Origin of the sequence: Vibrio superstes, assembly GCF_003569005.1 — a bacterium.
In the GTDB taxonomy this organism is placed as follows: domain Bacteria; phylum Pseudomonadota; class Gammaproteobacteria; order Enterobacterales; family Vibrionaceae; genus Vibrio; species Vibrio superstes.
Genome location: NZ_BCUR01000004.1, coordinates 609096 through 666766 on the forward strand (window position 1 = coordinate 609096; position 57671 = coordinate 666766).

48 protein-coding genes (2 of these 48 cut by a window edge) are annotated in these 57671 nt (G+C 43.3%); 36 read left to right on the plus strand and 12 right to left on the minus strand.

Translation table 11 applies throughout. The features are described from left to right. From hcp to D5I41_RS10820, 4 genes are all read left to right on the plus strand, one after another. Positions 1-1246, plus strand: the 3' portion of a protein-coding gene (gene hcp / locus D5I41_RS10805) for a hydroxylamine reductase (protein ID WP_119009795.1). The gene continues 416 nt to the left of window position 1, outside the view; 1246 of the gene's 1662 nt are visible here — the last part of the coding sequence; the start codon falls outside the window, past its left edge; it ends in the stop codon at positions 1244-1246. Between the two features lie 66 nt (positions 1247-1312). Further along, positions 1313-2296 (plus strand): flavin reductase family protein, encoded by a 984-nt coding sequence (locus D5I41_RS10810; protein ID WP_119009796.1) that lies wholly within the window; start codon positions 1313-1315, stop codon positions 2294-2296. Between the two features lie 394 nt (positions 2297-2690). Further along, positions 2691-4280, plus strand: coding sequence for a peptide chain release factor 3 (prfC, locus tag D5I41_RS10815; RefSeq protein WP_119009797.1), 1590 nt, complete (start codon positions 2691-2693; stop codon positions 4278-4280). 67 nt (positions 4281-4347) lie between these two features. Continuing rightward, positions 4348-5181 carry a LysR family transcriptional regulator gene (locus tag D5I41_RS10820; protein ID WP_119009798.1) on the plus strand — a complete coding sequence of 278 codons (834 nt, stop codon included), beginning with the start codon at positions 4348-4350 and terminating at the stop codon, positions 5179-5181. Here the strand turns inward: D5I41_RS10820 and D5I41_RS10825 are convergent. Beyond that, the gene (locus D5I41_RS10825) at positions 5178-5858 is read right to left on the minus strand and encodes a hypothetical protein (RefSeq protein ID WP_119009799.1); all 681 of its coding nucleotides are present in this window, start codon (positions 5856-5858) and stop codon (positions 5178-5180) included. The two genes, D5I41_RS10820 and D5I41_RS10825, sit on opposite strands and share 4 nt — an antisense overlap. A gap of 83 nt (positions 5859-5941) precedes the next feature. Then, complete coding sequence (locus tag D5I41_RS10830) at positions 5942-7879, minus strand: hypothetical protein (protein ID WP_119009800.1); 1938 nt, start codon at positions 7877-7879, stop codon at positions 5942-5944. 322 nt (positions 7880-8201) lie between these two features. On the opposite strand from D5I41_RS10830, the gene D5I41_RS10835 reads away from it, so the two are divergent. From D5I41_RS10835 to deoD, 7 genes are all read left to right on the plus strand, one after another. After that, complete coding sequence (locus tag D5I41_RS10835; RefSeq protein ID WP_119009801.1) at positions 8202-8978, plus strand: TatD family hydrolase; 777 nt, start codon at positions 8202-8204, stop codon at positions 8976-8978. 202 nt (positions 8979-9180) lie between these two features. Then, a complete protein-coding gene (locus tag D5I41_RS10840; protein WP_119009802.1) occupies positions 9181-10425 on the plus strand; it encodes a NupC/NupG family nucleoside CNT transporter in 1245 nt (414 codons plus the stop codon). A gap of 186 nt (positions 10426-10611) precedes the next feature. Further along, positions 10612-10782 (plus strand): XapX domain-containing protein, encoded by a 171-nt coding sequence (locus D5I41_RS10845; RefSeq protein WP_017028884.1) that lies wholly within the window; start codon positions 10612-10614, stop codon positions 10780-10782. Positions 10783-10990: 208 nt separating this feature from the next. Then, a complete protein-coding gene (deoC, locus tag D5I41_RS10850) occupies positions 10991-11767 on the plus strand; it encodes a deoxyribose-phosphate aldolase (protein WP_119009803.1) in 777 nt (258 codons plus the stop codon). 76 nt (positions 11768-11843) lie between these two features. Further along, complete coding sequence (gene deoA, locus D5I41_RS10855; RefSeq protein WP_119009804.1) at positions 11844-13178, plus strand: thymidine phosphorylase; 1335 nt, start codon at positions 11844-11846, stop codon at positions 13176-13178. 15 nt (positions 13179-13193) lie between these two features. Further along, a complete protein-coding gene (deoB, locus tag D5I41_RS10860) occupies positions 13194-14414 on the plus strand; it encodes a phosphopentomutase (protein WP_119009805.1) in 1221 nt (406 codons plus the stop codon). A 74-nt stretch (positions 14415-14488) separates the two neighbouring features. Further along, positions 14489-15208, plus strand: a complete 720-nt coding sequence (deoD, locus tag D5I41_RS10865; protein WP_017031223.1) for a purine-nucleoside phosphorylase — start codon at positions 14489-14491, stop codon at positions 15206-15208. Positions 15209-15286: 78 nt separating this feature from the next. Here the strand turns inward: deoD and D5I41_RS10870 are convergent, their stop codons facing one another. Beyond that, positions 15287-15850: a YtjB family periplasmic protein gene (locus D5I41_RS10870; RefSeq protein ID WP_119009806.1), complete on the minus strand. Its 564-nt coding sequence runs from the start codon at positions 15848-15850 to the stop codon at positions 15287-15289. Between the two features lie 108 nt (positions 15851-15958). Here D5I41_RS10870 and serB point away from each other — a divergent pair, with 108 nt between their 5' ends. The 3 genes from serB to fusA all read left to right on the plus strand — a co-directional run bounded on the left by serB (position 15959) and on the right by fusA (position 20530). Beyond that, entirely contained in the window at positions 15959-16876 is a 918-nt protein-coding gene (gene serB / locus D5I41_RS10875) for a phosphoserine phosphatase SerB (protein WP_119009807.1), read from the plus strand. Further along, on the plus strand, positions 16876-18255 hold the full coding sequence (gene radA / locus D5I41_RS10880; RefSeq protein ID WP_017028877.1) for a DNA repair protein RadA: 1380 nt from the start codon (positions 16876-16878) through the stop codon (positions 18253-18255). The genes serB and radA overlap by 1 nt, the downstream gene beginning before the upstream one ends. A gap of 190 nt (positions 18256-18445) precedes the next feature. Next, complete coding sequence (gene fusA / locus D5I41_RS10885) at positions 18446-20530, plus strand: elongation factor G (protein ID WP_119009808.1); 2085 nt, start codon at positions 18446-18448, stop codon at positions 20528-20530. A 214-nt stretch (positions 20531-20744) separates the two neighbouring features. Here fusA and D5I41_RS10890 read toward each other — a convergent pair whose 3' ends face one another. Next, entirely contained in the window at positions 20745-22451 is a 1707-nt protein-coding gene (locus tag D5I41_RS10890) for an AMP-binding protein (RefSeq protein WP_119009809.1), read from the minus strand. A 187-nt stretch (positions 22452-22638) separates the two neighbouring features. Beyond that, positions 22639-23334, minus strand: a complete 696-nt coding sequence (locus D5I41_RS10895) for a helix-turn-helix domain-containing protein (RefSeq protein ID WP_119009810.1) — start codon at positions 23332-23334, stop codon at positions 22639-22641. A 146-nt stretch (positions 23335-23480) separates the two neighbouring features. Between D5I41_RS10895 and D5I41_RS10900 the strand changes: the two genes are divergently transcribed. The 12 genes from D5I41_RS10900 (at position 23481) to D5I41_RS10955 (ending at position 34327) form a co-directional block, all read left to right on the plus strand. After that, on the plus strand, positions 23481-23654 hold the full coding sequence (locus tag D5I41_RS10900; RefSeq protein ID WP_119009811.1) for a Flp family type IVb pilin: 174 nt from the start codon (positions 23481-23483) through the stop codon (positions 23652-23654). 146 nt (positions 23655-23800) lie between these two features. Continuing rightward, positions 23801-23974, plus strand: coding sequence for a Flp family type IVb pilin (locus tag D5I41_RS10905; RefSeq protein ID WP_119009812.1), 174 nt, complete (start codon positions 23801-23803; stop codon positions 23972-23974). A 79-nt stretch (positions 23975-24053) separates the two neighbouring features. Continuing rightward, complete coding sequence (locus D5I41_RS10910; RefSeq protein WP_119009813.1) at positions 24054-24563, plus strand: prepilin peptidase; 510 nt, start codon at positions 24054-24056, stop codon at positions 24561-24563. Positions 24564-24574: 11 nt separating this feature from the next. Further along, positions 24575-25924, plus strand: a complete 1350-nt coding sequence (locus D5I41_RS10915) for a DUF8689 domain-containing protein (protein WP_162892823.1) — start codon at positions 24575-24577, stop codon at positions 25922-25924. Continuing rightward, positions 25921-26652: a Flp pilus assembly protein CpaB gene (gene cpaB / locus D5I41_RS10920; RefSeq protein ID WP_119009814.1), complete on the plus strand. Its 732-nt coding sequence runs from the start codon at positions 25921-25923 to the stop codon at positions 26650-26652. Before D5I41_RS10915 ends, cpaB begins: the two co-directional genes overlap by 4 nt. Before the next feature lie 8 nt (positions 26653-26660). Then, positions 26661-28127 (plus strand): type II and III secretion system protein family protein, encoded by a 1467-nt coding sequence (locus D5I41_RS10925; RefSeq protein ID WP_119009815.1) that lies wholly within the window; start codon positions 26661-26663, stop codon positions 28125-28127. A gap of 16 nt (positions 28128-28143) precedes the next feature. Continuing rightward, positions 28144-28386: a hypothetical protein gene (locus D5I41_RS10930; protein ID WP_119009816.1), complete on the plus strand. Its 243-nt coding sequence runs from the start codon at positions 28144-28146 to the stop codon at positions 28384-28386. A 269-nt stretch (positions 28387-28655) separates the two neighbouring features. After that, positions 28656-29873 carry a CpaE/TadZ family protein gene (locus D5I41_RS10935; RefSeq protein ID WP_119009817.1) on the plus strand — a complete coding sequence of 406 codons (1218 nt, stop codon included), beginning with the start codon at positions 28656-28658 and terminating at the stop codon, positions 29871-29873. Positions 29874-29890: 17 nt separating this feature from the next. Further along, complete coding sequence (locus tag D5I41_RS10940) at positions 29891-31351, plus strand: TadA family conjugal transfer-associated ATPase (protein ID WP_119009818.1); 1461 nt, start codon at positions 29891-29893, stop codon at positions 31349-31351. Between the two features lie 11 nt (positions 31352-31362). Next, positions 31363-32328 carry a type II secretion system F family protein gene (locus D5I41_RS10945; protein ID WP_119009819.1) on the plus strand — a complete coding sequence of 322 codons (966 nt, stop codon included), beginning with the start codon at positions 31363-31365 and terminating at the stop codon, positions 32326-32328. A 4-nt stretch (positions 32329-32332) separates the two neighbouring features. Then, the gene (locus D5I41_RS10950) at positions 32333-33277 is read left to right on the plus strand and encodes a type II secretion system F family protein (RefSeq protein WP_119009820.1); all 945 of its coding nucleotides are present in this window, start codon (positions 32333-32335) and stop codon (positions 33275-33277) included. Positions 33278-33292: 15 nt separating this feature from the next. Continuing rightward, positions 33293-34327: a tetratricopeptide repeat protein gene (locus D5I41_RS10955; protein WP_119009821.1), complete on the plus strand. Its 1035-nt coding sequence runs from the start codon at positions 33293-33295 to the stop codon at positions 34325-34327. Between the two features lie 42 nt (positions 34328-34369). Here the strand turns inward: D5I41_RS10955 and D5I41_RS10960 are convergent, their stop codons facing one another. Further along, positions 34370-35773 (minus strand): O-antigen ligase family protein, encoded by a 1404-nt coding sequence (locus D5I41_RS10960; protein ID WP_119009822.1) that lies wholly within the window; start codon positions 35771-35773, stop codon positions 34370-34372. A 260-nt stretch (positions 35774-36033) separates the two neighbouring features. Between D5I41_RS10960 and lacZ the strand changes: the two genes are divergently transcribed. From lacZ to D5I41_RS10975, 3 genes are all read left to right on the plus strand, one after another. Next, complete coding sequence (lacZ, locus tag D5I41_RS10965) at positions 36034-39132, plus strand: beta-galactosidase, LacZ type (protein ID WP_119009823.1); 3099 nt, start codon at positions 36034-36036, stop codon at positions 39130-39132. Between the two features lie 90 nt (positions 39133-39222). Then, positions 39223-40308, plus strand: coding sequence for an ABC transporter ATP-binding protein (locus D5I41_RS10970; protein WP_119009824.1), 1086 nt, complete (start codon positions 39223-39225; stop codon positions 40306-40308). Between the two features lie 63 nt (positions 40309-40371). Then, positions 40372-42513, plus strand: coding sequence for an alpha-galactosidase (locus D5I41_RS10975; RefSeq protein ID WP_119009825.1), 2142 nt, complete (start codon positions 40372-40374; stop codon positions 42511-42513). A 48-nt stretch (positions 42514-42561) separates the two neighbouring features. On the opposite strand, the gene D5I41_RS10980 is transcribed toward D5I41_RS10975, so the two are convergent. Beyond that, complete coding sequence (locus tag D5I41_RS10980; protein WP_186811107.1) at positions 42562-43905, minus strand: MATE family efflux transporter; 1344 nt, start codon at positions 43903-43905, stop codon at positions 42562-42564. Positions 43906-44200: 295 nt separating this feature from the next. Here D5I41_RS10980 and galM point away from each other — a divergent pair, with 295 nt between their 5' ends. From galM to D5I41_RS11005, 4 genes are all read left to right on the plus strand, one after another. Next, a complete protein-coding gene (galM, locus tag D5I41_RS10990; protein ID WP_119009828.1) occupies positions 44201-45271 on the plus strand; it encodes a galactose-1-epimerase in 1071 nt (356 codons plus the stop codon). Between the two features lie 267 nt (positions 45272-45538). Beyond that, entirely contained in the window at positions 45539-46453 is a 915-nt protein-coding gene (locus D5I41_RS10995; protein WP_119009829.1) for a carbohydrate ABC transporter permease, read from the plus strand. Beyond that, complete coding sequence (locus D5I41_RS11000; RefSeq protein ID WP_017242546.1) at positions 46453-47301, plus strand: carbohydrate ABC transporter permease; 849 nt, start codon at positions 46453-46455, stop codon at positions 47299-47301. Before D5I41_RS10995 ends, D5I41_RS11000 begins: the two co-directional genes overlap by 1 nt. A 300-nt stretch (positions 47302-47601) precedes the next feature. Beyond that, positions 47602-48828 (plus strand): ABC transporter substrate-binding protein, encoded by a 1227-nt coding sequence (locus D5I41_RS11005; protein WP_119009830.1) that lies wholly within the window; start codon positions 47602-47604, stop codon positions 48826-48828. A gap of 49 nt (positions 48829-48877) precedes the next feature. Here the strand turns inward: D5I41_RS11005 and D5I41_RS11010 are convergent, their stop codons facing one another. Beyond that, positions 48878-49879 carry a substrate-binding domain-containing protein gene (locus D5I41_RS11010; protein ID WP_119009831.1) on the minus strand — a complete coding sequence of 334 codons (1002 nt, stop codon included), beginning with the start codon at positions 49877-49879 and terminating at the stop codon, positions 48878-48880. Positions 49880-50314: 435 nt separating this feature from the next. Between D5I41_RS11010 and D5I41_RS11015 the strand changes: the two genes are divergently transcribed. Both D5I41_RS11015 and D5I41_RS11020 read left to right on the plus strand, forming a co-directional pair. Further along, entirely contained in the window at positions 50315-51619 is a 1305-nt protein-coding gene (locus tag D5I41_RS11015) for a dicarboxylate/amino acid:cation symporter (RefSeq protein ID WP_119009832.1), read from the plus strand. Positions 51620-51885: 266 nt separating this feature from the next. Beyond that, on the plus strand, positions 51886-54036 hold the full coding sequence (locus D5I41_RS11020; RefSeq protein ID WP_208639143.1) for a heavy metal translocating P-type ATPase: 2151 nt from the start codon (positions 51886-51888) through the stop codon (positions 54034-54036). A gap of 53 nt (positions 54037-54089) precedes the next feature. On the opposite strand, the gene dapD is transcribed toward D5I41_RS11020, so the two are convergent. The 4 genes from dapD to D5I41_RS11040 all read right to left on the minus strand — a co-directional run bounded on the left by dapD (position 54090) and on the right by D5I41_RS11040 (position 57281). Next, on the minus strand, positions 54090-55121 hold the full coding sequence (gene dapD / locus D5I41_RS11025) for a 2,3,4,5-tetrahydropyridine-2,6-dicarboxylate N-succinyltransferase (RefSeq protein WP_119009833.1): 1032 nt from the start codon (positions 55119-55121) through the stop codon (positions 54090-54092). A gap of 165 nt (positions 55122-55286) precedes the next feature. After that, the gene (locus tag D5I41_RS11030; RefSeq protein WP_119009834.1) at positions 55287-55928 is read right to left on the minus strand and encodes a MarC family protein; all 642 of its coding nucleotides are present in this window, start codon (positions 55926-55928) and stop codon (positions 55287-55289) included. 72 nt (positions 55929-56000) lie between these two features. Then, positions 56001-56294, minus strand: a complete 294-nt coding sequence (locus tag D5I41_RS11035; RefSeq protein ID WP_017029109.1) for a YebG family protein — start codon at positions 56292-56294, stop codon at positions 56001-56003. A gap of 54 nt (positions 56295-56348) precedes the next feature. Beyond that, positions 56349-57281: a LysR substrate-binding domain-containing protein gene (locus D5I41_RS11040; protein WP_119009835.1), complete on the minus strand. Its 933-nt coding sequence runs from the start codon at positions 57279-57281 to the stop codon at positions 56349-56351. A gap of 104 nt (positions 57282-57385) precedes the next feature. On the opposite strand from D5I41_RS11040, the gene D5I41_RS11045 reads away from it, so the two are divergent. After that, positions 57386-57671: the 5' end (the start) of a TDT family transporter gene (locus tag D5I41_RS11045; RefSeq protein WP_119009836.1), read on the plus strand. It continues 680 nt past the right edge of the window; only the first 286 of its 966 coding nucleotides appear in the window; its start codon is at positions 57386-57388; its stop codon lies beyond the right edge, outside the window.

Below are 57671 nucleotides of genomic sequence, written 5' to 3' on the forward strand. Positions count from 1 at the left end.
GCTGAACCACGATGTGAGTGAAGTGGGTGAAGATATCTTAGGTCTGCGTCTACTTGCTTTATATGGCCTAAAAGGTGTTGCAGCCTATATGGAACACGCTCGTATCCTTGGTCAGCAAAATGATCAAGTGTACGCTGAGTTCCACCGCATTATGGCTCGCCTTGGTGAGAACCCAAGTGAAATGAATGAGCTACTGGATCTTGCTATGGCATGTGGTCATTTGAACTACAGCGTTATGCAAATGCTAGATACCGGTGAAACTGAGGCCTTTGGTCATCCTGTTCCTACTAAAGTGAACATGAAGCCCATCGCAGGAAAAGCGATCTTAGTATCAGGTCACGACCTTATTGACCTGAAATACATCCTTGAGCAAACCAAAGACAAGGGCATCAACGTGTATACGCACGGTGAGATGCTGCCTGCGCACGCATACCCGGAACTGGGTGGTAAACACCCACATCTAGTCGGCAACTACGGCAGTGCTTGGCAAAATCAGCAAAAAGAATTTGCTAACTTCCCTGGCGCAATTGTGATGACGTCTAACTGTCTGATTAACCCAGAAACTAATGGTTATGCGGATCGTATGTTCACTCGTAATATCGTAGGCTGGCCTGGTGTTGAGCATCACACTGGCCATGATTTCTCTGCAGTGATTGAGAAAGCGTTGGAGTGTGAAGGCTTCAAGTTTGACGAGATCCCACTATATACAACGACGGGTTTTGCTCATAACGCATTAATGGAAGCAGCACCTGCAGTCATCGAACAGGTGAAAGCAGGCAATATCCGTCACTTCTTCCTAGTAGGCGGGTGTGATGGTGATAAAAAAGAGCGTAACTACTTTACAGAGTTCACCAAAGCAGCGCCTCAAGACACGCTGATTCTGACTCTAGCATGCGGTAAATTTAAGTTTAACGACCTTGAATTTGGCGATATCAATGGCATTCCTCGTTTCCTAGATGTTGGTCAATGTAACGATGCCTATTCAGCCATTCAGCTTGCATTAGCACTGGCAGAGACATTTGAGTGCGGCGTTAATGAGTTGCCACTGTCCCTGATTCTGTCTTGGTTTGAGCAGAAAGCGATCGCAATATTGCTGACTTTACTGGCTTTGGGTATCAAGGATATTCGCGTGGGTCCAACAGCTCCAGCATTCTTAACCGATAACCTATTAAGTCACCTTAATGAACAAACGGGTCTTCGATTGATCACCACGGTAGAGCAGGACTTAGCTGATATCTTGGGTTAATCCAAGCTAGATTCACAAAGAGGAGCCTAGCTCCTCTTATTTGACCGCGATTTAAGAGTTTTCACGATGCAATTAACCTGTACTGATATTCGCCAAGACACTATTGATGTAACTACTTACTGGTTTGAAAGTAATGAAGAACTAGACTTCATTCCTGGTCAGTTTCTTCCTTTGGAGGTTGAGATAGATGGACAACAGCATCAGCGTTGTTATTCGCTTGCCTCTCTTCCTGGAGATACTCATTGTAGTTTGACCATAAAGCGGGTTGATGGAGGGGTGGTTTCTAACTATTTGGCGGATAATTTTGTAATAGGCCAGAGTTTGACTTGTGGTGATGCCATGGGGGATTTCAATATCCAACTTATGGAGGAGCAGCCTGTGCTGATGTTAAGTGCAGGATGTGGAATTACCCCAGTTTATTCGATGCTACAGGCTCGTTTACGAGCTAATCCAGATGCCGATATTGTCTTTATTCATAGCGCAAGCACACCTAGTGATCGTATTTATGTGCAGGAATTGGAAGCGCTTGCCAAGCAACACGACAACCTGAAGCTTATCTGGGCCGTGAGCCGAGGTGATGAGTTAGGTCTTTATCAAGAGCGACTGAATCAAGACACTTTACAAAGCAATGTGCAGAACTTGTCTTCACGCGCTATTTTTATGTGTGGCCCTGAAGCGTACATGGAATCTGCCAAGGTATGGTTTGAATCACTGGGCATAGACCCTACGCAAATCCATCATGAACAATTTCATGCTGCCATCGAAAATGTAGTCAGTAATTCGAATGAGCAATCTTATACATTGAGTGTCAATCAATCCCAAGTGACCATCTCCCAAGGAGAAACGGTATTGGAGGCACTTGAGAAAGAAGGATTACCAATTTTTGCTGCCTGTAGAGCTGGTGTGTGTGGCAGTTGTCGCTGTAAGGGTGATAAAGATAAAGTCACGAGTTCTACGACCGGCCCGCTTAGCCAACATGATGTTGAGCAAGGGTATTTTCTTGCCTGCACCAGTCAGGTTAATGACGATATGTATGTTGAAATTGGCTGATTACTGGTCTTTTATTACTAGGGTCTGATGACCTTTTGAGGTTATTTTTGTAGCGATTTGTTGGGTATTAATACAAGGCAGTCGCTTTTAGGTGTGGTGGTTCCACATGAAAAGTGACTAACGCGGTAGAAATGCCCAACAAAGCGCTACCCGAAGGGCTCGTCCAGAAGCCATTTACTCTTCGTTGAGCGACTCTTGCTTAGATGACTAGGCGGCAAGTCCCTCGCCTTGATTAAATGGCTTCTGGTCGAGCAAAATTTAATCGCAAAAGGTCAACAGACCCTAAGGCTCAGCCTAAGGTTGGGCCTTTATTGTATAGATAGATTGTGAAATGGCGCAGAATCAGCGAAAATAGCGCCAATTTTCGCCAGTGTACCAACTAAAGAATTCGAACATGACAAATAGTCCATTTCAGCAAGAAGTGAGCAAGCGCCGTACGTTTGCGATTATCTCTCACCCGGATGCGGGTAAGACAACCATTACCGAAAAAGTTCTATTATTCGGAAACGCGATCCAAAAAGCAGGTACGGTAAAAGGTCGTGGCTCGAACCAACACGCAAAATCTGACTGGATGGAGATGGAGAAGGAGCGTGGTATCTCGGTAACCACCTCTGTAATGCAGTTCCCATACAACGACTGTTTAGTGAACCTTCTCGATACCCCAGGACACGAAGACTTCTCGGAAGATACTTACCGTACTCTAACCGCGGTAGATTCTTGCTTGATGGTTATAGATGCTGCGAAAGGTGTCGAGGATCGTACTCGTAAACTAATGGAAGTGACGCGCCTGCGTGACACGCCAATTGTGACCTTCATGAACAAATTGGACCGCGATGTTCGTGACCCAATGGAAGTTTTGGATGAAGTCGAAAGCGAACTGAAAATGGCATGTGCACCGATTACTTGGCCTATCGGTTGTGGTAAAGAGTTTAAGGGTGTTTACCATATTCACCGTGATGAAACCATCTTGTATGAATCTGGCCACGGTCATGAAATCCAAGAAGTTCGTATCATTAAAGGGCTTGATAACCCTGAGCTAGATGTAGCGGTAGGTGAAGACTTAGCGGAAAGCGTGCGTGAAGAACTAGAGCTTGTGATTGGCGCATGCCCTGAGTTTGATCTTGAGCTGTTCCTTGCGGGCGAACTGACACCCGTTTACTTCGGTACTGCATTGGGTAACTTCGGTGTTGACCACATGCTTGACGGCCTAACAAAGTGGGCTCCAGGCCCGCAAGCTCGTGAAGCAAACGAACGTAAAGTGGTTGCAGATGAAGAGAAATTCTCAGGTTTCGTATTTAAGATTCAGGCAAATATGGATCCTAAACACCGTGACCGCATCGCATTCATGCGCATTGTATCGGGCACTTACTCACAAGGCATGAAGATGAACCACGTGCGTACAGGTAAACAAGTCAGTATTTCTGATGCAGTAACCTTTATGGCGGGTGATCGTGCGCGTGCCGAAAAAGCCTATGCGGGTGATATCATCGGCTTGCACAACCACGGTACGATTCAAATCGGTGATACCTTCACACAAGGTGAAGCGTTGAAATTTGCGGGTATTCCTAACTTTGCCCCAGAGCTATTCCGCCGTATTCGATTGAAAGATCCATTGAAGCAAAAGCAGCTTCTAAAAGGTCTGGTCCAGCTTTCTGAAGAGGGCGCAGTACAGGTATTCCGTCCGCTACAAAACAACGACCTTATTGTTGGCGCGGTGGGTGTGCTTCAGTTTGATGTGGTTGTGGCTCGCTTAAAAGCAGAATACAACGTAGAAGCTATCTACGAAGGCGTAAACGTTGCCACAGCTCGCTGGGTAGAGTGTGACGATGCCAAAAAGCTTGAAGAGTTTAAACGTAAGAACCAAACCAACCTAGCATTGGATGGCGGCGACAACCTTTCTTATGTTGCCCCAACTATGGTTAACTTAAACCTAGCCAAAGAACGCTTTCCAGAGGTTGAGTTCCGCGCAACACGCGAACACTAATAGTGACAGAGCCAGTTGCATGCAACTGGCTTTTTTTTGCCTATAACATCAAGACAAGGAGTTGCTGATGTTTGATCTTAATCTTGTTCGTCCATTCTTAGCGGTATATAACCTAGGGACAATCACCAAGGCCGCAGATGCTCTATCCCTAACGCAACCAGCGGTGAGTTCTGCAATTAAGCGGTTTGAAACTGCGTTGGGTTATCCATTGTTTGTTCGAATGGGACGTAAGATTGAGCCAACCTCAAGGGCTCATCAGCTAGCGACTCAACTTGGAGTGGCTCTTGAACTGATGGATGGTGCGGTCGCGATTGAGAGTAAAATGATTGTTTATGCTAGCTTTAATGCGATCAGTTTGCTTCCTGAGATGCCAAACGTTCAGTTAATTGAATCCCCAAGAGGTGAGGAGGATATTTTGCAAGATATTCGGTTGAACAAGGCTGACTTAGTTATCGACTACAATTTGCCTCGTGATTCGGGCTTAAACTTTGAGCCCGCTTTTAGCGATGAATTAATGTTGATGTGCGATAAAGAGCATCCAGCAGTAGGGGATACTATCTCCATAGAACAATATTTAGACTCTGAACATGTCACTCTGAAGCTTGTCAGAAAAAATGCTCAAATTGTTGATGTTCTAGCAGGTAAGAGCTTTTCTAGAAAAGTGGCTATAGAGGTAAGCAACATTACAAACCTTATCATCGCAACTAAAGGGACTCGTTATATTTCTGCAATTCCAAAGAGTATGGTGAATGTTGCCGAAAAATTTGGAATGAAAATATTACAACCTCCCTTTCATATGCGTAAAGTTGAATTTGAATTTACGTATCATAAGAAATATCAAAATAACGCAGCACACAAAGCATTACGTGACCAGTTCAGGGATCTCCTTAAGCAAGATTAGAAATCAAAGGTGAGACCAAACTCAATAGTATCTTCTCTCTCTTCAAAGTATGTGTACGTCACTGATGGCCTTAGCTGTTTGATGTTCAAAAATAAGATCATTTCGTGATAGTTTAGGTCTGTTTTTCCTGTACTAATATTGATGCCATTCTGTGTACCATTCCATGTATTATTGCTAAAGCCTATTTCATGGTTGAACTTATACAGGAGATCAAAGTATTGAATTGGACTCCAGATAACCCCAGCTGAGTAGTCTATTGAATTTGATGGGATGTAAGTAAGGCATGTGCTACTGAGGCAGTAGTCACTTTCAAACTTGTAGTTGTAATTTATATCACCAATGGCAGTCCAGTTCTGGCTCAGAACCTTAGCTGTAAAAATACCGGTAGAGATTTTATATTCACTGACCTTAAAACTATTCTCGGTATAGTAAGTATCTCCTTTCCAGACAGAGTAACCAGCGCCAACCTCCCAGTTAATATCTGTATCGATATCACCAAATACACGCAAGTCTTCAGTGATGTAATAATTGGCATCAAGAGTTGTAACAGTATTGCCATTTTGCTGAGAAAAACTGATCCCAAAGATATCAGTAAATTTTGCTATGGTATCTACCAAAGTAGACTCAGCAAGAGCATTGGCAGAGAAGAAAAGAGAAAGAATGGCTAGGCGACGCATAAGCCCTCCAAAATCGGTTTACTCAAGAAAGTAATCCCCTCTGTTGAGGGGATTAATAGGCTTAATTCAGAAGTCGTTGGGAGTTACTTTTTAAGAGCCGATAGGCGATTTTGTACCTTAGCTTTTACTTGGTTAAGTTTGTTTTGGTCGATGTTTTGCATCTTAGAGCGGTCAATATTTTGAATCGCATTTTGAGCTGATTTCTTATCAACAGGAGTTACTACACCGTTGTCGTTGATGCGGAAGAAACTGTAGCCACTATCGTCATTGTGTCTTACTGCTACTACTGCACCATTTGGTGTTTCTTGTACTTTTGCAGAGTACTTATGACCTTGAGTGCTATCGTATTTATTGATGATTAGTGTGCCGTCTTTGTATTCGATATCAGCAACTTCTTCACCGTTTACAACTAGAATTGCTTCTCCGTTGCCACGATAATCTGCAATTTGGATATGAGTGTTGTCGTAGTCGTTGTCACCATCGAATTCAGGTAGGTGGTCGATAGGTGGAGTCATTTCGAAGTCACCGTCGATAAAGTCAGGGTTCATAGGTTGCCCCTCTGGACCTTGGCCGATATCACCGCCTTTAATAAAACCATATTCAGGTGACCACTTGCCTACAACCTCACCGTTAATGCGAACATTTTTAGTGTTAGGGTTGTATTGAAGAGTATTGTCATTGGTACCGGTTAGAACGAGCTTTTTCCCATTCTTCTCGAAAGTGGCAATAACTTCATTGTCATTGTTGCGGATGTCACCACGCTCTAGGCTGACGTAAGCGATTTGCTCACCGTCTACAAAAATGGTTTTGTCGCCATTTGGCGATTCGGTAATTCCAACGCGAGCATTAGGGCTAGAAGGAGATACTTCAATAGGGTTAATAGGTTGACCTTCAGGACCTTGACCAATATCACCGCCTTTAACAAAGCCATATTCAGGTGACCACTTACCTACAACCTCACCGTTAATGCGAACATTTTTAGTGTTAGGGTTGTACTGAAGAGTATTGTCATTGGCACCAGTTAGAACGAGTTTGTTCCCTTTCTTATCGAAAGTAGCAATAACTTCATTGTCATTGTTGCGGATGTCACCGCGCTCTAGGCTGATGTAAGCGATTTGCTCACCGTCTACAAAAATGGTTTTGTCGCCATTTGGAGATTCGGTAATTCCAACGCGAGCATTAGGGCTAGAAGGAGAGACTTCGATAGGGTTAACTGGGCTATCGAACACAGGAAGGTGAGCGATAGGTGGAGTCATTTCGAAGTCACCGTCGATAAAGTCAGGGTGCATAGGTTGACCTTCAGGACCTTGACCAATATCACCGCCTTTAACAAAGCCATATTCAGGTGACCACTTACCTACAACCTCACCGTTAATGCGAACATTTTTAGTGTTAGGGTTGTACTGAAGAGTATTGTCGTTGGCACCAGTTAGAACGAGTTTGTTCCCTTTCTTATCGAAAGTAGCAATAACTTCATTGTCGTTGTTGCGGATGTCACCGCGCTCTAGGCTTACGTACGCAATTTGCTCACCATCTACAAAAATGGTTTTGTCACCATTTGGAGATTCAGTAATCCCAACACGAGAGTTAGGGTTAGAAGGAGAGACTTCGATAGGTCTTACTGGCGAATCAAGTTGAGGTAAATCATTGTCTGGCTGTGCTTCAATTGGATTTGAGTTCACTGGTATATCTGGAAGATCTTCCGTGCTATTGCCACCAGAAGAACTAGAGCTTAGAAGTCCTGCAACTAGCACCGCAGATGCCGTACCAACAGCAGCCCATGTTCCATTCGATTGTTGTTCATAAACAACGTCATCGATCACAGCAATATCACCTGGTTGGGCATCAGCGTATTTTGTGACTAGTTGAGCTTGAACAGATGCGTCAATGTCACGCATCTGCTGATCAATGAGTTCGTGCGTAGCAGCGTTTGCTGCCTGGATATCAACTTTGGTTGATGAAGCGAATGCGTGAGTAGAAAGTGCTGTTGAAATGGTAAGAGCTAAAATGCTTGCTTTCATGTTTGTATCTCATACTGTTGATAATGTAGCGCCCTGCTTTGAATGCCTCCTGGCTATGGGATGAATTATGTACAGTAGAGTTGGAGGCAACAATAATGTGCACTAAAGCTCCCTTATTAATGATATTTATAATGAACGGCGGTTCATGGATTTATCTTGAGAGTGCGGTTTGATTTAGCCTATGTTCATAAAGGCTTTCTTTGTATTTCCAGCTTTTGAAATACTGCCTGTAACTAAATGTGTATTTCTTCGGTTTAATATAGAGTTATGAGTAACTATTCTTTTTAAACTAGGTAACACCAAGTATGTAGAGGCTATATAAATGTGGTTTGACACTCATTGCCATCTGGATTTTTCAGAATTTTCAACCAATGCAGAGAAGTATTTAGCGTTATTCGAACAGCATAAAGTTGCACGGTTTTTTGTTCCTAGTATCGGCCCTGAAAACTGGCAACAAGTACTGCAGATGGCAGGTAATGATGCTTATTCCGTCGGGTTAGGCATTCACCCTTGCTTTCTTGATGAGTACGTTCGAAGTAACACGCTACAAGTACAGCTAGATCGTTTATTCGAGTTAGCGCATAGCAATCAAGATGTTATCTCCGCTATTGGGGAGTGTGGCCTTGATAAGCGCATTGATACTTCTATTGACGTGCAGCTGTCCACCTTCACTGCGCAAATCGACCTCGCAGAACAATTACGCCTCCCGTTAGTGATTCATTCTGTTCAACAACATCACCTTATCCATCAATGCTTGAGGAATAAGGTCAGAGATAATCTTGGTGTTGTTCATGGGTTTAGCGGTAACTATCAACAAGCAAAGATGTTGGTGGATCTCGGCTTAAAAATCGGGGTTGGGGGTGTGATTACTTGGCCAACTGCACAAAAAACACGCGAAGCAATAGCAAAGCTACCTCTAGATAGTATTGTATTAGAGACGGACGCACCTGATATGAGGATTTCGGGACAGCAGCATTATCCTAACTCGCCTCATTTTATTCCCTTAATATTTAATCGCTTAGTTGAAATTAGGTCAGAAACCTCACCTATAATTGCTGAGGAAATATGGAAAAATAGCATTTATCTTTTTTCACGTTAGTTTCATTCAGATACAACAAATGTCATTATTGATTTTCGTTTTGTGATCGTGATCAATATTAAGGTAAACGTTTGCGTATAGAATCTCGCGCAAATGTGACCGGTGACCAGTTTTACTGTTTTTTGAACTGTATAATCGCCGACGTTTTAGACACTTTTTACACTCTTTTTTTGAACATTTTAGAATAAGGAAGCCATAAACTATGAGCCTGTTTATGAGCATAGTAGGTATGCTGGTACTGATTTTAATCGCAGTACTACTATCAGATAACCGTAAAGCAATTAACGTTCGTACCGTAGCTGGTGCATTTGCAATCCAATTCGCATTGGGTGCATTCGTACTTTACGTACCTTGGGGTAAAGACCTTCTGAAAAGCGTTTCAGATGGTGTTTCAAGTGTAATTAACTATGGTGCTGACGGTACTGGTTTCCTTTTCGGAAACTTAGTTAACTTCTCAGTAGACGGCATTGGCTTCATCTTTGCTTTCCAAGTTCTACCAACACTAATCTTCTTCTCTGCACTAATCTCAGTACTTTACTACTTGGGTGTTATGCAGTGGGTTATCCGCATTCTTGGTGGTGGCCTTCAGAAAGCTCTTGGTACTTCTCGCGCGGAATCAATGTCTGCAGCGGCTAACATCTTTGTTGGCCAAACAGAAGCACCTCTAGTAGTACGTCCATTCGTTCCTCGTATGACTCAGTCTGAGCTATTCGCTGTAATGTGTGGTGGTCTAGCTTCTATCGCTGGTGGTGTACTAGCGGGTTACGCTTCAATGGGCGTGCCAATTGAATACCTAGTAGCTGCATCATTTATGGCTGCACCGGGTGGTCTACTATTCGCTAAAATCATCAAGCCAGAAACTGACGAGCCTATCGATCAACTTTCTGACATGAATGCAGAAGGCGAAGATAAGCCTGCAAACGTTATCGATGCGGCAGCTGGCGGTGCATCTGCTGGTCTAAGCCTTGCGCTTAACGTTGGTGCAATGCTAATCGCATTCATCGGTCTTATCGCGCTAATCAACGGCCTACTAGGCGGCGTTGGCGGCTGGTTTGGCTTCGAAGGTCTAACTCTAGAAATGCTTCTAGGTTGGTTGTTCGCTCCTCTTGCATTCCTAATCGGTGTTCCTTGGAACGAAGCGGTTGTTGCAGGTGAGTTCATCGGTCTTAAGACTGTAGCTAACGAATTCGTAGCATACGCTAACTTTGCACCTTACCTAGGTGAAGCGGCTCCAGTGGTACTGAGCGAGAAGACTAAAGCAATCATCTCATTTGCATTGTGTGGTTTTGCTAACCTTTCTTCTATCGCTATCCTATTGGGTGGCCTAGGTAGTATTGCTCCTAAGCGTCGTGGTGATATCGCGCGCATGGGTATCAAAGCTGTTGTAGCGGGTACTCTATCGAACCTAATGGCAGCAACTATCGCTGGTTTCTTCTTGTCTTTCTAAGACTCTAGAAACAAACCTTTTAAAACGCCCTAGTGAGTTTCACTAGGGCGTTTTTGTTTTTACACAATAGGCTAGAACTTCATCACTTTTTTTTGAGATGCAAACCGTTTGCTTTCATCACAAATGCAACATTGATCATACTTCGCACTATACTAAGCATCGAAGTTAACAAGATGGATGAAGATCATGAATGAAGTTTTGCTAGCCGTATTTGCAGGCTTTGCAGTAGGGATATTGTTCTCTGCTTTGAAGCTGCCCATCCCAGCACCACCAGTATTGTCTGGTGTTATGGGAATCGTAGGTGTATACCTTGGTGGACACTTCTATCAATGGTTGATAGAAAGGTTTTTTCAATAAATACCTACATCCGTTGTAAAATGCAACGGTCAGCGGTTTAGGATTAAAAACCGTGCGGTGACAAGGAAAGCAATTGGCATAAAGGCCAAGTCTTCAAGGAACCAAGTCCGTTCATTAAGTCTGGACGCGCATTTAATCGAGCTCTATCTATACTGATAACGAATTCGAGAATTGCCGCCAAAACTATTTAAACTTTTCGGAGAAAAAAATGAGCGAATTGAAAACTGCAGCATTACGTGCACTAAAATTAATGGATCTAACCACTCTTAACGATGACGATACTGACCAGAAGGTTATCGATCTTTGTCATGCTGCAAAATCTGCTGTTGGAAACACAGCGGCAGTTTGTATTTACCCTCGCTTCGTCCCTATTGCGAAGAAGACATTGCGTGAGCAAGGTACACCTGATGTGAAGATCGCTACGGTGACTAACTTCCCACACGGTAACGATGATATTGATATTGCGGTAGCAGAAACTAAAGCTGCTGTTGCTTATGGTGCGGATGAAGTGGATGTCGTATTCCCTTACCGTGCTTTAATGGCGGGCAATGCCGATGTAGGTTTTGAGCTAGTTAAACAATGTAAAGCAGCGTGTGGCGATATCTTGCTGAAAGTGATCATCGAAACTGGTGAGCTTAAAGAAGAAGCTCTAATCAAGCAGGCTTCTGAGATTTGTATCAAAGCAGGTGCTGATTTCATCAAAACCTCTACAGGTAAAGTGCCAGTAAATGCTACACCAGAATATGCACGCATGATGCTAGAAGTCATCCGCGATATGGGTGTAGCTCAGAGCGTTGGTTTCAAACCAGCGGGTGGCGTGCGCACTGCAGACGATGCAGCTGCATACCTAGCAATGGCCGATGAGATCCTTGGTGACTCATGGGTAGATAGCCGTCACTATCGTTTTGGTGCATCTAGTCTTCTAACTAATCTACTGAATACTTTGGAAGTAACTGACGAAAAAGCTGATCCAGCGGCTTATTAATCGTTATGGAAGGCTTGCGATACAGTAAGCCTTCTTCTTTCTCGAATCTAAACATTCAAAGTAAAGGTAGGGCTATATGTATTTACCTCAAGAAATCATTCGTAAAAAGCGTGACGGCGAAATCCTTACAGCGGATGAAATCAACTTCTTTATTCAAGGTGTCGCTAAAAACACTGTCTCTGAAGGACAAATAGCGGCATTTGCAATGACCATTTTTTTCAACGAAATGACGATGCCTGAGCGAATTGCACTAACGTGTGCGATGCGTGATTCTGGCATGGTGATTGATTGGAGCCACATGAACTTTGATGGCCCTATCGTTGATAAGCACTCTACCGGTGGTGTGGGTGATGTAACCTCTTTAATGCTCGGCCCTATGGTTGCGGCGTGTGGTGGTTATGTCCCAATGATTTCAGGCCGTGGCTTAGGCCATACTGGCGGCACGCTGGATAAGCTTGAGTCTATCCCTGGTTACAACATTACTCCAAACAACGATGTCTTTGGTAAGGTAACCAAAGAAGCGGGCGTCGCCATTATTGGACAGACCGGTGACTTAGCTCCTGCCGATAAGCGAGTTTATGCAACTCGCGATATCACGGCAACCGTAGATAACATCTCACTGATCACTGCCTCTATTTTGTCTAAGAAATTGGCCGCAGGGCTTGATTCATTAGTGATGGATGTAAAAGTAGGCTCAGGCGCTTTCATGCCAACCTATGAAGCCTCTGAAGAACTCGCACGTTCTATTGTGGCTGTTGCTAACGGCGCAGGCACAAAGACCACCGCTATTCTTACCGATATGAACCAGGTGTTGGCATCTTCTGCAGGTAACGCAGTAGAAGTGCGAGAAGCTGTTCGCTTCTTGACGGGGGAGTATCGTAATCCACGTCTTCTTGAAGTCACCATGGCGTCATGCTGCGAAATGCTGGTCCTTGGCAAGCTAGCTGAGTCCACAGAGCAAGCACAAGAGATGCTAATGACGGTGTTGGATAATGGCAAAGCGGCAGAGTGTTTTAACAAGATGGTTGGTGGCCTTGGTGGCCCGTCTGATTTTGTGAGCAACTATAATAAGTACTTACCCGTAGCTGAGATTATTAAGCCAGTATTTGCGGATACTAGCGGCGTTATTACCAGCATGGACACTCGCGCCATCGGTATGGCAGTGGTTGGTATGGGCGGTGGTCGCCGAGTGGCAACAGACAGCATTGATTACGCTGTGGGCTTTGATCAGTTTGCACGCTTAGGTGATGCAGTTGATGCGAGTCAGCCTCTAGCGGTCATTCATGCACGTAACGAACAGCAATGGCAAGAAGCGGCTAATTCACTCAAAGCTGCGATTCAAGTTGGTGACAAATCTCAGTATCAAGCGACACCAAACGTGTACGCGAAGATACGAGCTGAAGACCTATAGGCCGAGGATACAGTAATGAAACGAGCCATAATTTTAGTATTAGATTCATTTGGTATTGGCGCTACAGAAGATGCCGATAAATTCGGCGATGTAGGGTCTGATACCTTGGGGCATATTGCTGAGCAATGTGCAAAAGGCCTGGCTGATAATGATAGTCGTAGCGGTCCATTGACTCTGCCAAACCTATCGCGTCTAGGCTTGGGTTTAGCGGCTAAAGAGTCTACCGGAAGCTTCCCTATCGGTTTAGATGCCAATGCCGACATCATCGGCGCCTACGGCCATGCGGCAGAGCTTTCGTCTGGTAAAGATACTCCGTCGGGTCACTGGGAAATGGCTGGCGTACCTGTGTTGTTTGATTGGGGTTACTTTACTGATAAACAAAACAGCTTCCCTCAAGAGTTGCTCGACAGAATCGTTGAGCGTGCAGGCATTAAAGGTTACTTAGGCAACTGTCACGCTTCAGGTACTCAAGTACTGGACGACCTTGGCGAAGAACATATGCAAACCGGTAAGCCAATCTTCTATACCTCCGCAGACTCTGTATTTCAGATTGCGTGTCATGAAGAAACTTACGGCTTAGACAATCTACTTGAGCTTTGTCATATCGTTCGTGAAGAACTCGAAGACTACAACATTGGTCGTGTTATAGCGCGTCCATTTGTTGGCGATAAAGCGGGAGAGTTTAAGCGTACTGGTAACCGTCGCGATCTTTCAGTTGAACCACCTGCAGCAACCGTGTTGCAAAAACTGGTTGATGAGAAGCAAGGTGAGGTGATCTCCATAGGTAAAATTGCCGATATCTACGCGAACTGCGGCATTACCAAGAAAGAAAAAGCGACGGGTCTAGAAGACTTATTTGATCTGACCCTTGAGCAGGTGAAAAAAGCCGAAGACAACAGCATCGTCTTTACCAACTTTGTCGATTTTGACTCGGCTTATGGTCACCGCCGTGACGTACCTGGGTACGCAGCTGCTCTTGAGTATTTTGACAAGCGTTTGCCTGAAATCCTTGAGATTTTAGAGCCTAACGATGTGCTTATTCTTACTGCCGATCATGGCTGTGACCCAACATGGGAAGGTACCGATCATACTCGTGAGCATATTCCAGTACTGGTTTACGGACACAAGATTGAGGCTGGTTCATTAGGTCGCCGCTCTACTTTTGCTGATATCGGTCAGAGTTTGGCTCACTACTTCCAGACTTCGAAAATGGATTACGGAACTAACTTCCTTTAATCAAGGAAGTCAAAAATTGCGCTAATAGGGCCTGTTGACCCTAACTAAAAACAAATTAGAAAAGGAAAGATAAAATGGCTACTCCTCATATTAATGCAGAAATGGGTGATTTCTCTGACGTAGTATTGATGCCGGGTGATCCACTACGCGCTAAATACATTGCAGAGACCTTCCTAGAAGATGTGGTTCAGGTGTGTGATGTACGTAACATGTACGGCTTCACTGGTACGTACAAAGGTCGTAAGATTTCTGTAATGGGACACGGTATGGGTATCCCATCATGTTCTATCTATGCTACTGAGCTAATCAAAGACTACGGCGTTAAAAAGATCATCCGCGTTGGTAGCTGCGGCGCAGTGCGTGATGATGTGAATCTACGTGATGTTGTGATTGGTATTGGTGCATGTACTGACTCAAAAGTGAACCGCATCCGTTTTAAAGATCACGACTTTGCAGCGATTGCTGACTACGGTATGGCGAGAAACGCAGAGCTTGCAGCGCAGAAGCTGGGTATCAACGTAAAAGTGGGTAACCTATTCTCCGCTGAACTGTTCTACACGCCAGATCCTGAAATGTTCGATGTTATGGACAAGTACGGCATTCTAGGTGTAGAAATGGAAGCGGCCGGCATGTACGGTCTTGCGGCTGAGTATGGCGCTAAGTGCCTGGCTATTTGTACTGTTTCTGACCACATCAAACGTGGTGAAGTGACAACCTCAGATGAGCGTGCAACCACGTTTAATGAAATGATGGTTGTGGCTCTAGAGTCTGTTCTACTAGGCGACGCTGAATAATTTTCTCAGTTTAGAAAAGACAAAAGCTTGGTTCCTGAAAAGGAGCCAAGCTTTTTTTATGTGGTTTTCTGAGTAGAGCTATTTTCTTCTTAGGACAAGCGTTAGCAGAACCCCTGACAAGAAGCTCATCATGATCATCAGGAACATCGCTCTATCACTGTTGCGATAGTGGTGATCGGAAAAGGCCGTAACGCGCCCTTTTTCAAAGGTAATACGTACATAGCCGATAATGGCATCTTGAGAAAAGATAGGCTCAACCAATTGCTGTTTGCCTATCCCTTCTGAACCTAAAGGTGTATCCATACCTAATGATTCACGCACAGTCTTCGCATTGGTACTAGAGGCGATTTTCACACCACTATTGTCGTACACCGTCGCATCCGACACTAAAGTATCGCGCGCTAACTGATTCGCTAGATAGCGAAGCTTTTCTTGATCTTCGGTCACTAAAAAGTCACTAGCACTCAGTGCCGCCTGAGAAATCAATAGCTTGGTCAGCGTTTGTAACTGCTTGGTTTGAATTTGCTGATTACCTTGGCTGATATAAACGCTATTACGCACAATCGCGACTAGCATCAAAAGCAGCAAGCCAATAAATATCAGTTTTATAAATCGACGCAGTGAAAATAGAGATTCTTTCATTTTGCTAAACGTAATTAATGTATGCCATTGCATAGTGAGACTTGCGCAAACAAATTGCAATAGGGTAAGTTGAGGGTAATGTTATCCCCAAAACGGATTTGAATATTCATGGAAGTCAAAGAATTACAAACCCTCACCCCGTTGACAGATTTTAGCCTCGGCGAACTGGCTGTTGTCTTTGCTGATGGTAGCAATGAGGTGCTAAGCCAGTTATTTGCGATTGATGAGCAATTTGCGACTTGGAACGTCGGTCGCTATCAGGTGCTTTTAACTAAAAGTGCGTTGGTAAAGAAAATGGCAGCCTTATTGGCCGCCAATAAGGCCGACTTTGCACATCTTACAGACCTGCCCGATATGAGCGAGCCGGGTCTGGCTCTGTTTGATATGGATTCTACTTTAATTGAGATAGAGTGCATTGATGAAATAGCCAAGCTTGCGGGTGTTGGAGAGGAGGTCTCTGAGGTGACTGAACGCGCAATGCAAGGTGAGTTAGATTTTGAGCAGAGTTTGAGACAGCGCGTTGCCAAGCTTGCCGATGCCGATGAATCCATCCTTAAACAAGTGCGCAGTGTTTTGCCGTTGATGGCCGAAGCTAAACCGCTTATCGACGGGCTTAAAGCGTGTGGCTGGAAGGTTGCTGTGGCATCTGGCGGTTTCACCTACTTCTCTAATCATCTTAAAGAGTTACTCGAATTGGATTTTGCTCAATCTAACCAGCTGGAAATCATCGACGGTAAACTCACAGGAAACGTTGTGGGCGATGTGGTATCGGCGCAAACTAAGGCTGATATCCTAGAGCAGCTAAGAGCTGACTATCAGTTCGAGAAAAGTAACTGCATTGCTGTGGGCGATGGCGCCAATGACTTAGTCATGATGGCGGCTGCGGGTTTAGGTATCGCTTATCATGCTAAGCCAAAGGTAGTCGAACAAGCTCAGACTGCGGTAAGCTATGCCGACCTTGGTGGTGTGTTGTGTATCTTGTCGGCAAGCCACGTTTTACAAACCCTACAAACAAAGAATCTTTAATGGCAAAAGTAAAAACGGCGTACGTCTGTAATGACTGTGGCGCAGACTTTCCGCGCTGGCAAGGCCAGTGCAGTGCATGTGGTGCTTGGAACACTGTCACAGAGGTGCGCTTAGCTGCATCTCCGCAAGTGGCACGCAACGAACGATTAAGCGGTTATGCGGGAAGTGCTGAGCAATCTAAGGTGCAAATGCTGGCCGATATTGACCTGCAAGATGTACCTAGGTTCACCAGTACCTTCAAAGAGTTCGACCGAGTTATGGGCGGTGGTATTGTACCCGGAGCCGCTATCTTGATTGGTGGTAGCCCAGGTGCAGGTAAATCGACCTTACTATTGCAAACCATGTGTCGCTTAGCCGCGGATATGCCCACCTTGTATGTTACAGGTGAGGAATCCTTGCAGCAGGTAGCCATGCGAGCCTCTCGCCTTGGTTTACCGAAAGACAATCTTAAGATGCTATCTGAAACCAACGTTGACAAGATTTGTCAGGTGGCAGAGAAAGAGCAACCTAAGATCATGGTTATTGACTCGATTCAGGTGATGCACGTTTCTGATGTTCAATCTTCACCGGGCACCGTGGCTCAAGTTCGTGAATCGGCAACGACGCTAACGCGATTTGCGAAACAAAATAATGTCGCGGTATTTTTGGTCGGTCACGTAACCAAAGATGGTTCTCTAGCGGGACCAAAAGTGCTTGAGCACATCATTGACTGTTCCGTATTGCTTGACGGCGGTGCTGACAGCCGCTTTAGAACCTTACGAAGTCATAAAAACCGTTTTGGCGCTGTCAATGAGTTGGGTGTTTTCGCCATGACGGGGCAGGGGCTTAAAGAGGTGTCTAATCCGTCAGCCATTTTCTTGTCTCGGGGTGAAGAACAAACCTCTGGCAGTTCGGTCATGGTTATCTGGGAAGGCACTAGGCCACTATTAGTGGAGATCCAAGCGCTGGTGGACTACTCCCAACTAGCTAATCCAAGACGAGTGGCTGTGGGCCTTGAGCAAAACAGGCTTTCAATGCTTCTTGCGGTGCTTCACAAGCACGGCGGACTACAAATGGCAGACCAAGATGTGTTTGTCAATGTGGTGGGTGGGGTTAAGGTCACTGAAACCAGCGCCGATTTAGCCCTATTAATGGCTTTGCTCTCCAGTTTTAAAGACAGAGCGTTACCAAAAGATGTGGTGATCTTCGGTGAAGTCGGCTTAGCGGGTGAGATTCGTCCGGTGCCTAGCGGTCAAGAGCGCCTTAATGAAGCCTTTAAACACGGCTTTACCAAAGCCATTGTTCCTGCGGCAAATATGCCTAAAGGTGGCATCGCTGGCATGCAAATCCACGCTGTAAAGAACCTTTCTGAAGCGATTCAAGCGTTTGATGAAATGTAATAACGGGTTCTATAAATAATATTACTGCCAAGGTCTAAAGACGCTTTTCACACGCTTGATTCTCATCTATAGTTCTTGGATTGAAAACAAAAGGGCGAAAATTTCGCTCAACAAGCACACAGAGCTATCAGTCTAGTCAGATTGTGGTATACTCTGCGCGCATTTTATATCCTATTGATAGAGTAAAACGATGACTGATTTATCAAAATACAGAAATATTGGTATTTTCGCGCACGTTGATGCGGGTAAAACCACGACGACTGAGCGTATCCTAAAGCTTACCGGCCAGATCCACAAAACTGGTGAAGTTCATGATGGTGAATCAACTACTGACTTCATGGAACAGGAAGCTGAGCGCGGTATTACTATCCAGTCAGCAGCTGTAAGCTGTTTCTGGAACGATCACCGTCTAAACGTTATCGATACTCCTGGACACGTTGACTTCACTGTTGAAGTTTACCGTTCTCTTAAAGTACTTGATGGCGGTATCGGCGTATTCTGTGGTTCTGGTGGTGTTGAGCCTCAATCAGAAACTAACTGGCGTTACGCTAACGAATCAGAAGTATCTCGTCTGATCTTCGTTAACAAACTAGACCGTATGGGCGCAGACTTCTACAACGTTGTTGACCAAGTTAAAAACGTTCTAGGTGCGACTCCTCTAGTTATGGTTCTACCAATCGGCCGCGAAGATGACTTCGTGGGTGTTGTAGACCTTCTAACTCGCAAAGCATACGTTTGGGATGACACTGGTCTTCCTGAAAACTACGAAATTCAAGATATCCCTGCGGATATGGTTGACGACGTAGAGCAATACCGTGAAGAACTAATCGAAACTGCTGTAGAGCAAGACGACGACCTAATGATGGCTTACATGGACGGCGAAGAGCCTTCTATCGAAGACATCAAGCGTTGTATCCGTAAAGGTACTAACAACCTGTCGTTCTTCCCAACTTACTGTGGTTCTGCATTTAAGAACAAGGGCGTACAAATCGTTCTTGACGCAGTTGTTGATTACCTACCTTCTCCAACAGAAGTTGATCCTCAACCTCTTATGGATGAAGAAGGCAACGAAACTGGCAACCACGCTATCGTGTCTGCTGACGAAACATTCAAAGCGCTTGCATTCAAAATCATGGATGACCGCTTCGGTGCACTAACTTTCGTTCGTATTTACTCAGGTAAATTGAACAAAGGTGACACCATCATGAACTCATTCACTGGTAAAACAGAGCGTGTTGGCCGTATGGTTGAGATGCAAGCTGATGACCGTAACGAACTAACTAGCGCACAAGCTGGTGACATCATTGCGATCGTTGGTATGAAGAACGTTCAAACTGGTCACACTCTATGTGATCCAAAAGACCAAGTAACTCTAGAGCCAATGGTATTCCCAACTCCAGTTATCTCAATCGCTGTATCTCCTAAAGATAAAGGCGGTTCTGAGAAAATGGGTATCGCTATCGGTAAAATGGTTGCAGAAGATCCATCTTTCCAAGTTGAAACTGACGAAGAAACTGGCGAAACCATCCTTAAAGGTATGGGTGAGCTTCACCTAGACATCAAAGTTGACATCCTTAAGCGTACTTACGGTGTTGACCTAACTGTTGGTGCTCCTCAGGTTGCTTACCGTGAAACTATCACTCAACCAATTGAAGATAGCTACACGCATAAGAAACAGTCTGGTGGTTCTGGTCAGTTCGGTAAGATCGACTACCGCATCAAGCCAGGCGAAGCTGGTTCAGGCTTCTCGTTCAAGTCTTCTGTAGTGGGCGGTAACGTTCCTAAAGAATTCTGGCCTGCAGTTGAGAAAGGTTTTGCATCTATGATGGAAAACGGTGTTCTTGCTGGTTTCCCAACTCTAGACGTTGAAGTTGAACTATTCGACGGTGGCTTCCACGCAGTGGATTCATCTGCAATCGCATTTGAAATCGCAGCGAAAGGCGCATTCCGTCAATCAATGCCTAAAGCTGGCGCTCAACTTCTTGAGCCAATCATGCACGTTGACGTGTTCACTCCAGACGATCACGTAGGTGACGTTATCGGTGACCTTAACCGTCGTCGTGGTATGATCAAAGATCAACAAGCTGGCGCTACTGGTGTTCGTATTAAAGCTGACGTACCTCTTTCTGAGATGTTCGGCTACATCGGTCACCTACGTACAATCACTTCTGGTCGTGGTCAGTTCTCTATGGAGTTCTCACACTACGCTGCTTGCCCAATGAACGTGGCAGAAGAAGTAATTGCAAAAGCTAAAGCTGAGAAAGAAAACAAGTAATTGTTTCTTCTTAAATAGCTAAAAGAAAGCCCCGATAGTGAAAGCTATCGGGGCTTTTTGTTTGTTTAGGAAGAGTACGAACTATATCAATCTGTAAAAGAACAATAACCGAGTCCTTCAAAGTGCTAACTTCGTCATCAGAAGCCATCACTTCCTCATTCCGGCCTTGAGCTGGAATCTAAATAGCATGACCAAATGATTCGTTGAACTGGTATCAATCCTCCCAGATCACAAATTTATCCTTCTGCCATTCAGCACCAACATCGTGATACTTCTTCTCTAACACATGACGTTTTATCTTGAGAGTAGGTGTGAGTATTTCATTTTCAATACTCCATGGTTCTTTGATGAGCAGTACGCCTTTAATCTTTTCATGACCTTCTAAATTGTCATTAATCTTCCCAATGGCTTTAGCAATACTCTTTTCATAACGAGATTTATCAAAATTGGGAAAATCATGGGGAACAATCAATAAGATTGGCGCTGGCATTCCTAATCCCACAAGACACAGCATTTCAACCCGAGCTACTTCGATAATCGCTTTTTCGATAGGGACAGGTGCAACAAACTTACCCTTAGCGGTCTTAAACGTATCCTTCTTCCGTCCCTGAATAGTCAGGTAACCTTCTGAATCGATAGAACCGATATCACCCGTGTGCAACCATCCATCTTCGTTAAATGTTCTTGCCGTGGCTTCATCGTTCTTGTAGTAACCAGAGAACATCCCTTTACTACGTACAAGGATTTCTTCATCCTCCGCTATCTTAAGCTCAATACCTGGACCTGCTTGACCGACAGTACCAATCTTTGAGGCGTTGAAAGGGTAGCTAAGTGTGCTGTATGCAAATGTTTCAGTCATTCCCCATGCCTCGGTAATATTGATACCTACCTTGTGATACCACTCCAATATTGCTGGGCTGATAGGCGCTGAACCACAACCGAGAACACGACCTTGATCTAGACCTAAACCATCAACAATCTTTTTCTTAATGATTGAATTTAAAATCGGAATCTTAAGTAGAATGTTCAGTTTCTTCGGTGGAAGCTTATCTTGAATCCGCTGTTGGAAAAGAGTCCATAAACGGGGAACGGAAATAAACAGAGTAGGGCGATGCATTTTTACATCTTCAATGAAGGTTTCTAATGACTCTGGAAACGCCGTTTCTAACCCAGCTTGAATAGATGAACCGAAGATATACACCCGCTCGGTAATGTGCGCTAGCGGCAGGTAAGAGAACATTCTATCGCCCGGCTGAATTCCGATATGATCAACTAGATTTTTCACCGACCAGCTAAAAGCACCAAAAGTAAGCATAGCGCCCTTAGGGACGCCAGAGGTGCCTGAGGTATAGACAATAGACATTAGCTTGTCATCGTGATGCTGAGGGTGTTCCTCATGCGGGATCGCATCATGGATCAGCTGAGCAAACTTGTACTGACATTCTGGAGCGGAGTCATAGGGGAACGAGATAGTAATTAATTCAGGCAGACGCTTCATCGCTTCCGATGTGGCATGTGCATCATCAAGCTTGCCAGCAATCAGTACCTTACTTTCACTATGTGTCAGGCAATATTCAATGGTGTCTGCACCAGCTGTCGGGAAAATAGGAACGCTAATAAAGTCGCCTAACATCAAGGCTAAATCAGTAATAAACCACTCAACACAGTTCTTAGAGACGAACGCGACTTTATCTCGAGGCTCAAGTCCTAGTTTCCTCAGGGCACTAACCAACTTCAGCGCCATGTTAGCCACTTCAGAGTATGTATACTCAACAAACTCTCGATCTATTATCTGCTTTAGATACACCTCACTAGGGCGCTCATGAGCCCATTTAAGTATGAGCTCATTTGGAGGTGGGATTGTGCAAGGTGGGTTGCTGAAAACTTGATGCTCTGCTTCGGTCCCTGAAGCCTTATCCATAAGCTACTCTTCCATTGTTTGTTTATTACGTTAATCAGAAGCTTAGCAGGTTTTTTGTTATGTATAAGAGATTTAGCGAACGTGTGGGACCTTAATGCTTCGTATATTACGCTTTTCGTCATAAAAGATTTTAGTGAATACAGAGTGAATCAAAAGATTGTTTACTATACCTATCGCTAAAAATGACCTAAAAAGTTAATTTTCTATACTGAGTGGGTGTCAAGGTCGTTTGTTTTTTGAAAACACGGTTGAAATAGGACACATCAGAATACCCAGCTTGATAGGCAACAGAAGATACCTTTTCACTGGGGTGATTCTTTAACATCTGTTGAGCAAAGTTGACTCTCTTTAATGTTAGGTAGTCTTGAAAACTGATTTTCTTATGTTTTCGGAAAAACCTAGAAAAATAAGCCGTTGAAAGGTTGACCATTTTTGCTACATCTTCTTCTCTAATTTCTTTGTTCATATTCTCTGATATGAATCTTTCTATTTTTATTATTCTAGTATCTGAGGTAATTGGGGTTGCTGAGAGTCTCTCGGTTCCTTTGATGGAGGAATATGGGAAAAAATACTCCGCTTCTGTTTTTACCGTTATATCGATACTTTTCTCAATGATATCTGCGGGTAGATCTTTTAAAGATAATTCGTTGTTATGTATTACTACTAATTTTTTGTCTAGGTTTCGACAGATTTTTTTTGATAACTCGAAAAATGGTTCAAGATTTTTACTGAAATAAAAGTGGGCGAATCTCACATCGCTTTGACTTAGGATGGATATATCAGTTCCACAATCAATAAAATGTGAATTTAAGTGCGACAACTCATAAGTCTGTGAAGTTAAGTCCTCAACTGGCTTCCCTAGCCAATACCCTTTCGATTGCATTAGTTTTCTCTGTTGTAAGCTTAATCCATTAACTAATATCAAGTTTAAGCTTAATGGTTAAGAAAGTGCAACATTAAGTTCACATAATGAGAGCGAAAACGTTGTTTTTGTACTAGAGTTATCAGGCAACTTCGAAGGAGGCAGGGATGGCCAATCAACTAAGTGATAAAATCGCAGATTTCATTTTTAATGAAGAGGCATTAACAGTGGTTGAATACGTGGTCGCTGCATCTCTACTCGTCGCCGCTGTGACAGCCGTTTTTTTTGCATTGAATGTTGGGTTGGTTGATAAATTTAACAGCTCAATGAATAAAGTGTAAAAATAGTGACTTAGCGTATGTTTTTACCTTATGTTGTTTAGAAAGTTCTATCAATGGTAAAAAAAGTCCTAACATTAATGGCAGTCAAGAGTTAAGGTTAGAAATGCGACTCGTTTGATGGGCGCTTATTTATGGAGAGTAAATTTATGGACAAATTCATTTCAAGTATCAAAAATTTCGCTAAAGACGAAGAAGGACTCACCGTTGTTGAATACGTAATCGGGGCTGCTCTTCTGGTTGCGGGTTTGGTTATTATCTTCCAAACCTTGGGATCGCAATTGAGCGCTAAATTAAACACCGTAATTGCCGAAATTAGTTAGTATCAGTTGTTGTAAATAATTATGCTGACAATATTTAACCGTATCAGTAGCAAGCAACTGATACGGTTTTCTAGCCATTATGAATAGTCAAATCATTTTCTGGTCTTTATTGTATCTAATATCAATCAACGATTTAAAGGAACATAAAATTCCTAATGTGTTGTTGCTATTGCTCATCATTTTCCAATCATTGAATCTTATCGCCACACAATCCCCAGTTTTAAATTATTTGCTGGGTGGTGTTTGCATGTTTGCTGCTTCTATGTGCTTATTCTTTGTCAAAGCAATGTCTCCAGGTGATGTCAAATTACTTGGTGCAATTGGATTTTGCGTAGGATTGGACAACCTTGTCGGTAGTTCTACATGGATAATTTTATCTTCGGGTCTGATTGGAGTTGTATTTATGATATACAATTTTAGCTTTCTAGGAATAAATAACCCAATGAAACTGATCAATGAGCCTAAATTGTTTACTAGGATTAATCAGGGTGGTAAGGATACTAATCCGTGGCGTTACGGTGATAAGTTAACGATGCCTTTTGCCCCTTCTGTCACCGTGGGTCTTGCGTTGTTTTATTATTTTAATTAGAGGGAAAAGTAATGAGTGTTTCAGAAGAAATGGATGACTTTCGTAAGCTGACACCTCAGGTAAGTGCCCCCCAGATAGTATCTTCTTTTGATGAATTGGAAGTACCACAAGCGGTCGTTGAAAACTTAATTCTGAAGCATTTAGCGGCTTACCCTAAATCTGATGTTTTAGAATTGGCAAAGCACTTGGGAATAGTTACCCACTTAATTGATGACATCCTAGCTGACCTAAGAAAGAAGGCGTTTGTTGAGGTTTTTCAACCTTCATCTCAATCGTTATTTTCTGAATCCGCAAAGAGCCACGTTAGGTATGCTCTTTCAGAGCAAGGTCAAATAAAAGCTGATCTAGCCTTTAAAAAAGATGCCTATATTGGTCCTGTGCCTGTTTCATTGAGAGTCTATAACGCTATGGTAGAGGCTCAAGATTTGCGTGCTCAACTCATCACTAGACCTGATGTAGAGCGAGCGTTAGGTGATGTATATGGAGCCCAAAGGCTTGTGCCAGTTTTAGGGCCGGCCATAAACTCAGGAAGGGCGCTATTGCTTTATGGTCATGCGGGAACAGGGAAAAGCTTTGTAGCAGCGAGAATACTCAACTCACTCAATACCTCTGTTTATGTACCTCATTCGGTTTATGCCGCAGGAAATATAATAAAAGTGTTCTCTGAGCAACATCATAAGCCAATTGATAGTGCACACAATCGGGAAGTCATAAGCTTGAAAAGCCATTATGACAAGCGTTGGGTTTTATGCGAACGACCTAATGTTCAAGTTGGTGGTGAGTTGACTATGGATATGTTGGAGGTTAACCATACTGAGCACAATCGAATTTGGATCGCTCCTCTTCAGATGATCGCTAATAACGGCATATTAGTCATAGATGACTTAGGCAGACAACCAATGCCCGTCGCGACACTTCTGAATCGTTGGATTGTTCCAATGGAGTATAATTATGATCACCTTTCCCTTCCCAATGGGCAGCAAATTACTATTCCATTTGTTTTAACTATGGCATTTTCCACCAACCTTGATCCTCAAACGATTGCCGATCCTGCCTTTCTAAGGAGACTTGGATATAAGATTCAGTTCCAACCGCTGATTGAAAAAGACTATTTAAATCTATGGGCAGATTTATCCAATACAAAAGATCTCGAATTGCTACCAAGTGCACTAGAATGTTTATTGAGTCTTCACAGTTTGCATAAAGTGGGCTATTTCCCTTGTTTGCCAAAAGATATATTAGGGATAAGCCATGACATTATTCAGTTTGAAGAAATCGAAGCAAATGTTGACTCAACTATTTTGCAAAGAGCATGGGATCTTTATTTTACTGCTGACGAGCATGGAGAATCAGTCTTATGAGTAAAGGAACAGTAATTTTTTTATTATTATTGTCAGTAGTTTTTGGCTTAGGTGCAGTTATGGTTGCTAAGCAATGGATGGAAGGCCAGTCGCAACCCCAAGTTAAGGTAGAAACTGTAGAGCGTCATCCAATAGTTGTGGCGGCTATTGATATCCCTGAGGGAACGGTAATTGAAGAAAAGCACTTGTCTAAAAAACAGTTGGAAGTTGCATGGCAAAACGACAATCAAGTCAAAGATTATTCTGAGTTAATTGGTATGGTCTCCAAATCACCTGTTTTTGCAGGTGAACTTATTCATAAGTCTCATTTTGGAGGGCCTAATGAAGGGGCTAGTCTTGCTGTCCTTATTCCTGAAGATAAGCGTGCCGTAACGATCCGAGTGAACGATGTCGTTGGTGTCGCTGGTTTTCTTTTACCCGGAAATAAGGTTGACATACTAAATACAGTTAATAATCGAACCACAACTGTTTTGAAAGATATAAAAGTCATGGCTGTAGACCAAACAGCTAAAACTAATGAAAACAAACCTATTATTGTACGAGCGGTAACGCTTGAAGTAACTCCTCGCCAAGCTGAAAGACTGCTGTCTGAGAACAGTAAAGGTTCAATACAGTTAGCGCTTCGTAATCCGCAAGCGGTGGATCCTCCAGTTAGAAGATACGTTGCCCCCCCAAGTGTCACTATCATAAAGGGCACCAACCAGTCTAACGTACGTGTAAACAATTGAGGTTTATTATGAAAAGGATTTTCGCATTTTTTATCTCGCTAGTGATACTTATACCTACATCTGTCGCTTCTACGACACTATCAGGAAATACGATCACAATACCTCAACATAAATCGACACATGTAAAGATTTCGGGGAAAGCGAAAAGGGTTTCTTTAGGTGATCCAGCTGTCCTCGATATAGTGATGCTAAAAGCTGATGAGTTATTTTTGATAGGTAAAAAACTAGGTTCTACAAACTTATCAGCTTGGGATGCTCAAGGAAGACTAATCGAATCTTTGAATATCGAAGTAACGCATGACCTGAACAATTTAAAAGCAAAGTTATACGAGTTTCTTCCTGAAGAAAAGATTCAAGTTCATAGCGCGCAGGATAAATTGATTCTGAGTGGACTAATCAGTAGTCAGGAAAAAATGAATATTGCTGTAAAAGTGGCTCAAACATACTCGGGTGGACAAGCGGTCAACGCGTCTGATAAAGATGCTGGGCAGGCTGAGTCTGGCGTTATAAACCTCATGACCATCGGCGGTGCTCAACAAGTTATGCTAGAAGTCACTGTGGCTGAAGTGCAGCGTTCTTTGGTGAGAAGATTTGATTCCAACTTCCGTTTTTTCCAACAAAGTGGCGACTTCACATGGGGCTTAACAAATGGTGGCGGTGGTCTCGGAGAAGCGGGAGGTAGTATTTTGCCGATTGTTGATTCACTAGGAACGAGTAACTTTGGGTTATTAGGAGGGTTAGTTGATAGTAATACGTTATTTACTTTTGCGCTCGATATAGCGAAGGAAACGGGTGTTGCAAAAGTGTTAGCTGAACCTAATTTAACCACCCTTAGTGGCTCTGAGGCTAAGTTTCTGGCCGGTGGAGAGTTCCCTATTCCAATTCCCAGTGATGACGGTATTGGTATCGAGTATAAAGAGTATGGTGTGAGTGTTCAATTCACCCCAATAGTGTTGAGCGATCAAAAAATTAACCTTGAATTGGCTGTAGACGTTAGTGAAGTTGCGTCTTCTGGTGCTCTGACCTATGACCCAGGGGATGTAAATGCTGCTTATATCGTACCACCTCTAACTAAACGGAGTGCATCTTCAACCATAGAATTGGCTGATGGTCAAACTATCGGAATTGCAGGTTTGTTGAATGAAAACAGCAGAGACGCAGCAAGTGAGATGCCAGGGATTGGTGATATTCCAGTGCTTGGTAACCTGTTTAAAAGTAAATCTTATGTTTCCGGCGAAACAGAGTTAGTGATATTGGTTACACCGCGACTTGCTAAACCTCTAGATAGGGACAAGATTGCTCTTCCTACGGATGCTTTTGTTGAGCCGACAGATATGGAGTTTTATTTGATTGGGAAGTCTGCATATCTCGACAATGAAAGGGTTAAACCTAAGCAGGAACAAGAATCAACCGAGCGTGTTCAAGCATCTACTGCTAGCGGTGGTTCAGAAGGTCAGTTTGGACATTCTTTGTAGCAACAAGGAGCGAGTTATGAAAATCAAAACACTATTTTTGTTGTTATCTATTTTAGGAGTGGTTGCATGTTCGAACAACCCTCGTTTAGGAACAGCAATGACGCTGGTTAAAAACGAACAAACCTATAACCCCAATGCCACTGAAGAAAATCAAGACGTACTACCAGAGGGCAGTGGTGAAAGGGCTCAATCTGCGATTAAGGGCTATAATATAGGGGAAAGTAAAAGTTATGAGGCGGGCTCTGGATTTAGTATTTAAGCGCGTTACGGCAAACTTTAGGCAGGCATTAACGTCAGACTGTTATAGATACAATTATGCATTGTTGATGCTTACTTAGATATGAACGTATGCATATTAGTGAAGATTTGTCTGCGTAACAGTTACAACGTTTTACTTTCTATTGTGTGAATTTACCCTCGTTGAATCGCGTAAATACTATACCAAAAATACTTAATGGTGATGCAGTTTTTCGAGAGACTCACAGTCACAGATTAGTGGGACAATAAGGGACATTTTGAGGTCAGGGAATGAGCGAAGTTGTGCATATGAATGCAAATGATGATTTTAGATTGGCTTTGAAAAGTCAAGTATCCTTGTGGATAGTCCACAGTACAGTTACTTTCAAAGAGCATATTGATGCTGAACTAAGTAAGTGTACGAATGCATACCCTCATTACATTATGCTTAATGAGTTTACCTCTCAAAACCTAAAAGAAAGAACTAGCCCTGATTTGATATTCATCCAAGCAAGTGGAGATTGGGCTCAAAAACTCACGGAACTTTACTCTAACAGTCTAGTCTTGCAAAATAGTAATGCCTCTTTGGTAGTGTTTGGTGACGAAGGTAATAGTTTTGATCTCAAAGTTGCATTGCGAATTGGTGCGTCCGACTTTTTATCTGAATCAAGTACTATTGAAGGGCTAGCCTCAATATTAACTGCTGTAGCTGATGAGAAGCTTGCTAGTAAAGAGTTGGCGGAATTACACTTATTTGTTAACAGTAAAGGCGGTAGTGGAGCTTCAACGGTTTCTATGAATACCGCTATTGAGCTAGCTAAATGCAAACAAAATAAGGTTCTTTTCCTCGATTTAGATATTCAATTTGGAGCCATTCAAGATTATTTAGACCTTAATCCACAGTACGGACTGCATGATATTATTGATGGAGCTAATGATCTCGATGAAGTTGCACTTCAAACGCTAGTAACTAAGCACTCCTGTGAGTTAAGTTTTCTTAACTTTCAACAAATGCACCCCATAGAAAATGAGCTGAAAGCACGCAGTCTTCATACTGTTATTCCTCTATTGCGTGAACATTACACGCATATTATAGCGGATTTATCTCGAGGAATAGAAGCCAACTATAGTTCCTTAATCTCCCAATCCACAAAAGTGTTTTTTGTTGCCCAACAAAGTTACGTCTCTATTAAAAATACAAATGATATGCTTGGTGTTCTAGAGCTTGAGTATGGACTACCTAGGAATCATGTAGAAGTTGTTGTGAACAGGTATGATAAAAAGCAGGGCTTGAAAATAACGGATATTGAAGGCGCTCTAGGGCAAATACGAGTGCATGTTTTCCCTAATGACTACAAGATAGTGAATGAGAGTTCCAACCTAGGAAAGCCTTTTTGTTTAAGTAAGAAAAAGTCTGCGGTTTCAGATGCGGTGACTCGCTTGGCTACGTCGATCGCACCAGTTGAAGAGCAAGAGAAGACTGGTTGGTTAGGGAAGATCTTTAGCTGATTAAATTAGGATGATATATGTTTTTTAAACGGAAGAATATTAACCCAGACTTCGAGCAAAAAGTCAGTTCTTTATCGTCAAATGATGTCAAAGACAATGCCGAAGAAACTGCTGAAGATAAGGCTCCAAAACCTTCAACCAAACAGGCAGTGTCTAAACAAAAGCCGGTTACTGAAGATATTCCTATTGAAATGGATAAACATTTAAAGCAGGAATTAGATGTAAAACATTATTTTCATAAAAAGTTACTAGAAACCTTGGATTTAGGTGTCTTGTCTAATCTAGAAGAAACTCGAGCGAAAAAAGAGCTGCAAGAGGCTATTCATCAATTGATGAATGATGATAAAACTCGCCCTGTGAGCTTAGAGGGTAGGAAGCGAATTGTTCGACAAATAGAGGATGAGGTTTTTGGTTTAGGGCCGCTGGAGCCACTTCTTCATGATAAATCTGTATCGGATATTTTAGTCAATGGACCAAAGAATGTTTATGTGGAACGGTTTGGTAAGTTGGAGAGAACGCCACATACATTTCTCGATGAGAAGCACTTGCGCAACATTATTGATCGTATTGTAAGCCAAGTCGGAAGAAGAATTGATGAGGCGTCTCCTATGGTAGATGCTCGCCTGAAAGATGGATCACGTGTAAACGCAATTATTCAACCACTAGCTATTGATGGTGCTTCTGTATCCATTAGACGATTTGCTGTAGATCGTTTAAACATGGATAACATGTTGGGCTTTAACTCACTTTCACCTGAGATGGCAAAATTTATAGAGGCAGCGGTTAGAGGTGAGTTAAATATTTTGATATCCGGAGGTACTGGTTCAGGTAAAACTACGACACTTAATATCTTCTCTTCTTTTATTCCTAGCGATAAACGCATCGTAACTATAGAGGATTCAGCTGAATTACAACTTCAACAACCACATATTATTAGATTAGAAACGCGTCCAGCTAACCTCGAAGGCAAAGGAGAAATTAGTCAGCGTGATTTGGTTAAGAACTCACTTCGTATGAGGCCGGATAGAATAGTCATTGGTGAGGTCCGTGGTGCAGAAGCTGTTGATATGTTAGCCGCTATGAATACAGGACATGATGGTTCTCTAGCTACAATTCACGCTAATACTCCGCGTGATGCTTTGAGTCGTGTGGAAAATATGTTTGCTATGGCTGGCTGGAATATGTCGGCCAAAAACCTTAGGTCACAGATTTCATCTGCTATTCACATGGTAGTTCAAATGGAGCGCCAGGAGGACGGTAAACGTCGGATGGTGAGTATTTGTGAAATAAACGGTATGGAAGGTGACATTATTACAATGTCTGAGATATTTAAGTTCCAGAGACAGGGGATTGATGAGGAAGGGAACATCTTAGGAGATTATATAGCAACGGGTATAGTTCCTGGTTGTCACGATGCGCTAGTCAAACGTGGTTTAGATCTTCCATTTGAAATTTTTAAAGCGTCTAGTAATAGATAGGTGATTAGAATATGGATGACTTAAGCTTTTTTCTTATATTACTTTTCTTTGCAGTACTTTTCATTTCACAAGCATTGTTGCTTCCTGCTGCAGGACAAAAAGCAAAGCATGGAGAATTAACCAAGCGTCTGAAGCAAGCTCAGAAAAAGATTGATGAAGAAAGCCTTTCTCTTCTTCACGAATACTATTTGAAGGAGATGACGCCATTTGAGCGTCAAATGATTAAAATTCCAATCTTTGAAAAAATAAAGAAGATGATTGATTTGTCTGGACTCAACGTCACGCTTGGGAAACTATTAGGATGGACCTTTGTCGGCAGTTTAGTTGTTGGTGGGGTATCTTTATTTACCGATCAAAAATGGTACGTCACCCTCGCTCTTTTTGTTGGTGTATATGTACTGGTTCACATGTTTATTCAAAAGAAAATCACTTCTCGCTTGCATAAGTTTGAAGAGCAGTTACCGGAAGGGTTAGATATGATCAAGCGGGTCTTGCAAGCTGGTCAGCCTATTAACCAAGCCTTCAAAGAGGTTGGTGATGAAATGCCTCCTCCTATTGGTATCGAATTCAAGAAAACATTTAACCTACTTAATTTTGGTTATGATATGAGGTTAGCGATTTTACAGATGGTAGATCGAACACCTACAGTTTCGATGTTGGCGTTTTCTAGTGCAGTTATACTTCAAAAAGAAACGGGTGGTAATCTCACAGAAAACTTAGATAAAGTGTCTCGAGTATTGAGGGCGAGATTCAAGTTATCGCGAAAGATCAGAACTTTGTCTGCAGAGGCGAGGCTATCTTCTTGGATTCTCGTATTATCCCCTTTTGCACTGTACATTATGACAATGGTTGTTAATCCTACTCACGCAACTTTGTTAGTAACTGACCCTAGAGGCATAACAGCGATAAGCATTGGTATGGTGAGTTTAGCTGTTGGCGCACTGTGGATTAGACGGATCATCAATATAAAGGTGTGACAAAATGGACTTTAATGAGCTAGCCTTGCAGAGTGGCCTTTCTGATTTTCTTACCAGAGACAACATCTTTCTTTTAATGGTTTTAATTGGAACTGTTTTAGCCGTATTGGCCTTCGGTATGATAGTCCTTGGAGTTAATTCTCCGGTTAAGCGGAAACTCAAAGCTATAGGTGGAGAAACACTGACTCCTGCAAAATCTGAGAAATTTGGTAACGCGCTAGAAAGTATGGCACCAATGATGGTGCCAAATAGTAAAAAAGAAAGAGATAGTATACAGAGTCAACTGATACAGGGAGGATTTCATGATCCTAGTGCATTGTCTTTGTTCTACGCCATTAAGTTAATAACCGCACTTGTCGGCTTATTCCTAGCAGTAGCTTCTTTCTTGTTGATGAAAGACTCTAGTTATATGCCCTTAGTTATTATCATCGCTCTGTGGTGCGGATTGTTTGGGCCGAATATGTTTCTAGCTAAACTCGTTTCTGAGCGTAAGGACAAGATAAAAGCTGCGGTCCCTGATGCTTTAGATTTATTAGTAGTCTGTACTGAATCTGGGCTAGGGTTTAATGCTGCTTTGAAACGAGTAGGAGATGAGTTAACCATAAGTCATCCAGAGTTTGCTGACGAATTGGATACGGTATGTGGAAAAATTCAAGCTGGTGTTGAAATGCCTATAGCTTTCAAAGAACTAGTCGACAGGACTGGAGTGGATGAATTGACAGGTCTTGTTAGCATGTTATCTCATGCAGCCAAGGTCGGAGGAAGTATTGCTCAAACATTAAGAGATTATACTGAAGATTATAGAGACAAGCGAACGCAAGCTGCGGAAGAGGTAGCGGCAAAAATTCCAACCAAGATGCTATTTCCAATGGTTATGTTTATTTGGCCATGTTTCTTCATTGTTGCACTTGGACCTGGATTGATGACGCTGTTTGATGCGCTAAAATAATAAAGGATGATTACAATGGAAGTAAACTTTAAAAAAGCCAGTCTAGCCATATTGATATGTGTTGGGTTGATTGGATGTGCATCTTCAGAGCCTGAACCGGTTGAATTTGATAATTCTTTATATTCTGGGAAACCTGTTGATTCGTTGACGAGTCAAGAACCGCCTAAGTCAGAAATGGAAGCGATAACTCGAGGGGATACAGCCCTAAGCACTAAAAATTATGACTTAGCTTTATACGAATACCTGCGCTCACTTTCATTTTCAGATTCAACCCATCAAAATCAAACACTCTACACTGTAGGTCGAATCCATTCAGCCAAAGGCAATTTACCACTTGCTGAAAAGTCTTATATGAAGGCTCTTGAATTTAATGCCAATGATGTTAAGTCTTTAGAGGAGCTAGGTCTGCTCTATACAAAGCAGGGACTCACACCTGAAGGTAAAGTATACTTTTTTAGAGCAATTAATGCGGATCAAGTTAGGTTGGATAATCCGGATATTTTGACTGGCTATTCAGAAATCACTGAAGATACGTTGAAAAAATTGCGATATGATTCAGAAAGCCCCTTTAGAAGTTATATGGGATTAGGTATATTATCTGATGTTGATAAAAACTATGATATTGCAAAAAGATATTATGAGAGAGCTTTGGAGATTAATCCAAACTCAATTCAAGCTACTGTAAATCTTGGGTATTCTCATTATATGAGTGGTAGTTATTACTTGGCACAAAGAATTACTAATAGAGCGTTGAAGAGAGATTCAAATAACGAGAAAGCACTAAATAATTTGGCGTTAATATATATAGCGTTAGGTGATAACAGGCAAGCTCTTAATATATTTAAGCGGCATATGAGTACACCTGAGGCATTAAATAACGTAGGATACTTCTTAATGCTTAGAGGGAAAGCTGACGAAGCTATCCCATACTTCCAGCAGGCTATAGATCAAAATCCATCTTATTACAAAGTAGCAAATGAAAACCTGGAGCGAGCTTTGTCAGAAGTTAGATTGAGTAAAATTGAACCAGTAGAAAAAAATGATAGTTAATCAGTGAGTAAAGGTGGGATTCCCCCACCTTTTTCTTTACATCTATTGCTTCTTTCCTTGTGAATGTAGTGTGGTTTTTATCTTCATTTCTGTGTTAATGCAGTTATTACCATACCAAAATTGAGGTATGTACACTTCAGGAATATATGCTTCATCTAGGTAAAAACCATTACTTACCCTTTGGTTTACTTTAGTTGCTATTGATGCCAGTGTTAGTGAGGCGATAATTATTACAATTAAGTGAGTAGGGAAAGCATACTTTACATCTATATTTAAAGTCCTTAGGGTATTCCAGTAATTAGCAAGCGTAATACACCCTAAAAGCAGACTAAATGGAGAATCTAAAGTTCCAGATATTAGGCTATATGCTATACCTGATAGTAATGTTACACCAAACATTCTCGACCTAGGAGATGTTTTTGTAACCACACTCATCAATAAGGCTAATATTAAAAATACATAAGCTAAGGCTGGTATTATGCCCCAGTTCACCAAAACTAATAAGATTGAGTTGTGTGGTCTTCCATTTAACAAAGAGTTACAAACAAAGGCATCGCCACCATGACCCCAAAAAGAAACCATTTCCAAAGCATGTAGCCATAAATCTAGTCTACCTGAATCAGAAGTTCTAATATTTAGAATGGCATCTCTGAACTCACCATGAAATAAAAAGCTTGGAATAGGGGATAGCGTTAATAATTTAATTAAATATCCAATAACAATACATGTTATGGTTATGGTTAATATTCTATTTCTATTTTTTTTGTCTAATAAACCCCATAAGATCACTCCGCATACTATAGCAATAAATGCACCTCTAGCGCTCAGTGCAAATAGGATGCTAAAATTAAGCACTATGGGGATGTATGCCTTTTTCTTACTTGTTGTTAATAGTACATAGATGCTTGGTATGATGATCCATACCTGAACTTGATTTAACATTCTAGGATTTGTATAACTCAATATAGTCCATATACTGCTGCCATCACCATATAAGTTAGTAACGGTAAATCCTATGAATACGGAAAGGTAACACAGTACACTAATTAATGCATAAGCTTCAAATTGAAATTTACCTGGTTTTGAGTTTGATAAGCTTACAATTAAAAGGAATAGACCAATATAATAAAAGTAGTCAGTTATTCCTCTGTAAGGGTATAGTCCGAATATGTTTGCTATGAACGAGAATAGGAAAAATAAAAATAGTAACGTTAAAGTTATTGGATGCAGTTGAAGAATATTTACAATCAAATAATTTCTAGATGATCTAGATGAAATCAATATGATGCAGTTTATTAATATAATTGTGCAAATAAATAATCTTTTGTAGTCATACTGCAAAACAGGTTGGTCGGGCATTATAATTAAATTAAAACTAAATGCAGCTATACCTATTAGTGATATATTAATTAAGTTATCACGAAGAAACTTTAAAAACAGTGCCATACTGTGCCTTATTATTATTCTTTAACTTTATTTTATCTTATTTCTAGGCGGTGAACAGGTAGTAATAACGGGTTTAATCTGCTTAGAACTGTTAGCGTGATCACCTCCACAATTATCCATTAAAATTCGACAATTGTTTTAATAGTTATTGTTTTTGCTAACTCTCTCTTATCCGTAGTACAGTATTACTGCTACATTCAATGTAAACGTTTTCATTGATTGTTGCGCGAACCTAATCACTTCGTGCTTTAGGATTATAAATGACCAATTTCCAACAGGTTATAGATGCAAGAGATTGGGAAAACTCCCATGTGTATTCAACAAACCGCCTCACAGCACATTCTAAATTGTGCTCTTATTCATCCATTGAGTACGCACTACAGCAGGGTACTTCAGAACAAAGCATATTACTCAACGGGACCTGGAAATTCAGGCTATACGAAAATCCAGAGCGTGTCTCCGAAGACGATATTTTGCCTTCTCTCGATGATAGCCATTGGGACACTATCCCTGTCCCAAGCAACTGGCAATTGCACGGCTATGATAAGCCCATCTATACCAATGTGAAGTATCCATTTCCAAACACTCCACCTTGTGTTCCTACCGACAACCCTACAGGTTTGTACAGAACCCGTTTTGAAATCTCTAAGAAGTGGTTAGCTCGAAGCACTCGAATCATTTTTGATGGAGTCAATTCAGCCTTTCATCTTTGGTGTAACGGTGAGTGGGTGGGTTATAGTCAAGATAGCCGTTTACCAGCTGAGTTTGATTTATCTCAGTATCTTGTGGAAGGCTCCAATCAGATTTCAGTGATGGTGTTGCGTTGGTCAGACGGCTCTTATCTTGAAGATCAGGATATGTGGTGGCTCAGTGGGATCTTTCGCGATGTGAGCTTGCTTAGTAAGCCCTTGCTTTCAATCAGTGACGTGTTTGTCTCTACCAAACTTGATGCTTGTTATCGGGATGCCATTTTGTCGATCGAGACTAAGCTTTCTGCGAAAAGCGAAGGGCACCAAGTTCAGGTACAACTGTTTGATGCACAGAGCAACTCTGTCTTTGATCCAGTAACGGAGCTTTGTGGCACCAAATGGATTGATGAGCGTGGCTCGTATGACGACCGTACTTTTCATGAAATATCCGTATCCAACCCATTAAAGTGGAGCGCAGAAGAACCTAATTTGTATACCGTCGTGGTTTCGTTGCACGACAGCAATGGTGAATTTATTGAGGCGGAAAGCTATAAGGTAGGCTTTCGTCAAGTTGAGATATCAGACGGACTGCTAAAACTCAACGGTAAACCTCTACTGATCCGTGGTGTTAACCGTCACGAGCACCACCCTGAGCGAGGGCATGCTGTTACTCGCGAAGACATGCTGCAAGACATTAAGTTGATTAAGCAGCATAACTTCAATGCTGTGCGCACTGCTCATTATCCGAATCACCCCACATGGTATGAGCTTTGCGATGAGTATGGGCTGTATGTCGTGGATGAGGCCAATATAGAGACTCATGGGCAACAACCGATGGGAAGGCTGTCTAACGATACCAATTGGCTTGCAGCCTATATGAGTCGTATGACTGGTATGGTTGAGCGCGATAAGAATCACCCTAGCGTTATTATTTGGTCTTTGGGTAATGAATCGGGTTTAGGCACTAACCATCACGCTATGTATCAGTGGACCAAGCAACGTGACCCTAGCAGACCAGTACAATATGAGGGTGGGGGAGCAGAGTCCACTGCCACGGATATTATTTGTCCTATGTATCCTAGAGTCGACATCGATTTACCTTATTCAGAGCACGATCCCGAACACTTAAAATTTGGTATCAAAAACTGGATCAGCAAACCCAATGAAGATCGCCCACTTATCATGTGTGAATATGCCCATGCTATGGGGAATAGCTTGGGTGGTTTTTATAAATATTGGGAGGCGTTCCGTCGTTATCCTCGTTTGCAGGGCGGGTTTATTTGGGATTGGGTCGATCAAGGCTTAGTGAAGGTTGATGAAAAAGGTCAGTCCTATTGGGCCTATGGTGGTGACTTTGGCGATACCATTAATGACAGGCAGTTTTGTATCAATGGTTTGGTTTCTCCAGATAGGGTTCCTCACCCAAGTGCTTTAGAGGCGAAAAAGGCGCAGCAGTTCATTCAGTTCAGGCTTATTAATACTCACCCTGTTAGTGTCGAATTAAAAAGTGAGTACTTATTTACTAAGGTGACAAATCAGCTAGCCCATTGGCAGATCACCGAAAATGGCGAGACGATTGTAAGTGGTGAGTTTAGGCTCGATATTGAGGCTGAAGGTCGTCAGTATATTGAGCTACTGAAAGAGTTACCTCCAGTAAAACCTGGCTGTGAGTACCACCTCAACCTGCAACTATTTCTTATACAAAACACGCCTTGGGCAGATGCGGGCCATCAACTTGCGCACCATCAGTTTGAGCTTCCTGCAAGTAGCCAACTGCAACTACAAAGCACTCCTGCGATAAATTGCAATCTTTCGATAGCGAAGACAGATGCGAATCTATCTATATTTAATAACAACTTTTCTATCGAGTTTGATCAAGAGACAGGTCTATTAACAAAGTGGCTTAAGGGCAGTAAATCGATACTTGAGTTACCTCTTATTGATAATTTCTACCGCGCTCCGCTAGATAACGACATTGGCACCAGTGAAGCGGATAATCTCGACCCTAATACTTGGGTGGCAATTTGGGACAGTGCGGGTCTTAATACCTTGCAACGGCGCTGTGTTTCGATTGAAGCGTCAAGTGTTGGTAATGATTGTCTCGTTGAGGTGATATCGGTCTACAAGGCCAACCATGTCGATGCCATCCAGTCGAATTGGCAGTACCGCATCTCACCTGAGGGACAAATTGAACTCACCGTGAATGTTTACCTTGCCAATGGCCTGCCTTATCTGCCAAGAGTTGGAATGGAGTTTGCGGTACCCAAAGGGCCTAAAGCGGTTCAGTTTTATGGATTAGGGCCTCATGAGAACTATCCAGATCGTAAGCTTTCTGCTTATGTAGGTAAGCACATACAAACTATCGAAGAGATGCATACTGATTATGTGTATCCAACGGAGAATGGATTGCGCTGTGATGTGCGAAATGCCTCTATAGGACCATTCAATATCAATGGTTTATTCCATTTTGCGGTAAGTCGCTATAGTCAATGTAATCTAGCGGAGGCGGATCACATCAATGACCTACATGATTCGGGTAGATTATATATACGTATAGATTCTGAGCATATGGGGATTGGTGGTGATGACTCATGGAGTCGCAGTGTTCATGAAGAATACTTGCTAAAGAAAAAGCACTATCACTATAAAATTACGCTTTCGGCAGACTAACACCAATACCAATCACACAGAACGACCAACTATTTAGTTCGGTTGGTATTAAGTCGCCTTGATTAGATTGAGGCCAACAAGGAACGAATAATGGCTAACATAAAACTGACCAACCTAGTTAAATCCTTTGGTGATACTGAAATCATCCATGGTGTTGACCTTGATATTAAGAACGGTGAATTTGTCGTTTTTGTTGGCCCGTCAGGATGCGGAAAATCTACCTTGCTTCGCTTAATTGCAGGGCTTGAGGAGATCACATCTGGCACCTTGGAGATCGATGGTGAAGTGGTTAACGATGTTGACCCTGCAGAGCGCGGTATTGCCATGGTGTTTCAAACCTATGCCTTATACCCTCATATGACGGTCGAAGAGAATATGGGCTTTAGTTTGCGCATGAATGGCGTCGATAAAACCGTGATTTCGGAGAAGGTCATGGCAGCAGCAACAGCTTTGCAGTTGGAGAGTTTACTGCATCGCAAGCCTAAAGAGTTATCGGGTGGTCAGCGTCAAAGGGTGGCTATCGGTCGTGCAATTGTGCGTGATCCAAAGGTGTTTTTGTTTGATGAGCCTCTCTCAAATCTTGATGCAGAGCTTCGTGTAGATATGCGATTGCAGATTGCTTCTTTACATGATGAGCTTCAGAATACCATGGTTTATGTTACTCACGATCAGGTCGAAGCGATGACATTGGCAGATAAGATCGTGGTGCTACGTCTAGGTAATATCGAGCAGGTAGGCTCCCCATTAGAGCTTTATAATCGACCTACAAATGAATTTGTCGCGGGATTTATTGGCTCTCCAAAGATGAACATGTTGCCTGCGGTTGTGGTCGATATGGTGGACAACAGTGCAACCATAAGAACTCCTGATGACCAAGTGTTCTCTATTCCTGCAGATGTCAGCTCTGTTGAGTTGGGGGACAAGGTGACCTTTGGCGTTCGTCCAGAGCATCTTTCTATTGAGCAAAATGGTGAGCACTCCTTGCACTTTATTACTCATGCCGTTGAGCGTTTGGGCAACAGCACCTATTTATTTGGTCAGGTGGGGGGGTATGACAACTACAAGGTACATGTCAGTGGCGATCGGGAAATCAAGCGTGGCGATGAATTACAACTAAGCTTTGATACGGAAAATTGTCACCTATTCTTCGAGAATAACTGCATTACTAACCTTTAGCCTACCGTTATCAATGACGCAGCGGTCATGAGCAATTTTTGAGGCTGCGTTATAGGAGCCATTATGTCTCAAGAACTGCCGCAAGAGTTTGTGCAACTCAATAGCCAAGTATCTTCACTCATCGTCAGATTATCGCCTGCTCCAGAGATTGTATACTGGGGAAAGGCGATTCCCACGCTAACCTCTGAGGCAGAATTTGCAGCCATTATCGACAGAGCTATATCCCAAGCTCGGCTAGATGTGGATGTCCCAGTCACTCTTTGTCCTGAAATTGGACGTGGCAGCTTCGGCTCTTCTGGGCTTGAGGGGCACCATCAAGGTAAGAATTGGGCTCCTGTATTTCAATATATTAGTCACACCCTCACCGGAGAGTGTTTGACGATTGAATGCGCGGATAAACTTGCCAAACTTTCAGTTAAGATCGACTTGATACTCGATGGACAAAGCGGTGTGCTAAGTAAATCAATCCGCCTCACCAACCATCACGAAGTAGATTTTCAATTAGACAAATTGGCTTTCACTATCCCTATCCCTTATCGAGCCAAAGAGGTGATGTCATTTTCTGGTCGCTGGAGTCGAGAGTTTCAATCTCAGCGGCACAATATTGAGCATGGCGTTTTTACCCAAGAGAATCGCCGAGGACGCACCTCACATGAATACTTTCCAGGTTGTATCGTCGGCAATAAAGCCTTTACCCACCAAACCGGTGAGGTATGGGGCTTTCATCTAGGCTGGAGCGGTAATCATCATTGGCGAGCAGAAGCCAAAAGTGATGGTCGGCGCTTTGTGCAAGCAGGTGAATTACTGATGCCTGGAGAGGTCAGTCTTAAACAGGGTGAAAGCTACACCTCACCAACGCTGTATGCTTCATATAGCGATAGCGGTCTTAATGGATTACGCCAAGCGAATCATAACTATGTTCGTCAAAATATCTTGGTACTTGAGCAAGATAAACCTCGACCCGTTCACCTTAATACATGGGAAGGTATCTACTTTGAGCACGACCCTGATTATATCTGTCAGATGGCAAGCGAGGCGGCTCAGATGGGAGTTGAACGCTTCATTATTGATGATGGTTGGTTTAAAGGACGTAACAATGACAAAGCCGCGCTTGGAGACTGGGCTTTAGATAAGACAAAGTATCCCAAGGGGCTTAATCCTGTGATTGAGCACATAAATAAATTGGATATGGAGTTTGGTATCTGGGTTGAGCCTGAGATGGTAAACCCAGACTCAGACCTATATAGAAAGTACCCGGAATGGGTGTTAAGCACACCGGGCTATCCACTGACTACAGGTCGCAATCAATTGGTGCTCAATCTACAAATCTCTGAGTGTTTTGATTATTTGTACCGTTGTCTTGATGAGTTATTGAGCCTGCACAATATCGCCTACGTTAAATGGGATATGAACAGAGAGTTGCTTCAGCCCAGCCATGAAGAAAAGGCTGGTATTAGAGGGCAAACCTTAGCCTTCTACCGTCTGGTTGATAAGCTTAGGGTTGCTCACCCTGAGGTAGAGATAGAGTCATGTTCATCTGGCGGCGGTCGAATGGATTATGAAGTGCTTAAGCGTACCCATAGATTCTGGAGCTCAGATTGCAACGACGCACTCGAGAGACAAACCATACAACAGAACATGAGCCTGTTTTTTCCACCGGAGGTATTAGGCTGTCATATTGGTCCTGCCCGCAGCCACACCACACGTCGCCAGCATAGTATTAATTTTCGAGGTGTCACGGCACTGTTTGGTCATATGGGTGTAGAGCTAGACCCTGTTAAAGAAAACGCTCAACAGCGCAGGGCATTTGCAAAATACATAGAGCTTCATAAACAGCATCGAACACTTCTGCACAGAGGGCATTCGTTTGTGATTGATAGCTGTGAGACTACCAGAAATACCTATGGTACCTACGATGATACCCAGCTGTTGCTGGCTATCTGTCAAAAGGCGATGCCCGACTATTCGCTTCCTGAGCCGGTTTTATTGGACATGCTTGATGAAAACGCCAGTTATCATGTGTTTTTGTTAGAACTTCCCGAACATGGTGAAGGGATAATGAAACACTACCCAAATTGGATTGAGCAACTGCGTAGCAATCAAGAGGTGAAAGTACATGGTAGTCTGCTAAAGCAAGTAGGTCTATCACTGCCGATACAAGACCCTGAAACCTGTTTGTTAGTTCACTTTGTAAAGTGTGAGTGAGCCTAGCGTTGAACCATAAGGGCGAACTCATTGAGTTCGCCCTTATGGTTAAATCAGCTTAAATCGTTCCCAAATCCTAGAACGCCAGCGGAATGCCATGATAATTCCGCGTATCCACTCATCTGCCGCAATAGCTAGCCACGCGCCAATAACGCCTAGGCCAAAGTAGATGCCAAATACGTAGGTGAGTCCTACGCCAAATCCCCACATACACAAGATACCTACCTGTACAGGGTATTTCACGTCACCGGTTCCTTTAAGCGCAGAGATGAAGATTAGGTTAAATACACGACCACCTTCAAGTAGTATTGAGCCCATCATCAAGCCCACAGCAAGGGTTATTACTTCTGGGTCTTCGGTGAACACCCTAAGTAGGGTTTCGCTGCCAAGGTAGAAGAGGGTGCTGACTCCCACAGAGGCGAGAAAGCCTACCACAAAGTATTTCTGAACCTTAATCAGTATGCTGTCATTCCAACCTTTTCCAACAAAATAGCTGGTTTGGATCTGGCTGGCTTGTCCTAGTGATAAAGAGAAAGCAAAGGTAAAGCGAGCCAAATTCTGTGCATAGGTAAAGGCCGTCAGTGATGCGGTGCCCATCTGCACAACAAAATAAATGATCACCATCTGCGAAAGGTTGTACGAGAGGATCTCTCCTGCGTTCATCACGCCTAGACGCAGTATTTTCTTATAGGTTGATGAAAGCACTTCAGTTGCTTTACTCAATCTAGGCTTGAGATCTTTTTTGATCAGAAGGTACCACATACAGATCGCACCAAGTAACTGGCTGATCACTGTGACGGTTGCCACCCCAGGTACACCGTAAACCGGTAAGCCAAATGGAGAGTACAACACACAGTAGTTACCAATCACGTTTAAAACGCCAAACACTAGATTAATCAACATTGGGGAGCGTGAGAAACCATGGCTACGTAATATGGTAGAAAAGACTACGCTGGTGGTAACGAACCCGGCACACGTACCACTGATGATCAGATACTGATGTGCGTATTCAGCAACCTGTGGTTCAAGGCCAAATAGCCCAATTATGTTGTCTGAGAAAAAGAAGAAGAAACAGCCAAGAATAATGGATACGGCAAACCCTAGTATGACGCTCGCAATCCCCACATGTTCAGAGTCAGAGGAGCGCCCTGCACCATTATATTGAGCAATTAAGATGCCTGTACCGGTACTGACCATCATAGAAACAATGATAATAAAGAAGCTGATCGGCGAAATAACGCCAACGGCAGATACGGCAAGATCTGAGTAACCACTTAGCATGAACACATCACTGGTATTCAGGGCATTGCGTAATAATGCCTCGACGAATATAGGCCAGGTTAAGGCGACGATATTCATTCGTTTATTCATGGTTTGTGAAGAATCAGACATAAAATGTGTACGGGATTTTAATTGGTGCGCAAGTATACAGATATCATAATTTTGATGCATTGATTAATACGCAGTTTTCATCAAAATTATCAATGAATGATCAGGCAGTCGTGAGCACAAAGATGTTGGATTTTGAACTTAACCAACAAACTCAAAAAACAATGCGTGATGACTTAGTCATAACCACTATTAGAATAGATACCTACCTGGTGATTATTGTTATCTTTATCTCAAAGAATATCGATTTTACGGGGCTAGCCACGCGTAAAATGCACACTTTAAAGGATAGAGTTCAATGACCATTTCACATGCTCACTTATTAGAAAGTTTGAGCAAGGGTATTGCCAGTGATGGACAGCCCGCAGGCGTTTATCAACTAAAGAACAGCCATGGCATGGTGGCGACATTTATGGATGTTGGAGCAACATGGCTCAGCTGTCAGGTTCCAGTTCGAGATGAGATGCGTGAGGTTCTCCTTGGTTGCGATACTATGGACAAATTTAACCAGCACTCAGCCTTCATGGGAGTGACCGTAGGTCGTTACGCCAATCGCATCGCTAACGGCCAGTTCAGCATCGATGGCACACCTTTTCAGATAGAAGTCAGCGAAACTGGCCATATGCTGCATGGTGGTAAAATTGGCTTTGATAAATATCGTTGGAACGTAGACGCTGCCACTGAGCAACGTATTCAGTTTTCGATTGTATCTGCCGATGGTGACCAGGGCTTTCCTGGTGAGGCCAAGGTTATAGTCACTTATGAGTTAACTGAACTCAATGAGGTTAAGATTGGTTATACCGCGACAACAAGCAAACCAACCTTGATGAACCTAACGAACCACGCCTACTTTAATTTGATGGGCGCCGACTCTGGCGAAGATTGCCTAGGTCATGTACTTAGTGTCAATGCCAACCAGTTCTTACCTACCGATGAATTAGGCATCCCTGTTGGTGAGTTGCGTGACGTTGCGGATACTGGCTTTGATTTCTTGTCGCCGAAGGTGATTGGTCAAGATTTACTATTGGATGAAGAGCAAAAGCTGTGTAACGGATACGATCACTCCTTCTTACTCAGTGAAGAGTGCTTAGAAGGGGAGTGTGCAGCAACGGTAACCTCTCCAGATAGCCTGCTAACAATGAAAATGTTCACCACAAAACCGGCTGTACAGCTTTATACTGGTAACTTCTTACAAGGTACTCCAAATCGTATTGATGGAGAGTACGATACTTACGGTGGGGTGGCATTGGAAACCCAGTATCTGCCTGACAGTCCTAATCATCCATTGTGGCCACGTCAGAGTTGCGTCCTTCGAGAAGGCGAAATCTATAGTCACAGTACGATTTATCAGTTCTTCAATAATATGTAGTTTTTTTCATAGATTTTTTAGAAGTTAGAGGCACTTTCGAGTGCCTCTTTGCATTTCTACTCAATAGAAAAACCCTATAATAATTTCAATAGCTTACCACTTAACACTTTTCTCAGAAATTGGTGAAAAAACTGCCACATAGGTAACAAAATGAACGCTCTCTAATATCGGTCTATAAATTGGGGTCTACACTCAAATCATTGTTGCAGGTGCCGCCTGCTGCTGAGGTTTCCACCTCTATAACTAAGTGATTTTTGGAGTATCGATATGCAGCCATCTCTCGCGAATGAGACTGCAAAAGGTCGCCCTCCGGTAAGCAAAAAAAAGGCAAGCTCCAAACTTTCGCCGTGGCTGTTTCTGCTGCCGGCGTTATTGGTGTTTTGTGTTTATGTTGTTTATCCGATCTTTCAGAGCATCTGGCTCAGTTTTTTTGAATGGGATGGCCTAGGCGAGAAGACCTGGGTAGGCCTTGATAATTACAGAGAGTTGTTTGATTCCGAGGCATTCTATACCTCGTTGAAAAATAATACCTTATGGCTGGTGTTTTTTATGCTAGCCCCGCCTATTGGTTTAATGATCGCCTTGTTCTTGAATCAACAGGTGAGGGGGATCCGCGTTGTAAAATCACTTTTCTTTTTCCCTTTTGTTATCTCTCAAGTTGTTGTTGGCCTTGTGTTTGCTTGGTTTTACGATCCATCGTTTGGCCTGTTTAACATTGCTATTGGAGCACTAGGCTTCGACCCTATTTCTATTTTGGCCGATGAAAATTTAGTCACTTACGGAATCATAGCCGCAGGTCTATGGCCTCAAATCTCTTATTGCATGATCTTGTACTTAACGGGTCTGAACAATCTTGATCCCGAACAGATCGAAGCCGCTCGTTTGGATGGCGCTAAAAGTTGGCGAATGTTGTGGTTTATCGTTCTGCCTCAGCTAAGGCCTGCCACTTTTATCGCTATTGTTGTGACAGTGATTGGCGCACTGCGTTCTTTCGACTTGGTTGCCACTATGACCGCTGGTGGCCCTTGGGGCAGTTCTAGCGTACTTGCTTATCAAATGTACGAAGAGTCGATCTTCAATTATCGAATGGGATATGGCGCCTCGGTTGCAGTGGTGCTATTCCTCATCATGGATATCTACATCGCTTACTTTTTATGGCGCATGCTAAGGAGTGAGAAGTAATGTTTCCTAAACCAATTCAAAAATCAGGGGCGCTAGCCAGCATGAGCTATCGTGTTGCCCTACCTATCGCTCTAGTCTTGTGGCTGCTTCCTTTAATTGCCGTAATGCTCACCTCCATACGCTCCATGGACGATATCAACAAGGGTAACTACTGGGGTTGGCCAGAAGACACTCAGATGGTGGAGAACTATACGCAGGTCTTTACCTCTACGGCGATGGGTGACTACCTCCTCAACAGCTTAATGATCACCTTGCCGGCAGTTGCGGGTGCAGTGGCGTTATCGACTCTGGCAGGCTTTGCTCTGGCAAAGTACCGTTTTTCAGCCAATATCTGGATCTTTGCTCTATTCATCGGCGGCAACTTTGTGCCGTTTCAAATCTTAATGATCCCAGTGAGAGATTTAACCATCGCGTTTGGTCTCTACGATACGCACTGGGCTCTGATCTTCTTCCATATCGCCTTTCAAGCCGGATTTTGCACACTGTTTATGCGCAACTTTATAGTTGGGATACCTGATGCATTGATTGAGGCTGCGCGAGTAGAAGGAGTTAAGGAGTGGCGCATATTTTGGTATGTGGTTCTGCCTTTAGTCCGGCCAGCCTTGGCGGCCTTGGCTGTACTGGTATTTACCTTTATTTGGAATGATTTTTTTTGGGCGCTAGTGCTGGTGCAAAGTGATGAGGTGAGGCCGGTTACAGCGGGCTTGAGTTCTTTGCAGGGACAGTGGTTAGCGTCATGGCAATTTATGTCAGCTGGAGCAGTCGTAGCCGCGATTCCCCCAGTCGTGCTGTTCTTTACTATGCAGCGACACTTTATTGCTGGTTTAACCCTAGGAGCGACCAAGTAACTCGGTCGGATAGGTAGGGTCTATTGACCTTTTGCGATTAAATTTTGCTCGACCAGAAGCCATTTAATCAAGGCGAGGGACTTGCCGCCTAGTCATCCAAGCAAAAGGCGCTCAACGAAGAGTAAATGGCTTCTGGACGAGCCCGCAGGGTAGCGCTTTGTTGGGCATTTCTACCGCGTTAGCCACTTTTCATGTGGAACCACCACACCTAAAAGTGACTGCCTTGTATAAATACCCAACAAATCGCTACAAAAACAACCTCAAAAGGTCAACAGACCCTATTGATAAGGACGAACAACTATGAAATACGTGAAGCTACTCTCTGCCAGTATAGCCTTGAGCGCTATGCTGGGAACTTCAGTTCAGGCAAGAACTCTGGTCATCAACTCTGATGCGTCAGATCCGGCTCCAAAAGAAGCATGGGCAGAGATTGTTGACCGTTTTGAAAAGGCCAACCCAGAAATCGAGGTTAAATATAACCTTTATGACCACGAGTCTTACAAGACCACAATTCGCAACTGGCTAGTGACCTCACCGCCGGATGTGGTGTTCTGGTATGCGGGTAACCGTATGAAAACGTTTGTAGATCGTGGCTTGTTTGAAGATGTCAGTGATATCTGGAAAGACAATAATATGGTGCAAGATTTTGCGTCTGCAGCGCCTGCGATGACGGTAAATGGAAAGCAATATGGTGTGCCATACACCTATTATCAGTGGGGAATCTATTACCGTAAAGATATCTTTGATAAGCATGGCATTGCAGAGCCCAAAACCTGGGATGAGCTAAAGGCGGCATCGGCTAAGTTAAAAGAGAATGACGTGACTCCGTTCACCATTGGTACTAAATACCTTTGGACTGCGGCAGGCTGGTTTGACTACCTCAACTTGCGTACCAATGGTTTAGATTTCCATATCCAGTTGATGGATGGCAAGGTGCCTTACACCGATGACCGAGTGAAGAAAACATTCGAGAATTGGGCTGAGCTGGTGGAGCCCGGCTACTTCCTGAAAAATCACGCTTCATATTCATGGCAGGAAGCGCAACCTTTCCTATATAACGGACAGGCTGCAATGTACCTAATGGGTAACTTTATTACGCCAAACTTCCCTGAGGAACTCGATGGCAAGATGGGCTTCTTCCAGTTCCCAGTGATCGATCCGGCAGTAGGTATGGCAGAAGACGCACCAATGGATACCTTACACATTCCAAGCAAAGCGAAAAATAAAGACGATGCGCGTTTGTTCCTAGAGTTTGTAGCACAGGCTGAGAATCAGCAGTTGATCAATGAGCTACTACTTCAGATCCCAACCAATAGTAAAGCAAAAGCTAAGTCTGACCCGTTCTTGGATAAAGGTGTGGCAATGCTGGCTGCTTCCGATGGCACTGCTCAGTTCTACGACCGAGATACCGATCCTGCAATGGCAAAAGAGGGTATGAAAGGCTTCCAAGAGTTTATGGTGCATCCTGATCGCATCGAGAAAATCTTAGAAAGACTAGAGAAGACAAGAGCACGCACCTTTAAATAGCGCCTCCTGATAGTAAAAGCCCCTTCTATACAATAGAAGGGGCTTTTTTTTATTTTAAGGGGCTTACTGAATCGCGCTTTACTAGTGTGGGTGAGAAGCGCAGTGGGTGTTCGGAAATCGGAGCATCACTGGCTAAGCGTAAGGCAAGTTCCGTCGCCTTTTCTGCCATTAACTCGACGGGATAACGAATGGTCGTCAGGCGAGGCTTCACATAGCGAGCAATTAGACCGTCATCAAAGCCAATAATGGAGATGTCTTCAGGCGTGGAGAGGTGGTTTTCATCCAATATCGACATAGCACCAGCCGCCATGTAATCGTTATAGGCCACTACGGCAGTAATGGATAGAGACTTAGCCAACAGATTAGTCATGGCCGCTTCGCCGCCATGGTTATTTGGGTTACCAAACTCAGTGTAGTGCTCGGGGAGTACTTGATTGTAGTCAGTCAGTGCATCTTTATAGCCATTGATGCGCTCTTCTGTATCAGAGATAGCATGTGATGAAGCGATGCACGCAATTTGCGTATGCCCTTGCTTCAGTAGGTACTCTGTTGCTAGGTAGGCACCCTTATAGTTATCCAGAGAAATACAACGAGAGCTAATGGCATCTATGTGCCTGTTGATTACCACCAAACCTTTCACTTCGTTGGCATAGTCAATCAGCTCTTCGTCTGTGAGTCCCTTTGCATGGATGACCAGCGATTCACAGCGACTATTAATAAGTAGCTCTATGGCTTGGCGTTCTTGCTCTCTGTCATGATAGCCATTACCGATAAGAATATGCTTCCCATTCTCTCTAGCCACTTTATCAACCGCACCCACTAGGCTACCAAAAAAAGGGTCTGCAACATCGCTCACCAATACACCGATGGTATTCGTACTTTGGCTGACTAACGCTCGAGCATTGGCATTAGGTCGATAGCCAAGCGATTTCATTGCTGTCGTGACTGATTGAACGGAGGCTTTGCTCGCTTTAGGGCTGTTGTTGATGACTCTTGATACGGTTGCGACCGAAACCCCTGCCAATTTTGCGACATCTTTTATCGTTGCCATACATTGCGTCCTAATAATTCTTCATTTTATTAAACGAATAAAATGTAAACGAATCAATATAAACCGAATCGAGTTATCTATTCATGAGATAAGTCTAATAAAAATAACGCTCTAAGTATTGTAAACGTTATCAGTTACCGGGTGCTCATCACCCCGTTGCATGGTTTTTATGCTTAAGAGAGCTTAAGGTGGTTAATTATTGTATCACTGTGATTTTATAAACATTTAGCGTTTAATTTTTAATCGCTAATGTGTTTTTTTTGTAAAGATACAGTGTTGTAGGGTCTTTGAAGAGGTGACATCGTGTGATCTTGATCGCGTTTTTATTTTTTTTAAGCCAAATGATAATAAATATCAGCTATTCGCCTGCTAACCTGCTCGCGACTTTGTAGCCGTTCAAAGCAAAAATTATAAGATAAATAGGAGTGTTCATAGATGAATACCGATAAGAAAATGTCACTGACCGCCCGAGTAATTCTCGGTATGGGTTTAGGGATCCTGACAGGCTTTATCATTCGATTAGCTTTTAGCGAAAACCAGTTTATTAATAACTATCTAGTCAATGGTTTGTTTGACGTAGGTGGTTCAATTTTTATCGCTAGTTTGAAAATGCTGGTTGTGCCTTTGGTGTTTGTATCACTGGTTTGTGGTACTAGCTCACTTAAGGACATTGCCACGCTAGGCCGTCTAGGTGGTAAGACAATCGCGTTTTACTTAGTAACTACAATGATCGCAATCACAATGGCGATCTTTATGGGTACTGTATTCCAGCCAGGTGCTGGTGCAGACCTTGCTGCTGCGACAAGCTTTGCTGCAACTGAAGCCCCATCACTGGGTCAGGTTATTGTAGGCATGTTCCCGACTAACCCAATTAACTCAATGGCACAGGGTAACACCCTACAAATCATTGTGTTTGCAGTATTGTTCGGTATCGCGATCAGTGCTTGTGGTGAAACAGGTGAGCGTGTAGCTGCTGCATTCCAAGACATCAACGAAGTGATCATGAAGCTAGTGGCGCTTCTAATGAACATTGCACCATACGGTGTATTCTTCCTGATGGCGAAGCTGTTCACGACGATTGGTCTTGGCGCAATCATGAACCTAGGTGAGTACTTCCTAGTTCTAACTGCTGCACTTCTGATTCAAGGTCTAGTGGTTTACCCGCTTATCCTAAAAGCAACAACAGGTCTTAATCCTCTTAACTTCTTGAAGAAGATGGAAGATGCGGTAATGTTCGCATTCTCAACCGCTTCTTCAAATGCGACGATTCCAGTCACTATGGAAACCGCTACTCATCGTTTAGGTGTTAAGAACCGCGTAGCCTCTTTCACTGTACCACTAGGTGCAACCATCAACATGGATGGTACTGCTATCATGCAGGGTGTGGCGACAGCCTTTATTGCACAGGCATTCAATATTGACCTAACCATGGGTGACTACCTAACGGTTATCCTAACAGCAACGCTAGCGTCTATCGGTACAGCAGGTGTTCCTGGTGTAGGTCTAATCATGCTGGCTATGGTATTGAACCAAGTAGGTCTTCCTCTAGAAGGTATCGCTCTAATTATGGGTGTTGACCGTCTACTTGATATGATTCGTACTGCAGTAAACATCACTGGTGACAGTGCTGTTACGGTTATTGTTGGTAAGTCTGAAGGTGCATTGGATGTGGATACATTCAACAACCCAGAGGCTGGTAAGAAAGAAGAAGAAGTTCATCTTCATCCAGTAACCAAATAATCTTAGCAGATTACCTATTAAGGGAGCTTCGGCTCCCTTTTTTCATGCCCATAAAAAATGAATTCTTTAGTTAGAATTTATAATATTCCTAGCCTTTGAGATCCTACCTAGTTTACTTTCCTCTGGCCTGATGATTCAGAAATGAATTGCAACAGATTGTCACCTACACGCAATCAAGATGTCATTAAAAGGCAATTACTCACTCTTAGAGTGTGTTATTTTTCACATCAAGTATCGAACTCACATCACATACATAAGGCTGATTGATGAATCACTCCCACGATTGTAGCCACTCAACATGTTGCTCTGCTCAAAATAAGTCACCAAAATCGCTGGAAGCGGTGGGTAAAAGATTAAGTTGGCAACTTGAGGGGATGGACTGCCCAAGTTGCGCTGCAAAGGTAGAAAGAGCCATTGAGCAAGTAACTGGCGTGGTTGCCGCTCGTGTTGCCTTTTCTACACAGCGCTTAATAGTATCCGCTTCGTCGCAGCTAAAGGTTGAAGACATAAAGGCGACGATTAAAGATGCTGGATTTTCTGTGGTGGACAATACTCAGCCTGCCCAAAATCAATCCTCAACGCTATTTGGCTTTATATCTCAAAACATGAAACTGGCTATAACTGCGTTACTGTTCGCTATCGCCATGTTAGCTGGGCTAGTGAATCCTGCTCTAAAGCAGGGAATGCTATACCTAGTTGCGTTGTTCGCACTTATCCCCTTGGCGCGCAAAGCTGTTTCGTTATCAAGAAATGGATCTCCATTCTCTATAGAAACGTTAATGTCAGTGGCTGTTGTTGGTGCTTTGGTATTAGGAGAAACCTTAGAGGCAACAATGGTGCTGCTGCTGTTCATGCTGGGTGAAAAGTTAGAAGGTATCGCCGCAAATCGGGCTCGAAGTGGTGTGCAAAAACTAATGTCTCTTACACCAGACACAGTTAAGCATGTGCAAGCAAATGGTGAGATAGAAACCGTTTCGGTTGATTCCATCTTAGTTGGAGATGAAATCGAAGTGCTACCGGGCGAGCGCTTATCTGTGGATGGGGAGCTTTTGAGTTGCCATGGTCTATTTGACCAAAGTGCGTTGACCGGAGAATCACTCCCTATCGAATTGAAGTCAAAAACAAAGGTGATGGCTGGCAGTTTGGTGGTAGAAAAAACGGTGCGTCTGAAAGTAGTTTCAGAGCAAGGTGATAGTGCCGTTGATAGAATTGTACGTTTGATTGAAGAAGCCGAAGAAAAGAAAGCACCAGTGGAGCGATTTATCGACAAATTTAGCCGCTGGTACACGCCACTGATGATGGTCATTGCGCTGTTGGTTGCGGTGTTACCGCCTATATTCTTAGATGCCTCTTGGCATGAATGGGTCTATAAAGCACTGGCGCTGTTACTGATTGCTTGCCCATGTGCCTTAGTCATTTCAACTCCAGCGGCTATCACTTCTGCGTTAGCCAATGCGACTCGACGTGGTGCGCTGGTTAAAGGTGGTTTGGCTCTAGAGCAACTTGGTAGTATTGATAAGATTGCATTTGATAAAACCGGTACTTTAACTAAAGGGCAGCCTGAGGTTACTCAGTTCTATGGTCAAGAAGAATACCTAGTATTAGCAGCTGCTGTGGAGAACAAGTCTACGCACCCGTTGGCGGTAGCTATAGTTAACGAAGCGAAGAAGCGTAATCTCACTGTGCCTGAAGCGAACAATGCAATGAGTATTTCTGGCGTTGGTGCTTCGGGATTAGTGAATGGTCAGGCGGTTCAGGTATTGGCGCCAAGGCATATAGATGACCTTTCTGCTGAATTTAAAAGTCTGACTTCTGAGTTTGAGTCAAATGCCCAAACTGTTGTCGTTGTTACCATAGATGACAGCCCAGTAGCACTGATAGCCCTTCAAGATACTCTGCGTGAGGATTCTGTTGCCGCTATTGAGGCTCTACGCGAAATGGGTATTCAAAGCGTCATGATGACAGGGGATAACCAACGCACTGCAGCGGTAATTGCCGCTAAAGTGGGTATGGATTACAAAGCCGAGTTGATGCCAGAGGACAAACTTAGAGCGCTGAAATCACTATCAGGTTCTGTTGCAATGGTAGGGGATGGTATCAATGATGCACCTGCTCTTAAGGCGGCTGATGTAGGCATTGCGATGGGCAATGGAACGGATGTGGCGCTAGAGACCGCAGATTGCGCTCTTACCCATAATCGTCTGCAATCAATTCCAGGTTTAGTTAAACTATCTAGAAAGACGATGGCCATTATCCGCCAAAATGTCGCGTTAGCTATTGGTAGCAAGGTGTTTTTCCTCGTAACGACTCTGCTAGGTGTTACTGGCCTCTGGGCTGCTGTGCTTGCTGATACCGGAGCCACAGCGTTAGTGACTCTCAATGCTCTGCGTCTTTTACGTGAGAAAATCGAAGCCTAAATAAAAAGGGCAGTGCTTTTAGCAAGCACTGCCCTTTTTTGTTTGTACAATGATTAGTTATTGCTGTGTAGTTCGCTGTTTAGCTCGACTGCAGACTTATTGGTTAGACACTCAACGGCACCCGTTTGCGAGTTGCGACGGAACAGTAGGTCAGACTTGCCTGCTAGATCACGAGCTTTTGCCACTTCAACTTCTTGGCCATTGTTGTCCAGCATGCGCACCTTAGTGCCCGAGGTCACGTAAAGGCCAGACTCAATAGTACAACGATCGCCTAGTGGGAAACCAAGACCTGCGTTTGCACCGAGTAGGCTGTTCTCACCGATAGAGATAACCACTTTACCGCCACCAGATAGCGTACCCATGATAGATGCGCCACCGCCGATATCAGAGCCGTCACCGACCATTACACCTGCGGAGATGCGACCTTCAACCATGCTAACGCCAGTGGTGCCAGCGTTGAAGTTGATGAAACCTTCATGCATAACAGTCGTGCCTTCACCCACATGTGCCCCAAGACGAACGCGAGACGTATCCGCAATACGCACACCAGCGGGAACCACGTAATCCACCATTTTAGGGAATTTATCTACGCAATCTACGCTTAGAGCGCGACCTGCAAGACGAGCTTCTATTTGGCGATCAGCCAGTTCTGGAAGGTCGATAGGGCCTTCGTTAGTCCATGCGATGTTGTGCAAAAGACCGAAGATACCGTCAAGTACAGTGCCGTGTGGCTTAACTAGACGGTGAGAGATCAGTTGTAGCTTAAGGAAGCCCTCAGCAACAGACTGTGGTTTTTCATCGCTCTCAAGTACAACGATAACCACAGGTTGCTCAGATACCGCTGCCTTTGATGCAAAATTTGCACTTTCCGCTTGGTCATTACTTTCAAACGCGCTTGCAAGTGATGCACATTGCTCAGAAGTAATTTCTAAGCTTTGGTTGCCTTGCTCATAACCCGCTGCTTGTTTTACCGCTGCAACAAGTTCTGCTGTAGGGTTCAAGATAGGGGTTGGGAAGAAAGCTTCAATAATTTTGCCATCACGGTTTTTAGTCGCGCTACCGAGTGCTAGTGCAAAGAAAGACATCAATTAATCTCCATATAAAGTGCTCTAGTGCATCAAGTCAGTCGAGTTGCAATGCAACTCAATTAAGAGATACACCTCTCAAATTTGTTGTTAGCCATACACTATAACAGCCTAGGCAGGCTGAAAAGAGCTAAATCACGAAAACTGACAAAATGCTGATTTGCTTTATAAAGAGAGGGCCGTCATGGCTTGATGTACCCCTTCAATGAACATTTGCATACCAATGACAGCAAGTATTAAGCCCATCATCCTAGTGATTACACCGAGTACACTAGCGCCAAGTGCCTTGATCAAGGCCTCACCAGAAACGAATAATAAGAAGGTTATTCCGCACAATACACCAAAGGCGAGTATGGTAATTACGACTTCAAAGTTCCCTCCTACTGCCGCAAAGTTCATGGCTGTTGCTATGGTTCCTGGGCCCGCTAATATGGGCATGGCTAAGGGGGATACGGCTATACCAAGGGCTGCCTGTTTTTGTTCCAAAGCGGAGAGGTTTTTGTTGGATTGAGTATGCTCACTCTTACCTTGAAGCATATTAAAGCCAATCATAAACACCAATATGCCTCCAGTGATACGCAGTGCGTAAAGGGTTATACCGAACAGGTCAAAGATGATCTTTCCTGAAATGGCAAAGATGGTCACTATAATAAAGGCGATGATGACAGAGCGAAGTGCTACAGACTTTACTGTTGCATGATCTGCTCCATTAGTTAAGCCAAGAAAGATTGGCGTATTAGCGATAGGGTTCATGATGGCAAAGAAGCCCATGAATACAGTGATGGTGTGTAGGATTATTTCTTTCATAACATCCCTAGTCGTGAAAGATGAGATCAAATAAGGACCAAGTTATTAGCCCTTATCTAATTGAGTTAACGTTTACGCAGCGTCAGACTCCGACGAATCAGGTACCGCTTCAACCTTTGGCTTCTTTGGCGCAGGTTTGCGCTTAGCACCTAGAGCGTAAAGAACCTCTTCTTTGTGCTTAGCTAGATACATAGACAACTCTTCTTGCTGGCCTTCATCGGTGATGATTTCGCTATTGCCCAAAAGCTCGAACAATTCATCTGCCATATCCAGCATCTTGTCATATGCGTCCGCTTCGGCTTTCGAGGTAAAAGTCATCTTTTCTTCTCCGTTGCGTTCTACCACGTACTTGACGATAACAGCCATGGTCCATCCTCATTAAATTGTTTATAAATTGAATACTGGTTATTTATACATAAATCACTCTTTACAGTCTAGCCGAGTTGGTGATTTTGTGGGGTGATCGGTTAAACGCCATTCAAGGCTGTATTGTAGGAATGCATTGAGTAACGGATTTAAGTATTTGTCTTTGTGCAAAACGATCTGCATGGAGCGCTCAAGAGGCAAACTAATGTTGAGTTTCTTCACCTTGCCCGCCTTTATTGCGCTATCTACCGATAGCTCCGACAAACACGCAAGACCTAGACCTGCGGTTACGCCATTGATGATTGCTTCGCTGCTACTGAGCTCAAACTCTGCCTGCCAACGGGATAAATGCTCGGCGATATGATTAATGAAATAGTCGCGAGAACCAGACCCAGCTTCTCTTAGTAACCACTTCATATCTTCAAGGTCACTAAAGGTAAGGGCTTCTTTTGTTGAAAGGGGATGATCGGCTTGGCTTATCACGCACATCTGATCAAAACCAAAAGGATGATGAACGAGCTTTGGTGAATCTTCGTTGCTCTCGATAAAGGCGATATCAATCTGGTAATCGAGTATTTTCTGACCTAGGTCAGAGGAATTTGATAATAAGACTTTAAACTCGACTGCCGGATGTTCTTGTTTGAAGTCTCGTATAAGAAACGGCAGCAGTTGATTACCTATGGTATCGCTTGCCCCCAATCGAAGTTCACCATCAAGGGTCTCAGTGTTATGGAATAAGCCCTGAATCGAGTGTGCTCGATGTAGTAGTTCATCAGCAATAGGCAGTAGCTTTGTGCCTTCACTGTTTATGATCAATCGGTTGTTGATTCGATCAAATAGGGTATGACCCAGTTGGTTTTCGAGCTCATTGAGAGACAGGCTCACGGCAGCCTTGGATAAAAATAGAGTCTGGGCTGCAGCAGACAAAGAATTGGCTTTGGCCACAGAGGTAAATACCTCTAACTGACGTAGAGTAAATGGAATCATAATGTTTTGCTTTACTTAACGTTGGTTTTAAATCTTTAAATATTAATAAACATAGCTCAAGAGTAAACTAAGCGCATCAAGTAAATCATGAGCGGAGTAACCTAATGCAAACACAATCTCGTTTAGCCAACGCACCCACCCCTATGGCAGGGTTGGCTCTAGGTATTGCCAGTCTAGGATGGAGCTTGGAAAATCTTGGTGTTTTTGGCGGTTATGCGCAAATCACAGGGGCTATTATTGCATCCGTGCTTTTATCCGTTTTAGCGGGAAAATTTCTGCTTCATTCGCATCTACTAAAACAAGACCTTTCACATCCCGTTGTCGGGAGTGTAGTGCCTACTTTTGCTATGGGTTGCATGGTGGTGTCGTATGCCATCGGACAACATGTAA

Bases quoted from the DNA above. Each gene is read 5' to 3' on its own strand.
- serB (WP_119009807.1), top strand. From the start codon at position 15,959: ATGGAAGTCAAAGAATTACAAACCCTCACCCCGTTGACAGATTTTAGC.
- D5I41_RS10980 (WP_186811107.1), bottom strand. From the start codon at position 43,905: ATGTCTGATTCTTCACAAACCATGAATAAACGAATGAATATCGTCGCC.
- D5I41_RS11035 (WP_017029109.1), bottom strand. From the start codon at position 56,294: ATGGCTGTTATCGTCAAGTACGTGGTAGAACGCAACGGAGAAGAAAAG.
- D5I41_RS10825 (WP_119009799.1), bottom strand. From the start codon at position 5,858: ATGCGTCGCCTAGCCATTCTTTCTCTTTTCTTCTCTGCCAATGCTCTT.
- D5I41_RS10910 (WP_119009813.1), top strand. From the start codon at position 24,054: ATGAATAGTCAAATCATTTTCTGGTCTTTATTGTATCTAATATCAATC.
- D5I41_RS10810 (WP_119009796.1), top strand. From the start codon at position 1,313: ATGCAATTAACCTGTACTGATATTCGCCAAGACACTATTGATGTAACT.
- D5I41_RS10830 (WP_119009800.1), bottom strand. From the start codon at position 7,879: ATGAAAGCAAGCATTTTAGCTCTTACCATTTCAACAGCACTTTCTACT.
- lacZ (WP_119009823.1), top strand. From the start codon at position 36,034: ATGACCAATTTCCAACAGGTTATAGATGCAAGAGATTGGGAAAACTCC.
- galM (WP_119009828.1), top strand. From the start codon at position 44,201: ATGACCATTTCACATGCTCACTTATTAGAAAGTTTGAGCAAGGGTATT.
- D5I41_RS10845 (WP_017028884.1), top strand. From the start codon at position 10,612: ATGAATGAAGTTTTGCTAGCCGTATTTGCAGGCTTTGCAGTAGGGATA.
- D5I41_RS10915 (WP_162892823.1), top strand. From the start codon at position 24,575: ATGAGTGTTTCAGAAGAAATGGATGACTTTCGTAAGCTGACACCTCAG.
- D5I41_RS10835 (WP_119009801.1), top strand. From the start codon at position 8,202: ATGTGGTTTGACACTCATTGCCATCTGGATTTTTCAGAATTTTCAACC.
- D5I41_RS10905 (WP_119009812.1), top strand. From the start codon at position 23,801: ATGGACAAATTCATTTCAAGTATCAAAAATTTCGCTAAAGACGAAGAA.
- D5I41_RS11010 (WP_119009831.1), bottom strand. From the start codon at position 49,879: ATGGCAACGATAAAAGATGTCGCAAAATTGGCAGGGGTTTCGGTCGCA.
- fusA (WP_119009808.1), top strand. From the start codon at position 18,446: ATGACTGATTTATCAAAATACAGAAATATTGGTATTTTCGCGCACGTT.
- D5I41_RS11015 (WP_119009832.1), top strand. From the start codon at position 50,315: ATGAATACCGATAAGAAAATGTCACTGACCGCCCGAGTAATTCTCGGT.
- D5I41_RS10925 (WP_119009815.1), top strand. From the start codon at position 26,661: ATGAAAAGGATTTTCGCATTTTTTATCTCGCTAGTGATACTTATACCT.
- D5I41_RS10890 (WP_119009809.1), bottom strand. From the start codon at position 22,451: ATGGATAAGGCTTCAGGGACCGAAGCAGAGCATCAAGTTTTCAGCAAC.
- D5I41_RS10975 (WP_119009825.1), top strand. From the start codon at position 40,372: ATGTCTCAAGAACTGCCGCAAGAGTTTGTGCAACTCAATAGCCAAGTA.
- D5I41_RS10820 (WP_119009798.1), top strand. From the start codon at position 4,348: ATGTTTGATCTTAATCTTGTTCGTCCATTCTTAGCGGTATATAACCTA.
- cpaB (WP_119009814.1), top strand. From the start codon at position 25,921: ATGAGTAAAGGAACAGTAATTTTTTTATTATTATTGTCAGTAGTTTTT.
- D5I41_RS10895 (WP_119009810.1), bottom strand. From the start codon at position 23,334: ATGCAATCGAAAGGGTATTGGCTAGGGAAGCCAGTTGAGGACTTAACT.
- D5I41_RS10840 (WP_119009802.1), top strand. From the start codon at position 9,181: ATGAGCCTGTTTATGAGCATAGTAGGTATGCTGGTACTGATTTTAATC.
- D5I41_RS11000 (WP_017242546.1), top strand. From the start codon at position 46,453: ATGTTTCCTAAACCAATTCAAAAATCAGGGGCGCTAGCCAGCATGAGC.
- D5I41_RS10955 (WP_119009821.1), top strand. From the start codon at position 33,293: ATGGAAGTAAACTTTAAAAAAGCCAGTCTAGCCATATTGATATGTGTT.
- D5I41_RS11005 (WP_119009830.1), top strand. From the start codon at position 47,602: ATGAAATACGTGAAGCTACTCTCTGCCAGTATAGCCTTGAGCGCTATG.
- deoD (WP_017031223.1), top strand. From the start codon at position 14,489: ATGGCTACTCCTCATATTAATGCAGAAATGGGTGATTTCTCTGACGTA.
- D5I41_RS10870 (WP_119009806.1), bottom strand. From the start codon at position 15,850: ATGAAAGAATCTCTATTTTCACTGCGTCGATTTATAAAACTGATATTT.
- radA (WP_017028877.1), top strand. From the start codon at position 16,876: ATGGCAAAAGTAAAAACGGCGTACGTCTGTAATGACTGTGGCGCAGAC.
- deoB (WP_119009805.1), top strand. From the start codon at position 13,194: ATGAAACGAGCCATAATTTTAGTATTAGATTCATTTGGTATTGGCGCT.
- D5I41_RS10900 (WP_119009811.1), top strand. From the start codon at position 23,481: ATGGCCAATCAACTAAGTGATAAAATCGCAGATTTCATTTTTAATGAA.
- D5I41_RS11030 (WP_119009834.1), bottom strand. From the start codon at position 55,928: ATGAAAGAAATAATCCTACACACCATCACTGTATTCATGGGCTTCTTT.
- D5I41_RS10940 (WP_119009818.1), top strand. From the start codon at position 29,891: ATGTTTTTTAAACGGAAGAATATTAACCCAGACTTCGAGCAAAAAGTC.
- deoA (WP_119009804.1), top strand. From the start codon at position 11,844: ATGTATTTACCTCAAGAAATCATTCGTAAAAAGCGTGACGGCGAAATC.
- D5I41_RS10970 (WP_119009824.1), top strand. From the start codon at position 39,223: ATGGCTAACATAAAACTGACCAACCTAGTTAAATCCTTTGGTGATACT.
- D5I41_RS10960 (WP_119009822.1), bottom strand. From the start codon at position 35,773: ATGGCACTGTTTTTAAAGTTTCTTCGTGATAACTTAATTAATATATCA.
- D5I41_RS10950 (WP_119009820.1), top strand. From the start codon at position 32,333: ATGGACTTTAATGAGCTAGCCTTGCAGAGTGGCCTTTCTGATTTTCTT.
- D5I41_RS10935 (WP_119009817.1), top strand. From the start codon at position 28,656: ATGAGCGAAGTTGTGCATATGAATGCAAATGATGATTTTAGATTGGCT.
- D5I41_RS10945 (WP_119009819.1), top strand. From the start codon at position 31,363: ATGGATGACTTAAGCTTTTTTCTTATATTACTTTTCTTTGCAGTACTT.
- D5I41_RS10995 (WP_119009829.1), top strand. From the start codon at position 45,539: ATGCAGCCATCTCTCGCGAATGAGACTGCAAAAGGTCGCCCTCCGGTA.
- D5I41_RS11020 (WP_208639143.1), top strand. From the start codon at position 51,886: ATGAATCACTCCCACGATTGTAGCCACTCAACATGTTGCTCTGCTCAA.
- D5I41_RS11040 (WP_119009835.1), bottom strand. From the start codon at position 57,281: ATGATTCCATTTACTCTACGTCAGTTAGAGGTATTTACCTCTGTGGCC.
- prfC (WP_119009797.1), top strand. From the start codon at position 2,691: ATGACAAATAGTCCATTTCAGCAAGAAGTGAGCAAGCGCCGTACGTTT.
- dapD (WP_119009833.1), bottom strand. From the start codon at position 55,121: ATGTCTTTCTTTGCACTAGCACTCGGTAGCGCGACTAAAAACCGTGAT.
- deoC (WP_119009803.1), top strand. From the start codon at position 10,991: ATGAGCGAATTGAAAACTGCAGCATTACGTGCACTAAAATTAATGGAT.
- D5I41_RS10930 (WP_119009816.1), top strand. From the start codon at position 28,144: ATGAAAATCAAAACACTATTTTTGTTGTTATCTATTTTAGGAGTGGTT.